Source organism: Streptococcus sp. LYSM12, assembly GCF_004569635.1.
Classification (GTDB): Bacteria; Bacillota; Bacilli; order Lactobacillales; family Streptococcaceae; genus Streptococcus.
The window spans coordinates 1-46,938 of record NZ_SPOZ01000020.1 but is presented as its reverse complement, the minus strand read 5'-3'; the positions used below and the strand labels follow the sequence as shown (position 1 = coordinate 46,938).

54 protein-coding genes and 17 tRNA genes are annotated in these 46,938 nt (G+C 41.4%); all 71 read right to left on the bottom strand.

Annotation, left to right across the window (positions count from 1 at the left end; genetic code table 11):
• Positions 1 to 216: 216 nt before the first annotated feature.
• The 71 genes from E4T79_RS07770 to E4T79_RS07420 all read right to left on the bottom strand — a co-directional run bounded on the left by E4T79_RS07770 (position 217) and on the right by E4T79_RS07420 (position 46,888).
• Positions 217 to 696 (bottom strand): sigma-70 family RNA polymerase sigma factor, encoded by a 480-nt coding sequence (locus E4T79_RS07770; RefSeq protein WP_135029190.1) that lies wholly within the window; start codon positions 694 to 696, stop codon positions 217 to 219.
• Positions 697 to 1,879: 1,183 nt separating this feature from the next.
• Positions 1,880 to 2,266: a 50S ribosomal protein L17 gene (gene rplQ, locus E4T79_RS07765; RefSeq protein WP_000331493.1), complete on the bottom strand. Its 387-nt coding sequence runs from the start codon at positions 2,264 to 2,266 to the stop codon at positions 1,880 to 1,882.
• A 12-nt stretch (positions 2,267 to 2,278) separates the two neighbouring features.
• Positions 2,279 to 3,217, bottom strand: coding sequence for a DNA-directed RNA polymerase subunit alpha (locus E4T79_RS07760; protein WP_135029188.1), 939 nt, complete (start codon positions 3,215 to 3,217; stop codon positions 2,279 to 2,281).
• 43 nt (positions 3,218 to 3,260) lie between these two features.
• Complete coding sequence (rpsK, locus tag E4T79_RS07755; protein WP_004195509.1) at positions 3,261 to 3,644, bottom strand: 30S ribosomal protein S11; 384 nt, start codon at positions 3,642 to 3,644, stop codon at positions 3,261 to 3,263.
• A 17-nt stretch (positions 3,645 to 3,661) separates the two neighbouring features.
• Entirely contained in the window at positions 3,662 to 4,027 is a 366-nt protein-coding gene (gene rpsM / locus E4T79_RS07750) for a 30S ribosomal protein S13 (RefSeq protein ID WP_002936622.1), read from the bottom strand.
• A gap of 17 nt (positions 4,028 to 4,044) precedes the next feature.
• Positions 4,045 to 4,161 (bottom strand): 50S ribosomal protein L36, encoded by a 117-nt coding sequence (rpmJ, locus tag E4T79_RS07745; protein ID WP_001808836.1) that lies wholly within the window; start codon positions 4,159 to 4,161, stop codon positions 4,045 to 4,047.
• Positions 4,162 to 4,185: 24 nt separating this feature from the next.
• Positions 4,186 to 4,404: a translation initiation factor IF-1 gene (gene infA, locus E4T79_RS07740; protein WP_002936627.1), complete on the bottom strand. Its 219-nt coding sequence runs from the start codon at positions 4,402 to 4,404 to the stop codon at positions 4,186 to 4,188.
• A gap of 120 nt (positions 4,405 to 4,524) precedes the next feature.
• On the bottom strand, positions 4,525 to 5,166 hold the full coding sequence (locus tag E4T79_RS07735) for an adenylate kinase (protein WP_135029186.1): 642 nt from the start codon (positions 5,164 to 5,166) through the stop codon (positions 4,525 to 4,527).
• Positions 5,167 to 5,350: 184 nt separating this feature from the next.
• Positions 5,351 to 6,688 (bottom strand): preprotein translocase subunit SecY, encoded by a 1,338-nt coding sequence (gene secY / locus E4T79_RS07730; RefSeq protein WP_135029184.1) that lies wholly within the window; start codon positions 6,686 to 6,688, stop codon positions 5,351 to 5,353.
• 12 nt (positions 6,689 to 6,700) lie between these two features.
• Positions 6,701 to 7,141 carry a 50S ribosomal protein L15 gene (gene rplO / locus E4T79_RS07725; protein WP_135029182.1) on the bottom strand — a complete coding sequence of 147 codons (441 nt, stop codon included), beginning with the start codon at positions 7,139 to 7,141 and terminating at the stop codon, positions 6,701 to 6,703.
• Between the two features lie 157 nt (positions 7,142 to 7,298).
• Positions 7,299 to 7,481: a 50S ribosomal protein L30 gene (gene rpmD / locus E4T79_RS07720; protein WP_075099711.1), complete on the bottom strand. Its 183-nt coding sequence runs from the start codon at positions 7,479 to 7,481 to the stop codon at positions 7,299 to 7,301.
• A 13-nt stretch (positions 7,482 to 7,494) separates the two neighbouring features.
• On the bottom strand, positions 7,495 to 7,989 hold the full coding sequence (rpsE, locus tag E4T79_RS07715) for a 30S ribosomal protein S5 (RefSeq protein WP_135029180.1): 495 nt from the start codon (positions 7,987 to 7,989) through the stop codon (positions 7,495 to 7,497).
• Positions 7,990 to 8,007: 18 nt separating this feature from the next.
• Positions 8,008 to 8,364, bottom strand: coding sequence for a 50S ribosomal protein L18 (gene rplR, locus E4T79_RS07710; protein WP_067087634.1), 357 nt, complete (start codon positions 8,362 to 8,364; stop codon positions 8,008 to 8,010).
• 87 nt (positions 8,365 to 8,451) lie between these two features.
• Positions 8,452 to 8,988 carry a 50S ribosomal protein L6 gene (rplF, locus tag E4T79_RS07705; protein WP_135029178.1) on the bottom strand — a complete coding sequence of 179 codons (537 nt, stop codon included), beginning with the start codon at positions 8,986 to 8,988 and terminating at the stop codon, positions 8,452 to 8,454.
• A gap of 509 nt (positions 8,989 to 9,497) precedes the next feature.
• Entirely contained in the window at positions 9,498 to 9,896 is a 399-nt protein-coding gene (rpsH, locus tag E4T79_RS07695; protein WP_075099715.1) for a 30S ribosomal protein S8, read from the bottom strand.
• 281 nt (positions 9,897 to 10,177) lie between these two features.
• The gene (locus E4T79_RS07690) at positions 10,178 to 10,363 is read right to left on the bottom strand and encodes a type Z 30S ribosomal protein S14 (RefSeq protein ID WP_002936651.1); all 186 of its coding nucleotides are present in this window, start codon (positions 10,361 to 10,363) and stop codon (positions 10,178 to 10,180) included.
• A gap of 14 nt (positions 10,364 to 10,377) precedes the next feature.
• Positions 10,378 to 10,920 carry a 50S ribosomal protein L5 gene (gene rplE, locus E4T79_RS07685; RefSeq protein ID WP_029176426.1) on the bottom strand — a complete coding sequence of 181 codons (543 nt, stop codon included), beginning with the start codon at positions 10,918 to 10,920 and terminating at the stop codon, positions 10,378 to 10,380.
• Between the two features lie 23 nt (positions 10,921 to 10,943).
• A complete protein-coding gene (rplX, locus tag E4T79_RS07680; protein ID WP_075105557.1) occupies positions 10,944 to 11,249 on the bottom strand; it encodes a 50S ribosomal protein L24 in 306 nt (101 codons plus the stop codon).
• A 74-nt stretch (positions 11,250 to 11,323) separates the two neighbouring features.
• Positions 11,324 to 11,692 (bottom strand): 50S ribosomal protein L14, encoded by a 369-nt coding sequence (gene rplN, locus E4T79_RS07675; protein WP_067087623.1) that lies wholly within the window; start codon positions 11,690 to 11,692, stop codon positions 11,324 to 11,326.
• A gap of 24 nt (positions 11,693 to 11,716) precedes the next feature.
• On the bottom strand, positions 11,717 to 11,977 hold the full coding sequence (gene rpsQ, locus E4T79_RS07670) for a 30S ribosomal protein S17 (RefSeq protein WP_000440801.1): 261 nt from the start codon (positions 11,975 to 11,977) through the stop codon (positions 11,717 to 11,719).
• Positions 11,978 to 12,000: 23 nt separating this feature from the next.
• Entirely contained in the window at positions 12,001 to 12,207 is a 207-nt protein-coding gene (rpmC, locus tag E4T79_RS07665) for a 50S ribosomal protein L29 (protein ID WP_135029174.1), read from the bottom strand.
• A 9-nt stretch (positions 12,208 to 12,216) separates the two neighbouring features.
• Positions 12,217 to 12,630, bottom strand: a complete 414-nt coding sequence (gene rplP, locus E4T79_RS07660; protein ID WP_067087620.1) for a 50S ribosomal protein L16 — start codon at positions 12,628 to 12,630, stop codon at positions 12,217 to 12,219.
• Positions 12,631 to 12,633: 3 nt separating this feature from the next.
• Entirely contained in the window at positions 12,634 to 13,287 is a 654-nt protein-coding gene (gene rpsC / locus E4T79_RS07655) for a 30S ribosomal protein S3 (RefSeq protein ID WP_135029172.1), read from the bottom strand.
• A 12-nt stretch (positions 13,288 to 13,299) separates the two neighbouring features.
• Positions 13,300 to 13,644: a 50S ribosomal protein L22 gene (rplV, locus tag E4T79_RS07650; protein ID WP_135029170.1), complete on the bottom strand. Its 345-nt coding sequence runs from the start codon at positions 13,642 to 13,644 to the stop codon at positions 13,300 to 13,302.
• Positions 13,645 to 13,659: 15 nt separating this feature from the next.
• Complete coding sequence (gene rpsS / locus E4T79_RS07645) at positions 13,660 to 13,941, bottom strand: 30S ribosomal protein S19 (protein ID WP_000533766.1); 282 nt, start codon at positions 13,939 to 13,941, stop codon at positions 13,660 to 13,662.
• A gap of 95 nt (positions 13,942 to 14,036) precedes the next feature.
• Entirely contained in the window at positions 14,037 to 14,870 is an 834-nt protein-coding gene (gene rplB, locus E4T79_RS07640; protein WP_135029168.1) for a 50S ribosomal protein L2, read from the bottom strand.
• 17 nt (positions 14,871 to 14,887) lie between these two features.
• Positions 14,888 to 15,187 carry a 50S ribosomal protein L23 gene (locus tag E4T79_RS07635; RefSeq protein WP_135029166.1) on the bottom strand — a complete coding sequence of 100 codons (300 nt, stop codon included), beginning with the start codon at positions 15,185 to 15,187 and terminating at the stop codon, positions 14,888 to 14,890.
• Positions 15,187 to 15,810: a 50S ribosomal protein L4 gene (rplD, locus tag E4T79_RS07630; RefSeq protein ID WP_135029164.1), complete on the bottom strand. Its 624-nt coding sequence runs from the start codon at positions 15,808 to 15,810 to the stop codon at positions 15,187 to 15,189. The genes E4T79_RS07635 and rplD overlap by 1 nt, the downstream gene beginning before the upstream one ends.
• 24 nt (positions 15,811 to 15,834) lie before the next feature.
• Complete coding sequence (rplC, locus tag E4T79_RS07625; RefSeq protein WP_135029162.1) at positions 15,835 to 16,461, bottom strand: 50S ribosomal protein L3; 627 nt, start codon at positions 16,459 to 16,461, stop codon at positions 15,835 to 15,837.
• Positions 16,462 to 16,651: 190 nt separating this feature from the next.
• On the bottom strand, positions 16,652 to 16,960 hold the full coding sequence (rpsJ, locus tag E4T79_RS07620) for a 30S ribosomal protein S10 (RefSeq protein ID WP_067087606.1): 309 nt from the start codon (positions 16,958 to 16,960) through the stop codon (positions 16,652 to 16,654).
• Positions 16,961 to 18,178: 1,218 nt separating this feature from the next.
• Positions 18,179 to 18,790, bottom strand: a complete 612-nt coding sequence (locus tag E4T79_RS07615; protein ID WP_135029160.1) for an HAD-IA family hydrolase — start codon at positions 18,788 to 18,790, stop codon at positions 18,179 to 18,181.
• Positions 18,791 to 18,797: 7 nt separating this feature from the next.
• A complete protein-coding gene (gene ruvB / locus E4T79_RS07610; protein ID WP_135029157.1) occupies positions 18,798 to 19,796 on the bottom strand; it encodes a Holliday junction branch migration DNA helicase RuvB in 999 nt (332 codons plus the stop codon).
• Positions 19,797 to 20,153: 357 nt separating this feature from the next.
• The gene (purB, locus tag E4T79_RS07605) at positions 20,154 to 21,446 is read right to left on the bottom strand and encodes an adenylosuccinate lyase (protein WP_135029155.1); all 1,293 of its coding nucleotides are present in this window, start codon (positions 21,444 to 21,446) and stop codon (positions 20,154 to 20,156) included.
• 367 nt (positions 21,447 to 21,813) lie between these two features.
• A complete protein-coding gene (locus E4T79_RS07600; protein WP_135029153.1) occupies positions 21,814 to 22,134 on the bottom strand; it encodes a hypothetical protein in 321 nt (106 codons plus the stop codon).
• Between the two features lie 236 nt (positions 22,135 to 22,370).
• Entirely contained in the window at positions 22,371 to 22,514 is a 144-nt protein-coding gene (locus tag E4T79_RS11080; RefSeq protein WP_167752653.1) for a hypothetical protein, read from the bottom strand.
• Positions 22,515 to 22,535: 21 nt separating this feature from the next.
• On the bottom strand, positions 22,536 to 23,612 hold the full coding sequence (gene purK / locus E4T79_RS07590) for a 5-(carboxyamino)imidazole ribonucleotide synthase (protein WP_135029151.1): 1,077 nt from the start codon (positions 23,610 to 23,612) through the stop codon (positions 22,536 to 22,538).
• Positions 23,599 to 24,090: a 5-(carboxyamino)imidazole ribonucleotide mutase gene (gene purE, locus E4T79_RS07585; RefSeq protein ID WP_135029149.1), complete on the bottom strand. Its 492-nt coding sequence runs from the start codon at positions 24,088 to 24,090 to the stop codon at positions 23,599 to 23,601. Before purE ends, purK begins: the two co-directional genes overlap by 14 nt.
• Before the next feature lie 9 nt (positions 24,091 to 24,099).
• On the bottom strand, positions 24,100 to 25,359 hold the full coding sequence (gene purD, locus E4T79_RS07580; protein WP_135029147.1) for a phosphoribosylamine--glycine ligase: 1,260 nt from the start codon (positions 25,357 to 25,359) through the stop codon (positions 24,100 to 24,102).
• A 615-nt stretch (positions 25,360 to 25,974) separates the two neighbouring features.
• Positions 25,975 to 27,522: a bifunctional phosphoribosylaminoimidazolecarboxamide formyltransferase/IMP cyclohydrolase gene (gene purH, locus E4T79_RS07575; RefSeq protein ID WP_135029145.1), complete on the bottom strand. Its 1,548-nt coding sequence runs from the start codon at positions 27,520 to 27,522 to the stop codon at positions 25,975 to 25,977.
• A 366-nt stretch (positions 27,523 to 27,888) separates the two neighbouring features.
• Complete coding sequence (locus E4T79_RS07570) at positions 27,889 to 28,329, bottom strand: GNAT family N-acetyltransferase (RefSeq protein WP_167752652.1); 441 nt, start codon at positions 28,327 to 28,329, stop codon at positions 27,889 to 27,891.
• Positions 28,330 to 28,392: 63 nt separating this feature from the next.
• On the bottom strand, positions 28,393 to 28,938 hold the full coding sequence (purN, locus tag E4T79_RS07565; protein ID WP_135029192.1) for a phosphoribosylglycinamide formyltransferase: 546 nt from the start codon (positions 28,936 to 28,938) through the stop codon (positions 28,393 to 28,395).
• A 223-nt stretch (positions 28,939 to 29,161) separates the two neighbouring features.
• Entirely contained in the window at positions 29,162 to 30,181 is a 1,020-nt protein-coding gene (gene purM / locus E4T79_RS07560) for a phosphoribosylformylglycinamidine cyclo-ligase (protein WP_135029141.1), read from the bottom strand.
• A gap of 364 nt (positions 30,182 to 30,545) precedes the next feature.
• A complete protein-coding gene (locus tag E4T79_RS11075) occupies positions 30,546 to 30,698 on the bottom strand; it encodes a hypothetical protein (RefSeq protein WP_167752651.1) in 153 nt (50 codons plus the stop codon).
• 138 nt (positions 30,699 to 30,836) lie between these two features.
• Positions 30,837 to 32,291 (bottom strand): amidophosphoribosyltransferase, encoded by a 1,455-nt coding sequence (gene purF, locus E4T79_RS07555; RefSeq protein WP_135029139.1) that lies wholly within the window; start codon positions 32,289 to 32,291, stop codon positions 30,837 to 30,839.
• A 66-nt stretch (positions 32,292 to 32,357) separates the two neighbouring features.
• The gene (locus tag E4T79_RS07550) at positions 32,358 to 36,083 is read right to left on the bottom strand and encodes a phosphoribosylformylglycinamidine synthase (protein WP_135029137.1); all 3,726 of its coding nucleotides are present in this window, start codon (positions 36,081 to 36,083) and stop codon (positions 32,358 to 32,360) included.
• A gap of 1 nt (position 36,084) precedes the next feature.
• Positions 36,085 to 36,792: a phosphoribosylaminoimidazolesuccinocarboxamide synthase gene (gene purC / locus E4T79_RS07545; protein ID WP_135029135.1), complete on the bottom strand. Its 708-nt coding sequence runs from the start codon at positions 36,790 to 36,792 to the stop codon at positions 36,085 to 36,087.
• A gap of 1,104 nt (positions 36,793 to 37,896) precedes the next feature.
• On the bottom strand, positions 37,897 to 38,136 hold the full coding sequence (locus tag E4T79_RS07540) for a phosphopantetheine-binding protein (protein ID WP_135029133.1): 240 nt from the start codon (positions 38,134 to 38,136) through the stop codon (positions 37,897 to 37,899).
• A complete protein-coding gene (gene plsX / locus E4T79_RS07535; RefSeq protein WP_135029131.1) occupies positions 38,129 to 39,136 on the bottom strand; it encodes a phosphate acyltransferase PlsX in 1,008 nt (335 codons plus the stop codon). The genes E4T79_RS07540 and plsX overlap by 8 nt, the downstream gene beginning before the upstream one ends.
• Positions 39,133 to 39,912 (bottom strand): DNA repair protein RecO, encoded by a 780-nt coding sequence (recO, locus tag E4T79_RS07530; RefSeq protein ID WP_135029129.1) that lies wholly within the window; start codon positions 39,910 to 39,912, stop codon positions 39,133 to 39,135. The genes plsX and recO overlap by 4 nt, the downstream gene beginning before the upstream one ends.
• Entirely contained in the window at positions 39,899 to 41,077 is a 1,179-nt protein-coding gene (locus E4T79_RS07525) for a pyridoxal phosphate-dependent aminotransferase (protein WP_135029127.1), read from the bottom strand. The genes recO and E4T79_RS07525 overlap by 14 nt, the downstream gene beginning before the upstream one ends.
• 238 nt (positions 41,078 to 41,315) lie before the next feature.
• A complete protein-coding gene (locus E4T79_RS07520) occupies positions 41,316 to 42,284 on the bottom strand; it encodes a ribose-phosphate diphosphokinase (protein ID WP_135029125.1) in 969 nt (322 codons plus the stop codon).
• A 124-nt stretch (positions 42,285 to 42,408) separates the two neighbouring features.
• The gene (locus E4T79_RS07515; protein ID WP_135029123.1) at positions 42,409 to 43,593 is read right to left on the bottom strand and encodes a CHAP domain-containing protein; all 1,185 of its coding nucleotides are present in this window, start codon (positions 43,591 to 43,593) and stop codon (positions 42,409 to 42,411) included.
• A gap of 91 nt (positions 43,594 to 43,684) precedes the next feature.
• Positions 43,685 to 44,191 carry a rod shape-determining protein MreD gene (gene mreD / locus E4T79_RS07510; protein WP_135029121.1) on the bottom strand — a complete coding sequence of 169 codons (507 nt, stop codon included), beginning with the start codon at positions 44,189 to 44,191 and terminating at the stop codon, positions 43,685 to 43,687.
• Complete coding sequence (gene mreC, locus E4T79_RS07505; protein WP_135029119.1) at positions 44,188 to 45,018, bottom strand: rod shape-determining protein MreC; 831 nt, start codon at positions 45,016 to 45,018, stop codon at positions 44,188 to 44,190. Before mreC ends, mreD begins: the two co-directional genes overlap by 4 nt.
• A 79-nt stretch (positions 45,019 to 45,097) precedes the next feature.
• A tRNA-Ser gene (locus E4T79_RS07500) sits at positions 45,098 to 45,185 on the bottom strand.
• Between the two features lie 9 nt (positions 45,186 to 45,194).
• Positions 45,195 to 45,268 (bottom strand) — tRNA-Ile (locus E4T79_RS07495).
• A 34-nt stretch (positions 45,269 to 45,302) separates the two neighbouring features.
• A tRNA-Gly gene (locus E4T79_RS07490) sits at positions 45,303 to 45,373 on the bottom strand.
• An 18-nt stretch (positions 45,374 to 45,391) separates the two neighbouring features.
• Positions 45,392 to 45,464, bottom strand: a tRNA-Phe gene (locus E4T79_RS07485).
• Between the two features lie 15 nt (positions 45,465 to 45,479).
• Positions 45,480 to 45,553: transfer RNA gene (locus E4T79_RS07480), tRNA-Met, on the bottom strand.
• A 119-nt stretch (positions 45,554 to 45,672) separates the two neighbouring features.
• Positions 45,673 to 45,762: transfer RNA gene (locus E4T79_RS07475), tRNA-Ser, on the bottom strand.
• Between the two features lie 6 nt (positions 45,763 to 45,768).
• A tRNA-Ile gene (locus E4T79_RS07470) sits at positions 45,769 to 45,842 on the bottom strand.
• Positions 45,843 to 45,854: 12 nt separating this feature from the next.
• A tRNA-Met gene (locus E4T79_RS07465) sits at positions 45,855 to 45,928 on the bottom strand.
• A 10-nt stretch (positions 45,929 to 45,938) separates the two neighbouring features.
• A tRNA-Pro gene (locus E4T79_RS07460) sits at positions 45,939 to 46,012 on the bottom strand.
• Positions 46,013 to 46,200: 188 nt separating this feature from the next.
• Positions 46,201 to 46,274 (bottom strand) — tRNA-Arg (locus E4T79_RS07455).
• 7 nt (positions 46,275 to 46,281) lie between these two features.
• Positions 46,282 to 46,365, bottom strand: a tRNA-Leu gene (locus E4T79_RS07450).
• Between the two features lie 7 nt (positions 46,366 to 46,372).
• Positions 46,373 to 46,444: transfer RNA gene (locus E4T79_RS07445), tRNA-Gly, on the bottom strand.
• Positions 46,445 to 46,454: 10 nt separating this feature from the next.
• Positions 46,455 to 46,527 (bottom strand) — tRNA-Thr (locus tag E4T79_RS07440).
• Positions 46,528 to 46,539: 12 nt separating this feature from the next.
• Positions 46,540 to 46,621 (bottom strand) — tRNA-Leu (locus E4T79_RS07435).
• 2 nt (positions 46,622 to 46,623) lie between these two features.
• Positions 46,624 to 46,696, bottom strand: a tRNA-Lys gene (locus E4T79_RS07430).
• Positions 46,697 to 46,737: 41 nt separating this feature from the next.
• Positions 46,738 to 46,810: transfer RNA gene (locus E4T79_RS07425), tRNA-Asp, on the bottom strand.
• 5 nt (positions 46,811 to 46,815) lie between these two features.
• Positions 46,816 to 46,888: transfer RNA gene (locus E4T79_RS07420), tRNA-Val, on the bottom strand.
• Positions 46,889 to 46,938: the final 50 nt, after the last annotated feature.

Below are 46,938 nucleotides of genomic sequence, written 5' to 3'. Positions count from 1 at the left end.
CAACTACAAACTACCCCTGCACGTTTGGTTCGTCTTCTTTAATTTTCAAAGGTCTTTCCTGTCTGCTCTCTCAAGCGACAACTATATCAGTATATCACCTCATTTTCGCTTTGTCAATAACTTTTTTCTTTTTTTTCTACTTTTTTTCATTTTTTATTAAAATTTGAAATTTGGAGTGTATCTTACAGCACTTTACAAGGGGATAGTTTATGTTTATCACTCTATCTGCTCCTCCTTTGTGAGGTGTTGACGAAGAGAGCGTAGCAACCTCTGGCGACCTTTGAAGCGGGCACCACTCACTAGCGTATCATACATTTTTGAATCATCAGGACTCAGCTGAGAACGGTAGCGTGCTAGTGAATCACGGAGACAAACTAATTCATCTGTAACAAGCCCTCCACTGCTAACCATATGGGAAATTTCTCCAATTTCTTCGTAATGTAGACGGTCAAACCCTCGTTTCTGAGTACTTTGTTTCCGGAGCATATCATTGACGTAATTGCGAAATTTTACCTTAAAATATCGTAACAATCGTGACTCATCTTTTACTATCCCTTCTTCTTGTTGCAGCAAGCGATACAAAATATACATTCCCTCTTGGTCCCAATCTTCTGCTTCCCATAATTTGACATAATATTCCCGCCGTGTCTTTTGAACAATTGGTCGTACCTTAGTATATACCTCTTTAAATTCCATACTTCCCCTCCTTTGTTCTAGGGTTCATTTAGTCACTCTATCGCCTATTGTTGATATTGTTCATTCGTCTTACCTAACTTCAATTATACTTAAGACTCATGTCTACTTCTAATATTAAATAAGAACTAAAAGAATATTATATTTTATAGAAAGTATACCCAATTAAAGAAAAAATAAAAAGGACTTTTTTGTCCTAAATACTGAGTAACTAAACCATTCTTACACTCCTTTGGTTTTAAGCTAGTATCCCAGTTTCACTTTGTTTTTCAAAATAGTACAGAACCTTTTAACAGAAATGAAAACACATGAATCCGTTGGTATTGGGAAGGTTCGATACCACTTATAGTCAAGGAGTCTTTTATCAGAACTGTCTAAATGAGTGATACTGCCGTAGATGACGTGGTAAACACCAGCTTCTATTTATTCTTTGAACGACTGGAAAGGAGTCTCGTACCAGTCATTTACGGACATAAAGGCTATATGGATAAGAAAGTTAAAGCAGAATTAATAGTACATTGTGGAATCAATCAAGTTAATTTCTCAACTCATGAGCAATAGGACCTATAAGCCCTAGTTTGAAACGACCACAATCCGTCGTTTACACAAGCCAATCGAAATAAACAATCTTTTCAAGTCTGGAACGATTTAGAGTAGAAACTTTCGCTCTAGCACTAAAATCTAAAGTAGAAACTACCTTACTCATGTATTGGTTCATTCTCGAAAAGGGTAAACTGAGTTGTGACGAACCCTATCCTATACTTGATAAACAAGTACTATCTTCTATCTGACAAGCTTTCACAATCTGGAATTATGAAAGCTTGCCAGGTACAGATAGCGAACCAGCCTCCTCGAAACCTAAAGTAGAGCCAACGTTCAGCTAGGCGAAACAAAAAGGGAAAAATTGAGCCGGTGAGTATCAGTTTGTAGCCGTTCACTACAGTTAACAGTAAGCCTCAAAAAAGGCTCTGTAATCTTCATAGTGCTTTTATCCACTTCAGAATATTACAGAGTCATAAAAAAACACCTGCTTGCGGAATCGTTTTTCTACAAAGCGATTTCGTAAACAAGTGTTGCATTTTACATCTGATGAGTGTTCCCGCTGGGAAAACCCAGCGGTAGACCAGAGCTAGACTAAGAATGTGCTGACATTCCATCATCATAACACTCAACAAAATTGATGATCTTATACAAGTTCAATGATTGCCATTGGCGCAGCATCACCACGACGTGGTTCAGTTTTTAAGATACGAGTGTATCCACCATTACGTTCTGCATAACGAGGAGCGATTTCAGAGAACAATTTTTGAAGAGCTGTAGTTGATGTGTATTTATCAGTCGCTTCATCATAGTTTTCTGATGCAATTTCGTTGCGAACAAATGCTGCTGCTTGACGACGAGCGTGCAAGTCACCACGTTTACCAAGTGTAATCATTTTTTCAACTGTTTTTCGGATTTCTTTTGCACGAGCTTCAGTTGTAACGATTGATTCATTGATCAAAAGATCTGTTGTCAAGTCACGAAGCATTGCTTTACGTTGTGAGCTAGTGCGTCCTAGTTTACGGTAAGCCATGTATTCCTCCTTTTATTTATCTTTTTTTAATCCCAAACCAAGGTCAGCCAATTTAACTTTGACTTCTTCAAGACTCTTGCGTCCAAGATTGCGTACTTTCATCATTTCTGGTTCCGTTTTTTCTGTTAAATCAAATACAGTATTGATACCTGCACGTTTCAAACAGTTATATGAACGAACAGACAAGTCCAATTCTTCAATCGTACGATCCAACATACGATCATCTGATGCTTCTTCAGCTTCTTTCATCACTTCTGCTGATTTTGCTACTTCTGTCAAATCAGTAAATAGACCTAAGTGCTCCATCAAAATACGTGCAGAAAGTCCTAAAGCATCTTCTGGAATGATTGTTCCGTTAGTCATGATTTCAAGTGTTAATTTGTCAAAACCGTCATTGCTACCAACACGAGCTGGTTCAACTTGATAATTGACTTTCTTTACTGGCGTGTAGATAGAATCTACTGCAAGTGTTCCTACTGGCGCATCATCTTTTTTATTTCCTTCAGCCGGCACATATCCACGACCTACATTCACAGTCATGATTGCTTTAAAGCTGGCACCCTCACTGATTGTAAAGAGATAATGGTCTGGGTTAACAATTTCAATATCACTATCTGTCAAGATATCTCCTGCAGTAATTTCCGCTGGACCTGTAACATCAAGTTCTATCGTCTTTTCGTCTTCGACATAAGATTTTACAGCAATGCCTTTGATGTTCAAAATAATTTGCATGACATCTTCACGGACACCTGGAACTGTGTCGAACTCGTGTAGTACACCGTCAATTCTAATAGACGTTACTGCTGCACCCGGTAGTGAAGCAAGGAGTACACGACGAAGTGAATTCCCAAGAGTTGTTCCATAACCACGTTCTAATGGTTCCACAACAAATCTGCCGTAATCTTTATTTTCATCAATTTTTGTTATAGTTGGTTTTTCAAACTCAATCATTTCTTACTCCCTCTTAAACGAAAAGCAGTGTATCGTTAGTTGATTATACACGGCGACGTTTTGGAGGACGAGCACCATTGTGTGGTACAGGAGTCACATCACGAATTGCTGTTACTTCAAGACCAGCTGCTGCAAGAGCGCGGATAGCCGACTCACGACCTGAACCTGGACCTTTTACTGTAACTTCAACTGTTTTAAGACCGTGTTCTTGTGCAGATTTAGCAGCTGCTTCTGAAGCCATTTGAGCCGCAAATGGTGTGGATTTACGAGAACCTTTAAAACCAAGAGCACCAGCTGATGACCAAGCAATCGCATTACCATGCACATCAGTAATCATAACAATCGTGTTATTAAATGTAGCGTGAATGTGTGCAATACCAGATTCGATATTTTTTTTCACACGACGCTTACGTGTTGGTTTAGCCAATTTTTCTACCTCCTATTTTATTTTTTCTTACCTGCAATCGCAACAGCTTTACCTTTACGAGTGCGAGCGTTGTTTTTAGTGTTTTGTCCACGGACAGGAAGTCCACGACGGTGACGAATTCCACGGTATGAACCGATTTCCATCAAACGTTTAATGTTCAAGTTTACTTCACGACGAAGATCACCCTCAACTTTAATCGCATCTACTTCACGACGGATTGCATCTTCTTGATCAGAAGTCAAATCTTTGACGCGAACATCTTCTGAGATTCCAGCTGCTGCAAGAATTTTTTTAGATGTTGCAAGACCGATACCGTATACGTAAGTCAATGAAATAACTACACGTTTGTCGTTTGGAATATCAACTCCAGCAATACGAGCCATTTTTTCTCCTTTCTATCTTATCCTTGACGTTGTTTGTGTTTTGGATTTGCTGGGCAAATTACCATAACACGACCATTACGACGAATAACTTTACAATATTCGCAAATTGGTTTGACCGATGGTCTTACTTTCATGTTTAATCCCTCCAAGTATTTCGACTATTTAAAGCGGTATGTGATACGTCCACGTGTCAAATCGTATGGACTGAGTTCAACCGTTACGCGATCACCCACTAAAATGCGAATATAGTTTTTGCGGATTTTTCCTGAAACAGTTGCAAGAACTTGGTGTCCATTTTCTAATTCAACAGTAAACATAGCATTTGGCATGGTATCAACTACCTTACCTTCAATTTCAATCACATCTTCTTTTGCCATGCAAAAGTATCCCCCTCTAAATTTCGATTTGATGTCCTCTGAACACAGAGGTAACAATTATAAGTCAGACTAAGCTATTCTATCATTTTCAGCAAGAAAACGCAAGCTAAATTCCCTATTTTATTGCAATTTTGCTAGAACTTTTTCAATATCCGCAAAGACGACTTCGATGTCTTGATCACCTTCAATATCATGTACTAAACCTATGGCACGATAGTGTTCAATAATTGGTTGACCTTGAGCAATATTGACTTCTAAGCGATGTTTAACAGATTCTGGTTTGTCATCTTCGCGTTGGTAGTAATCTTTTTCATCGTACCCTGCTGCAGGTGGGTTAAAAATCTTATGGAACGTTTCTCCTGTTTTGCGATGAATAATTCGTCCGCTGAGACGCTCTACTAATTTAGCTGCTTCAATCTCAATATTGATAACTCCGTCAAGCTCAATCCCAAGATTTTTCAAAGATTGGTCCAAAGCGTGCGCCTGCTCAATGGTACGAGGATAGCCGTCCAATAAGAACCCTTTTTCCTTGATATCACCTTGTGCCAAACGCTCTCTGACAATACCATTCGTCACTTCATCAGGTACCAAATCGCCTTTATCCATATAGGATTTTGCCAACAAACCCATCTCTGTCTGATTTGCTATTGCTGCACGGAACATATCACCTGTTGAAATATGCACAATGTCAAATTTTTCAACAATTTTTGCGGCCTGCGTTCCTTTACCAGCACCTGGCAAACCCATAATTAAAAGATTCATGATAAACTCCTTATTTTGTTTTCACATAAATTTGCCACGATTGACAAACTTATCAAAAAACAAAATAGAGAGGCTGGGCAAAATGTGCTCAGCTTCCTATTTTTATTATCATCCACAAATGTCCATAGAACGTTGATAGCTCAATCATTCTATAAACTTCGTCAACAGTATGCAAAATCAATTTCTACAAAGTCGCAATTTTGGTTTTGCCCTCTATTTCTGTTTCCATGAATCCAACATACTTTCTCTTAAGCAAGTAACCCTCTAATTGCTTGATTCCCTCAATACTTGTCATAATGACAATAATCAAACTTGTACCGAGAAAGGCAATTTTTGAGGTAAGTCCAAAGACATTTTGCGCAAGAATTGGTAACAATGCAACAAATCCTAGGAATAGAGATCCAACTGTCGCAAGGCGCATCAATAATTTTGAAAAGTATTCTTCTGTCCCTTTACCTGGACGCACTCCATGGATATAAGCTCCACTCTTCTGAAGATTCTCTGCAGCTTTTTCTGGATTCACCTGAACGAAGCTATAGAAGAAAGTAAAGAGAATAATCAATACAGCATAAACAATCATCCCTTTGATTGTAGAGTAATCAAAGTATTCTCGAATATTTGATAGCCAAGAAATATTCTTGTTCTGGCTCGCAAAAAATTGGAGCAGAGATGTCGGAATAGCTGTGATTGATCCTGCAAAGATGACTGGAATAACACCTGCTGGATTTAATTTAAGTGGCAAATACGAACTTGTCGGTGCACCTTGAGCGCGCTTGGTGTATTGGATTGGAATTTTATACTCTGCTTGTTGTACAAAGGTTGTAAAATAAACAATTCCTAAAACAGCTACCAACAATACACCGACTAACAGCGCAGATTCTCCCAAACGACTTGATTCGATGTTGACAAAGCGATCAATATAGATATCGTGAAGTGTATCTGGTAACGACGAAATAATTCCAGCAAAGATAATCATGGAAGTTCCATTGCCATATCCTTTATCCGTAATTTGTTCTCCTAACCAGGTCACAATAGCTGAACCGGTTGTCAAAATTACTCCAATGACAAGATAGGTTTTCCAATTTAGAGGCATGGTTGTCAGCTGGGCACCTGACAAGGCATTAAAACTTGCAGTAATTCCGACTGACTGGACAAAAGCCAAAGCCAAGGAAATATAGCGTGTTGCTTGATTCAGCTTACGACGCCCAACTTCCCCTTGCTTACCCCATTCCACAAATTTAGGAACGAGATCCATCTGCATCAACTGAACAATAATCGAAGCAGTGATATATGGACTTACACCTAATGCAAAGATTGAGAAATTACGCATTGCATTCCCTGAAACCAGACTCAACATATTCAAAAATGGAATACTTGATAAGGCTTCAAGACTTTTAACGTTCACTCCTGGAACTGTAATGTGAGTTCCCATACGAAATACAAATAAGATAAAAATCGTGAACAAGATTTTTGTACGAACATTCTTCACCTTAAATGCATCTTTTAATAGTTTAAAAAACATAGGTCACCTCTCTTAGATGACTTCTACTGAACCACCTTTGGCAGTGATAGCTTCTTCAGCTGATTTAGAAAATTTCGCTGCTTTCACAGTTAATTTTTTCGTCAATTCACCATTACCAAGGATTTTGATCCCTGATTTCTCAGCTTTGACGATACCAGATTCAACAAGCACAACCGGTGTTACTTCTGCGCCATCTTCAAAAACATTCAACTGATCAAGGTTAACAATCGCATATTCTTTTGCGTTGATATTTGTGAATCCACGTTTTGGAAGACGACGGAACAATGGAGTTTGTCCACCCTCAAACCCTAAACGCACGCCACCACCGCTACGAGCCTTTTGACCTTTTTGACCACGACCCGAAGTTTTACCGTTACCTGATGAGGTACCACGACCAACGCGGTTGCGAGTTTTACGAGATCCTGTAGCAGGTTGTAATTCATGAAGTTTCATTTATTCTTCTCCTTATGTGTAAAATGCTAGCGCCTTTAGGTTGGGTAAGGCCTCAACCTAAAAACTCGCCTATACAAAATCGACAGTAAGTCGCAAAGATTCCTCTGAGCGACTTCGTCATGTGTTTAATTTGGAACGTGACGTTTCGTCTTGTTTCCTATTTTACTTCTTCAACAGTTACCAAGTGAGAGATTGCATTGACCATCCCAAGAATAGCAGCGTTATCTTCTTTGATAACTGAACTGTTTAATTTGCCAAGTCCAAGGGCAACAACTGTCTTACGTTGTTCTGGTTTGCGACCGATTGGAGACTTAGTCAAAGTAATTTTAATTTGAGCCATGTTATCCCCTTTCTTATGCTAAATCAGAAACTGAAATGCCACGAAGTGCAGCTACTTCTTCAGCACGTTTCAATTGCTTCAAGCCTTCAACTGTTGCACGAACAATGTTGATTGGTGTGTTTGAACCAAGTGACTTAGATGTCACATCAGCGACACCTGCCAACTCAATAACCGCACGAGTAGCACCACCTGCAGCAACTCCAGTTCCTTCTGCAGCTGGTTTCAACATAATGCGGGCTCCACCAAATTCTGAACGAACTTCGTGAGGAATAGTTGTACCAACCATTGGTACTTCAATCAAGTTTTTCTTAGCAGATTCAACTGCCTTACGGATAGCTTCTGGTACTTCTTGTGCTTTACCAGTACCGAAACCTACACGACCATTACGGTCACCAACAACCACAAGAGCTGCAAAGCGAAGACGACGTCCACCTTTAACAACCTTTGTAACACGGTTGATGGCTACTACGCGTTCTTCAAATTCAACTGCGTTATCTTTAAATGCCATTTCTTAGTGTCCTCCCTATTAGAATTTCAATCCGTTTTCACGAGCTGCTTCAGCCAATGCTTTCACACGTCCGTGATAGAGATATCCACCGCGGTCAAAGACCACTTCAGAAATACCTTTCGCTACTGCGCGTTCAGCAACGAGTTTACCTACAACAACGGCTTGTTCTGTCTTAGTACCTTTTGAAACTTCTTTATCAAGAGTAGAAGCGCTTGCGAGCGTTACACCCGCTACGTCATCAATCACTTGAGCGTAGATGCCTGTATTAGAACGGAAAATGTTCAAACGTGGGCGAGCAGCAGTTCCAGAGATTTTACCGCGAACACGACGATGGCGTTTTTGGCGGATTTTATTTTTATCTGGTTTTGAAATCACAATTTTCACCTCTTAATTATTAATCATACCTGTATGAGATATGTTGGAATATAATGTACGATGTGGAAACACCACCCGTAAACATTATTATTTACCTGTTTTACCTTCTTTACGGCGAACAAATTCACCGACATAACGGATACCTTTACCTTTATATGGCTCAGGAGCACGAAGGCTACGGATATAAGCTGCTGTTTGACCAACAACTTCTTTGTTGATACCAGACACGATGATTTGTGTTGGTGCAGGAACTTCAAATGTAATACCCTCTGGTGCAATCACTTCATCAGGATGTGATTTACCAACAGCAAGTGTCAATTTGTTACCTGCAAGTTGCGCACGATAACCGACACCACGCATTTCAAGTTCTTTTTTGAAGCCTTCAGAAACACCAACAACCATGTTGTTGAGGTTGGCACGGCTTGTACCGTGAATAGTCTTCATTTCTTTTGAATCGTTTGGACGGTGAAGAGTTACTTCCGTACCTTCCACACGGATTTCAATAGCAGTTGGGAATTCACGAGTCAATTCCCCTTTAGGTCCTTTTACCGTTACTACACCGTTATTTTGCAAAAGCTCAACGCCAGCAGGTAGTGTAATAACTTTATTACCAATACGTGACATATTTTTATTTCTCCTGTTAAATTGTCAGGCCGAATACGACCAGTTTTCACGGGGGGAACAAGATACAAAGCCGTTAAGCAACTCGAAGAAAAATAGAACACTCGACTGCCGATGCAATCGCATCCAGGGAAAGTTTTTCTGTTTTCAAAGAGTTGTAGGCATGTTCAATTAGTATATCTTGTTCTTGTTTGGTTCCATGATTCCAAATAACCAGTAAATCTGATTTGAACACGCACGAAGAACTGTGCAAAATAGACAAACTACACCAGTTTCCTAATCTCGCTGTGTTCTTTGCGTGCTTTGTATCATGAGTTTTAAGTTTGAACTTAATGCTCTCACATCTTGTAATTTGAGCACGGACTAAAATGCACCGATACTTTCAAACCAAGCAATCCGGTTTGAACTCACACGGAGCCCTGTGTGAAAAAGATGAAATTGTCTAGGCTCATCGATCCGTCATCAATTTCTCTATTTTCACATTGATTTCTAGCGTGCTTAGTATCATAATGTTACCAAACGTATGCGATAACTTCTCCACCAACATTCTTTTGACGTGCTTCTTTATCTGTCAAAAGACCTTCTGACGTAGAGATAATTGCAATCCCAAGTCCGTTAAGAACTTTAGGAATATCTTCACGTTTTGAGTAAACACGAAGACCTGGTTTTGATACACGTTTCAAGTTTGTGATAACTTTTTCCCCATTTGGCCCATATTTCAAAAATACGCGCACAATGCCTTGTTTGTCATCTTCAATGAACTCAACGTTTTTTACAAAACCTTCATTTTTAAGAATTGTAGCAATTCCTTTTTTGATATTCGATGCAGGTACTTCAAGAACTTCATGTTTTGCTTGGTTTGCATTACGAATGCGTGTCAAAAAGTCTGCAATTGGGTCAGTCATAACCATTTTAAAATTCTCCTCTTACTAGTAGTTTGAAGTTTTCACTTGCTAGTTAATAATGATAGCACGGACTAAAATCCTAGTGAAAAAGATAGCCTTTCTGGAATGTTTTCAAAACTCCACGTCAGGCTCCTATTTTCATACGGATTTTCAGCGTCCGTTGCATCATGCTTTTAATTGAGTTCGAGCTACAACTTTAGCAAAGAAGATAGATTTTCCTAGAAGTACGCTTCATCGTCAAATCTCCTATCTTTGCGTTGGTTGCTGAACGCTCTCACATCTTGAAATTACCAAGAAGCTTTAGTAACGCCTGGGATTTGACCTAAGTAAGCCAAGTCGCGGAAGCATACACGGCAAAGTTTGAATTTGCGGTAAACTGAATGTGGACGTCCACATTTTTCACAACGAGTATATGCTTGCGTAGAGAACTTAGCTGGGCGTTTGTTCTTAGCGATCATTGATTTTTTAGCCATTTATTCTCTCCCTCTTATTTTGCAAACGGCATACCTAGGCCAGTAAGCAATGCACGTGATTCTTCGTCAGTGTTAGCTGTTGTAACAATAACGATATCCATACCGCGAGTTTTGTCAACATCGTCGAAGTTGATTTCTGGGAAGATTAATTGCTCTTTCACACCAAGTGTGTAGTTTCCTCGTCCGTCAAATGATTTTGTTGGAACACCATGGAAGTCACGCACACGTGGAAGTGATACAGATACCAATTTATCTAAAAATTCATACATACGTTCGCCACGAAGTGTTACTTTCGCTCCGATTGCAACCCCTTCACGAAGACGGAAGCCGGCGATTGATTTTTTAGCTTTTGTGATAAGTGGTTTTTGACCTGAAATCAATGCTAATTCTTGAGCAGCTTTTTCAAGATTTTTAGCGTTAGAAACAGCGTCACCAACACCCATGTTCAAAACAATCTTATCAACTTTTGGTACAGCCATAACTGATGAATAGTTAAATTGTTCAGTCAAAGCAGGAACTACTTCATTAAGATATTTTTCTTTTAAGCGATTTGCCATGTTACTTCTCCTTTCCTTCGTGATTAATCAAGCACTTCGCCTGATTTTTTGTTGTAACGAACTTTTTTACCGTCAACAAACTTGTATCCAACACGACCTGCTACACCGTTTTTGTCAAGAACTTGTACGTTTGACACATGGATTGCAGCTTCTTTCTCAACGATAGCACCTTGAGGGTTTTCGTTATTTGGTTTTTGATGTTTTTTGACGATGTTAACACCCTCGACAACAACTTTATTTACTTTTGGAAGTGCTGTCAAGACTACAGCTTCAACGCCTTTGTCTTTACCAGCGATTACGCGAACCTTATCGCCTTTTTTTACAAACATTTAGTTTCTCCTATTATTTCTTACGCCCTGATGGGCACCCTGAAAAATTTTCAGGGGACTTCGTTTGTTTTATGTTAAAGTACTTCTGGTGCCAATGAAACGATTTTCATGAAACCGCCATCACGTAGTTCACGTGCAACTGGACCAAAGATACGAGTTCCGCGAGGTGTTTTATCTTCACGGATAATAACTGCAGCATTCTCATCGAATTTGATATACGAACCATCGGCACGACGAGCACCTGTCTTAGTACGAACGATAACGGCTTTCACGACGTCACCTTTTTTAACCGCACCACCAGGAGTAGCTTGTTTTACTGAAGCAACGATGATGTCGCCGATGTTTGCAGATTTACGTTTTGAACCACCAAGAACTTTGATTGTCAAGATTTCACGTGCGCCACTGTTATCAGCAACTTTCAAACGAGTTTCTGTTTGAATCATGTAAGTTTTCTCCTTTCAGGTTGATTAAATGATAACTGCCTCTTCCACAACTTCTACAAGACGGAAACGTTTTGTAGCTGAAAGCGGACGAGTTTCCATGATACGTACGATATCGCCTTCCTTAGCAACATTGTTTTCATCATGAGCTTTATACTTTTTAGAGTAGTTAATACGTTTACCATAGACTGGGTGGTTACGTTTTGTTTCAACTACAACTGTGATGGTTTTGTCCATTTTGTCAGATACAACACGTCCAACAAGAACTTTACGATTATTGCGTTCCATTGAAATTCTCCTTTCCCAATCTATTATTTCACTTCTGATTGCACCGTTTTGATACGTGCAATTTGCTTTTTAACTTCGTTCAAACGAGCAGTTTGCTCAAGTTGACCAGCTGCAGCTTGGAATCGAAGTTCGAAGAGTTCTTTCTTCAATTCATTTTCGCGCTTTGCAAGTTCTTCTTGAGAAAGTCCACGAAGTTCTTTAACAAATTCTTTTATTTCATTAAGTTTCATGTCTTCTCCTTATTCTGCTTCACGTTTTACGAATTTGCATTTAACTGGTAATTTGTGGCTAGCCAAGCGGAATGCTTCGCGTGCGATTTCTTCTGAAACGCCAGCTACTTCAAACATTACTTTGCCACGTTTAACCGGTGCTACCCAACCTTCAGGTGCCCCTTTACCAGATCCCATACGTACCCCGATAGCTTTAGCGGTGTATGATTTGTGTGGGAAGATTTTAATCCAAACCTTACCACCACGTTTCATATAACGCGTCATCGCGATACGAGCTGCTTCGATTTGACGGTTTGTGATCCAGTGGCTAGTTGTCGCTTGAAGACCATATTCACCGAAATCTACTTGTTTTCCACCTTTAGCTTCACCGCGCATTTTTCCACGGAATTCACGACGGTGTTTAACACGTTTAGGTACTAACATTGGTTATTTACCTCCTTTAGTGTTCTTACGAGCTGGGAGAACTTCTCCACGGTAAATCCATACTTTAATACCAAGCTTACCGTATGTTGTAAGTGCTTCTTCCCAAGCATAGTCGATATCCGCACGAAGTGTATGAAGCGGAACAGTTCCTTCTGAGTATCCTTCTGAACGGGCAATATCAGCACCATTCAAACGTCCAGATACTTGAGTTTTAATCCCTTTTGCTCCTGCACGCATTGTGCGTTGGATTGCTTGTTTTTGAGCGCGACGGAATGCCACACGTTGTTCTAATTGACGAGCGATTGTTTCACCAACAAGATGTGCGTCTAAATCAGGTTGCTTGATTTCGATGATGTTGATATGAACTTGTTTGCCAGTCAATTTATTTAATTGTGCCCGAAGTGAATCAACATTGCTACCAGCTTTACCGATAACCATACCTGGTTTCGCTGTGTGAACACTTACGATCACTTTGTTTACAGCGCGTTCAATTTCGATAGTTGAAACGGATGCTTCAGCCAATTCTTTTTTGATAAAGTTGCGGATTGCAAGATCTTCATGAAGGTAATCCGCGTATTCTTTTTCAGCATACCATTTAGCATCCCAATCACGGATGATGCCAACACGCATACCAATTGGATGTACTTTTTGTCCCACGTTTTTACCTCCTTATTTTTCTTCCACAACTACAGTGATGTGAGCTGTACGTTTGTTGATTGGTGAAGCAGAACCTTTTGCACGTGGACGGAAACGTTTGAGTGTTGGTCCTTCGTTTGCGAAAGCTTCACTTACTACCAAGTTTGCTTTTTCCAAACCAAAGTTATTTTCGGCATTAGCAATTGCAGAGTTCAATACTTTTTCAATAATACCTGCTGCTTTGTTTGGAGTAAATTTCAAGATTGCGATTGCATCGGCTACGCTTTTGCCACGGATGTTATCCAAGACAAGACGTGATTTACGAGGTGAAACACGTACTGTGCGAGCAGTTGCTTTAGCTGAAGTAATTTCTGCCATTATGTGTTCCTCCTATTATTTTCTACGTGTTTTCTTGTCGTCAGCAGCGTGACCTTTGTAAGTACGAGTTGGTGCAAATTCACCAAGTTTGTGACCTACCATGTCTTCTTGGATATAAACAGGTACATGTTTGCGTCCATCATAAACTGCGATTGTATAACCAATGAAACTTGGGAAGATCGTTGAACGACGTGACCAAGTTTTAATTACTTTTTTCTTTTCATCGTTTGCTTGAGCTTCAACTTTTTTCATCAAATGCTCATCGACGAAAGGTCCTTTTTTAAGACTACGTCCCATTTTACTATTTTCTCCTTTAAACTATTACCACAGCGGCCTGCCCTGCAAAGCAAGGCTACCGAGCTGGCGGATATGCTTATATTACTTGTAACAGATTACTTCTCGTTACGACGACGAACAATCAGTTTACTAGATTTCGCTTTCTTGTTACGAGTTTTAAGTCCAAGAGCAGGTTTGCCCCATGGAGTAGATGGTGCTTTACGACCAACTGGTGCTTTACCTTCACCACCACCGTGTGGGTGATCGTTAGGGTTCATTACAGAACCGCGAACGGTTGGGCGGATACCTTTCCAACGACTACGTCCTGCTTTACCAAGGTTCACAAGTCCATGTTGCTCATTTCCAACAACACCAATTGTGGCACGACAAGTTCCAAGAATCATACGAACTTCACCTGATTGAAGACGAACAAGAACGTATTTACCTTCTTGACCAAGCACTTGCGCAGAAGCACCTGCTGCACGAACCAATTCACCACCGCGTCCTGGTTTCAATTCGATATTGTGGATAACAGTACCGACTGGAATGTTAGCAAGTGGAAGTGCATTACCGACCTTGATATCTGCTTCTGGACCTGAGACGATGCGTTGACCGACTTCAAGACCTTTAGGAGCGATAATATATGCCTTAATACCGTCTGTATAGTGTACAAGAGCGATGTTAGCGGAACGGTTTGGATCGTATTCAATTGTTTTAACAACTGCTTCGATACCATCTTTGTTACGTTTGAAATCAATCAAACGGTAGTGACGCTTGTGACCGCCACCTTGGTGACGAACTGTGATACGACCGTTGTTGTTGCGACCAGCTTTACTCTTAAGAGAAACAAGCAATGATTTCTCAGGAGTGCTTGTTGTGATTTCTGCGAAATCCAAAGAAGTCATGTTACGACGGCCATTTGTAGTTGGTTTATAAACTTTAATTCCCACGTTAATTCCTCCTTTGATTATTCAGCATCAGCTGTAGCAAACAATTCGATTGCTTTTGAATCAGCAGTCAATGTGATGATTGCTTTTTTCACTTTGCTTGTACGACCTACATAACGTCCTACGCGTTTTGTTTTAGGTTTTACGTTAATGGTATTAACATTTGCCACTTTCACTCCTTCAAAGGCTGCTTCTACAGCTTGTTTGATAAGAAGTTTATGAGCACGAGTGTCAACTTCAAAAACATATTTTCCTGCTTCAAGCTGAGCCATTGAGCTTTCTGTGATGACAGGTTTTTTGATAACATCATACAAATTCATTATGCAAGAACCTCCTCAATTTTAGAGATAGCTGCTTGAGTTACAAGAAGTTTATCTGCATTTACAATGTCAAGAACGCTTGCAGTTGTAGCAGTTGCAACTTTCACATTTGGAAGATTGCGTGCTGAAAGAGCTGCAAATTCATTACCTTCTTCAAGAATAACAAGGACTTTTGAATCAATGCTCAATGCTGCAAGAACTTTTGCGAATTCAGCAGTTTTTGGAGCTGTAAATGAAAGGCTGTCAACAGCTACAAATTTATTTTCAGCAACTTTTTCTGAGTAAACAGATTTAAGTGCCAAGCGACGAACCTTTTGTGGAAGTTTGTAGGCATAAGAACGTGGAGTTGGTCCAAAGACTACGCCACCGCCACGCCATTGTGGTGAGCGAATAGAACCTTGACGAGCGCGTCCAGTTCCTTTTTGACGCCATGGTTTGCGTCCGCCACCTGAAACCGCTGAGCGATTTTTAACTGCGTGAGTTCCTTGACGAAGGCTTGCACGTTGGCTGATGATGACATCAAATACAACCGCTTGATTTGGTTCAATACCAAAGATCGCATCGTTAAGAACTACTTCACCAGCTTGTTTACCAGTTTGGTCAAATAATGTTACGTTTGCCATTATGACTGATTTCCCCTTTCCTTATTATTTACCAGCTTTTACTGCTGATTTGATGGTGATAAGAGATTTCTTAGCACCTGGTACATTCCCTTTGATAAGGATAACGTTCTTTTCTGGAACAACTTGTACAATTTCAAGGTTTTGAATTGTCACACGGTTGCCACCCATACGTCCTGCCAAGTGTTTATTTTTGAAAACACGGTTTGGCGCAACAGGTCCCATTGAACCTGGACGACGGTGGTAACGTGAACCGTGAGCCATCGGACCACGTGATTGACCATGGCGTTTGATAACCCCTTGGAAACCTTTACCTTTAGATGTACCCGTTACATCAACAACATCTCCAGCTACGAAAGTATCAACTGTGATTTCGCTACCTACTTCCAAGCCTTCAATGTTTTTAAATTCACGAATGAAGCGCTTAGGAGCTGTGTTAGCTTTTGCTACATGGCCTTTGGCAGGTTTGTTACTCAATACTTCACGCTTGTCATCAAAACCAACTTGGATTGCATTGTATCCATCTGTTTCAACAGTTTTCACTTGAAGAACAACGTTTGGAGTTGCTTCGATGACAGTTACAGGGATAAATTCACCAGTTTCAGTGAAGATTTGAGTCATTCCCACTTTTTTCCCTAAGATTCCTTTTGTCATGAGAAAAATATTCCTTTTCTTATTTTATAGTTTAAAAAGTTTTTAACGAGCGTTTTTTATGCTCAAACACAAGATACAAGAGGCGTTAAGAACTCGCAGCAAAATATAGGAGATTGATGCAGCGAGCAAAGCTCGCAAGGCAATCTATCTTTTTTGCAAAGAGTTTAGCCTGTGTTCGATTGTGCTATGATTACAGTTTAATCTCTACGTTCACGCCACTTGGTAAATCAAGCTTCATAAGAGCGTCAACCGTTTTTTGCGTTGGATTCACGATGTCAATAAGACGTTTGTGAGTACGCATTTCGAATTGCTCACGAGAATCTTTGTACTTGTGAGTCGCACGAATGATTGTGTAGAGGCTACGTTCAGTTGGAAGTGGAACTGGACCAGCTACGCTTGCACCTGTACGTGTTGCAGTTTCTACGATTTTTGCAGCTGCTGTATCAAGTGTACGGTGTTCGTACGCTTTTAAGCGGATGCGGATTTTTTTATTTGCCATCTTTTTCTCCTTTTCGTCTATTTAAGATAATAGGCTAGCTCCACAAGAAAACCGACAGCGATTGCGTGGCAATGCAACCGAGCGTATCGCAACCTCTTGCATCAAAGCTAAGACCGTATTTTTTACGGCACTAGAATAGTCTATCAGATTCTAGCAGGCAATGCAAGCATTTTTTCGATTTTTTTAAAAATAATAGTCGAATGGAATCTCACCGAAATTCCAAAACAAAAATAGATATTTTTACGAATAAAAAAGTCACCTCCTACCCTATGAATCGACTTTCATAATCCCCTTTATAGTCATTTAGTTTATAGTTTTTATTACTCGTTAACTCGTCTTGCTGTACCATTGAGAAAAGTTACACTTTTCTTATCTGTCACTTGAAATAGTTATCAACTATTTCAACTACCTGCGTCTCGTTGCCTAGTACTAAAAAGAAACGAAACGGCTATACCGTGAAAGATTGGGGATACCGATAAAAAAGCTCCCCCCTCTAAGACGAAGATAGTAGGGATTCTCGTCGAAAATCAAAAGGCTTAACATCAAGTTCGTTCAAACGTGGATGTTAAACCTTTTCTGCTAGGAGCAATCATTCTATTTGGCATTGCTCAGCTCCCTCTTTGGAATTCCATTACTAGAATTTAAGACTGGTGTCCCAAATTTCTGGGGAAATGGACGCCAGCCTGCGTTTTCATTCTAGACGTAGGTTACTATAGTTCAGTGGATTATGTTCATTAATAGATAAATCAAACCATTCATATGCCCACCGTATCAGCTATCCTCTCCCCTCTTTTATAATCCTTGGGGCACCGCTCAAGAGGTAATGCCGAATGCTGTGAAATCAACGGGCTTCGCCATAACCTAGCACAACAGATGTTCATCTATAAAACGTTATGGGCGGGAAAGAACGCGACAGATAGACGGGTTTTCCTCGCTTCTGACACTCTAGGTTCAGGCTAAGACGGTCTGGAAATAGCGCATTTCACTCTCATCTCACAGTTGGTTAGCAGATTTGGAGCTTAAAAAGTGAACAAATTTGAGTAAAAAGCTCCAGTAGAGGTTTTTAGTCTGTTCCCTTGAAAGAAAAGGAACAGCATTTCATTTCCAACGGTCAACTATGTATAGCAGTTGAAGTAATCAACCACTGCGCTGAGATGTTGGAGTGAACTCTAAGAAGTAGAGAAAAACTGCCTCTTTCAAGGTTCTCATAAAACAATCCTAACCGAGAACCTCTCCTATCATAAGAAGAACATCAATCTGAGTATTATTGCCAAAAGTTTCAACATTTAAGTTAAAACTCCTTATCCCTGCCGCTTGAGCCGTTTCAACATCGAGGAAACGATCCCCCATATAATAAGTCGTTTCCGGAGACAGTTCATATTTATCCATGAGATAGAGAATAGCTTCTGGATGAGGCTTTCTTGCAAAACCGGAATCACCTGTCAATATCTCTACAAAATATCGGGAAATCTCTAATTCATTCAAAATAGCAAAGGCATTGTCCCCTTTGTGGGTATAGACAAATTGTTCAATCCCTGCTTCCTGGGCCCAATTAAGAATATCTCTTGCTCCCTCCATCAGGCGAATTTGAGCATTTTTTTCACGCAAGGAATTGGCTCTGACAGCATTCAACTCTTCCAGGGGTATTTGTTCTTGCTCCGATAATTGGCTGAGTAATTCTTTCACTGAATAACGTAAAATAAAGGCTTTGATTTCTTCACGATTAAAGAGCAAACCGAAGTGCTGATACGTTTCTTCTAAGCCCAATAAAATCGCATCGTAGGAATCAAGTAGGGTTCCGTCTAAATCCCAAATAAAGGCCCTTTTCATTGACACTCTACTCCTTTATATACTCATAGCCCAGGTGTTCGTAGGCTTTAGCTGTCGCAACACGTCCAGTTCTGGTCCGTATCAGAAAACCTTGCTGAATTAGATAGGGTTCATACATGTCCTCAACAGTCTCGCGTTCCTCTGCAATGTTGACCGAAAGTGTATTTAAGCCGACAGGACCACCACCGTACATTTCAATCATGGTGCGTAAAATCTTCTGATCAACATAATCAAGACCCTCGCGGTCGACATCCAGCATCGTCAATGCCTTGTCAGTAATGGTATCATCAATCAACCCATCGCCCATAATCTGAGCAACATCCCGTACACGTTTTAACAAGCGATTGGCAATACGAGGGGTTCCGCGAGAACGCTGTGCCAATTCAATAGCCGCTTCATGGGTAATTTCCATCTCAAAAATATCTGCCGTACGCTCGACAATTTCTGTTAGATCAAGCAGGGTATAGTATTCCATGTGACCTGTAATGCCAAAGCGAGCACGCAGGGGATTGGATAACATACCAGCACGCGTTGTCGCACCAATAAGAGTAAAAGGTGGTAAATCCAAATGCACCGCCCGACTAGCTTCTCCTGTCCCAATCATAATGTCAATGTAAAAGTCTTCCATAGCACTATAGAGAATCTCCTCTACTGCCATTGGCAAGCGATGAATTTCATCAATAAACAGGACATCTCCAGGCTCCAAATCATTGAGTAGCGCCACCAAATCTCCAGCCTTTTCGATCACTGGTCCGCTGGTCTGCTTGATATTGACCCCAAGTTCATTGGCGATAACAAAGGCCATGGTGGTTTTCCCCAAACCCGGAGGACCAAACAGCAAGGCATGATCCAAGGCTTCATCTCGCATCTTAGCAGCCTCAATAAAAATTTTCAGCTGTTCCTTCACCTTGTCCTGACCGATATATTCATTTAATTTCTGCGGGCGCAGGGTACGCTCTACGTACTCCTCATCGCCTAGTTGTTCTGTATCGACTATTCTATTCATGGTTTTATTATATCATAAAGGGAGCGGGAAAGAATGCGACAGGCAGAGAAAAGAGTTCGATTTTTTCTCACTTCCTACATTCTAGGTTTGGGCTAAAACGGTCTGGGAATAGACCTGTTTCACTCCCTCCGCCGCATAGCTCCAATAGTCAGAGTAGTGACTGTTGGAGGTTGGAAATGAAGCGAACTCGTTCGCATCAGTCGTAGAGGCTAGATTGGAAGCGTAAAAAATGAACAAATATGAGTGAAAAGCTCCAGTGGAAGTTTTTAGTCTGTTCCCTTGAAAAAGGAAACAGCGTTTCATTTCTGACTTTCAACGACATAATAGCCGTTGAAGCAATCACTGCGTTACTATTTTCTATAATCCCACGCGCTCAAAGATATCGTCTACTCGTTTAGCATAGTAAGACGGGTCAAAGAGTTCGTCAATTTCTGCTTGGCTGAGGCGCTCTGTCACCTTTTCATCTGCCTCAAGTAACGGTTTGAAAGCCGTCTGATTGTCCCAAGCGTAGGCCGTTTTTGGCTGCACCAAATCATAGGCTTCTTCGCGCGTCATGCCTTTTTCAATCAAGGCTAACATCGCACGCTGACTGTAAATCAAGCCAAATGTTGATTCCATATTCCGCTTCATATTTTCTGGGAATACTGTCAAGTTTTTCACGATGTTTCCAAAACGGGTAAGCATATAGTCAATCAAAATGGTCGTATCCGGCGTGATAATCCGCTCTGCCGATGAATGCGAAATGTCCCGTTCATGCCAGAGGGCTACGTTTTCAAACGCAGTTACCATGTGTCCACGGATCACACGCGCAAGCCCGGTCATGTTTTCAGATCCGATTGGGTTGCGTTTATGAGGCATAGCAGAGCTCCCTTTTTGCCCCTTGGCAAAGAACTCTTCGACCTCTCGCTGCTCAGATTTTTGTAGGCCACGGATTTCCGTTGCCATGCGCTCAATAGAAGTCGCAATGGTCGCAAGCGCAGCAAAGTATTCTGCATGAAGGTCACGTGGAAGAACCTGCGTAGAAATTTCCTGTGGACGAATGCCTAGCTTTTTACAGACATAACTTTCCACAAATGGTGGAATATTGGCAAAATTTCCAACCGCACCAGAGATTTTTCCTGCTTCTACGCCCTCAGCAGCACGCTCGAAGCGCTCGATATTGCGCTTCATTTCGCTGTACCAAGTAGCCAATTTCAGCCCGAAGGTCGTCGGCTCCGCATGCACCCCGTGGGTACGCCCCATCATAATCGTATACTTATGTTCACGCGCCTTGTCTGCGACAATATCCGTAAAGCGACGCAAATCCTCACGAATGATATCATTGGCCTGCTTGTAGAGATAACCATAAGCCGTATCCACCACGTCAGTCGAGGTCAAGCCATAGTGCACCCACTTGCGCTCCTCACCGAGGGTTTCAGAAACCGCACGAGTAAAGGCCACGACATCGTGACGCGTTTCTTGCTCAATTTCCAAAATACGGTCAATGTTAAACCCTGCATGTTCACGAATTTTCGCTACATCTTCCTTGGGAATCTCCCCCAACTCAGCCCAGGCCTCATCGGCCAAGATTTCCACCTCAAGCCAAGCCCTATACTTATTTTCCTCTGTCCAAATTGCGCCCATTTCAGGACGTGTGTAACGTTCTAACATAATTAAGATATTAAGGGCGTTAAGCGGACACAACGAAAATAGGAAATTTTGAGATGAGCGACTCGCGCTCGAACAAAATTTATCTTTTTCGCCCAGTCCGTAGCCCGTATTCAGTTCAGTGAATACGGTGCCCTCCTTCCTTTCTTTTTTTATTCTGACTGCATTCAATTTCCAGAACACAGCATTCTTAATTTCATTTGTTTCCTTTTAAAAAACCTCTGATAATTCCTTACAATTCATCTTAGCCACTAAAAATTGAAATGTTGCCTAAAGAACCGACTGAATAAAGTCAACCCCGCTATGCAAGATTTTTTATCATAGCTACTTAACCCAATTCCCACCAAGTTATTTTTAAATTTCCTAAAAATTATTGTTCTACTATCTCAATTTCCTTGATAGTATCAATTCGGACAATTTTAACAATTGAGTTTCCTTTTTTATCTGTATGCCGTAACTTTACCCATTCTTCGTCAACTTCCAAGACGGAATACAAATAATCATAATTCACAATATCATCAAATTGAAACTTACATTGCTCGCCTTCTAGTTCTTTTAGCAATTGCGACATCTCACATCCCCCGTTTTCTTGTCGTCCTAATTTGTAAATCCTTTTTGTTAGCTTAGCAAACTTGTCATTGATACTCCATCCTAAATAAGCAAGCGTTATTAGTAAAATAAAATCTATCATATCCCCTACTTAAAAATCCTTCTTAGGCTTAGCCAACTTGAAAACTTCTCTTTTCCCATTTCAACGGATGAATCGTGAGACAGTATCGTCACATCTATATCCAAGAGAACATCATATACAGCCAGGTAATCATTTGGAGACTGCTGGTTCCGAATAAGCAAAACGCCTCAACTACACCAACTTTTCCCCTTCAATGAAAGTCTGAACAATACTCTGAACCATCCAAACTTCCTCCTTTAGTCTTTCTTGTACTGCTCTTTTATCTCTTCTAGCAATCGAATAATGCGATGTAAGCAACGAAAAAGATAGACAATTGTAGCAATCACTGCACTCCAAACCAATAATGGCAACAGTAACACAATCCATGGAATCTGCATCATACCAATCCTCCTTAGGCTGAACTAACCTAAAAATTCTTTAATCAAATTCACCTCTTCCCCCAACACCGTCACGTGTCCCATTTTCCGATTGTGCTTAGCTTCTGCTTTTCCATAAAGATGAAGATGGGCTTGTGGATGTTGTGCAACAAAGTCCCCTGCTGCTTCCATATCCTGACCCAGAACATTGAGCATAACAGCTGGTGCATGAAGCTGAATGTCCGGCAAGGGCTCGCCTAGGATGCCCAAAATATGGGTATCAAACTGAGAAAAATTGCAGGCCTCTATACTATAATGACCTGAATTATGGGGGCGAGGCGCAAGTTCATTGACGAGAATTTCCTCCCCAGCTACAAACATCTCTATACATAGTGTACCAAAAAGTTGCAAATCTGTGGCAATTTTACAGGCCATTTGAATAGCTTTGTCTGCCAACTGTTCAGAGATACGAGCTGGGACAATGGTTTTAGAAAGAATGTTGTTGCGATGAATATTTTCTTGAATAGGAAAGACGGTCAGTTCCCGACCATTTCCTGAAACCAAGACTGAAATTTCCATATCAAACGGTACAAAATCTTCTAAAACACAGTCCGTCTGGTCTGCCAATACTTTTGCTTGCGCGAGACTTTCCTCATCACGAATGACCACTTGACCATGACCGTCATAGCCACCTGTAGCCGTTTTCAGCACTCGTGTCAACGAAAAATCATAGTCCACCAAATCAAGGCTTGAAGCCACTACCTGATAAGGAGCTAGGGCTACACCTGCTTTTAGCAAAAAATCTTTTTCCGCAATTCGATTTTGGGCAATTCGAAGAAGATTCGTTCCTTGAGGTAAGAGTACTTTATCTGCAACTGCATCAAGACTCTCTGCATTCACATTTTCAAACTCATAGGTCAGAACATCACAACGTTCAGCCAAGATACGTAAGGCTTCCACATCTGTATAATCTGCCACGATGACCTCACTCACTCGGGAAGCTGGGCAATCTGCTGCTGGATCAAGCGTGATGACTTTATGCCCGCGGTAAATAGCTGAAATAGCCATCATCTGTCCCAGCTGTCCACCACCTATAATCCCAATTGTCTTAGATAAGGTCATGACTTGACTCCTCTGCTATTTTTCCTTGCTTTTCAGCAAATTCCATCAATTTTCTATTCAAATCTGGGTTTTTAAGCGCCAAAATCCTCACTGCAGACAAACCTGCATTAGTCGCTCCACTATCCCCAATCGCCATGGTCATAACAGGCACACCGCCAGGCATCTGAACAATGGAGTAAAGCGAATCAAGCCCGCTTAAAGCACGCGATTTAATAGGCACCCCAATGACTGGCAGTGTTGTTTTAGCAGCCACCATTCCTGGCAAGTGCGCTGCGCCACCTGCACCTGCAATAATAACCTTGATTCCCCGTGCGTAAGCTTTTTCTGCATGTTCAAACATCAAATCAGGCGTTCGATGGGCAGAAACGACTTTCTTTTCATAGCCAACACCAAATTCATCCAAAATCTGCGCTGCTTTTTTCATGGTTTCCCAGTCCGAAATGGAACCCATGATGAGTGATACAAGTGTTTGTGTCATATTTTCTCCTTATCGAACCGCTTTATTACCAATATCTGTCCGGTAAAACATACCTGTCGTATCCTGCTTTTCCAACTGCTGATAGATTACTTTCTGTGCTTGTGAAACGGTTTCCTGCGTGGTAACAAGCATATAGACACGACCACCACTTGAGACCAACTCTTGCTTCGCATTTAACGCAGCACCCGCGTAGTAGGTTTCAATTTCTCCACTGGTCTTTGCTGGCAATCGCACTCCTTTTTCATACTCCAATGGATACCCCTCGCTTGCAACCACAACCCCCAACGTCACACCATGTTCTAGCCAGGTAAAGGTCGGAGTCTTTCCTGCCAGCAAATCAGTAATATTTTTTGCAAAATCAGATGTCAGACGCGGAAGAATGATTTGCGTTTCAGGATCTCCAAAACGAGCATTGAACTCAATAACCTTAGGACCTTCAGCTGTCGAAATCAAGCCTGCATACAGTACCCCAAGATAGGGACGACTTTCTGCCGTCATTCCTTTCAAGATAGGCTTTATAATCTCTTCCACAGACTGTTCAATTACACTAGCTGGTAAATGAGGAACTGGAGCATAAGCCCCCATACCACCTGTATTTGGTCCTTTATCATCATTAAAAGCACGCTTGTGATCCTGCGCTGTCGGCATGAGATAAAAGTCCTCACCATTCACAAAGGCAAAAAGGGAAAATTCCTCTCCACTTAAAAATTCTTCGATAACCACGCGCGCCCCACTGTCACCAAATTTATTAGCAAGGAGCATGTCGTAAGCCGCAGCTATTGCTTCTTCCACTGTAGCAGCAACTACAACGCCTTTTCCGAGTGCCAAGCCGTCCGCCTTAACTACAATAGGCGCTCCCTGGGCTTCAATGTAGGCTTTGGCCGCTTCAAAATCAGAAAAGGTTTCATAACGCGCTGTCGGTACGCCATATTTCACCATAATTGATTTGGCAAAGTCCTTAGACCATTCCAACTCTGCCGCATTTTTTCTAGGACCAAAAACAAGTAAACCGGCTGCTTCAAAATCATCAACCAAACCTGCTGCCAAGGCATCATCTGGCCCTACAAAGGTCCAATCAATCTTTTCTTCTTGCGCAAATGCGATTAACCTAGAATGTTCGGAAATACCAATATTGACCAACTCTATACCATCTGCCAACATCCCGCTATTTCCAGGAGCAACAAAGACCCTCTCAACACCTTTTGATTCTAACAACTTCTTTGCAATCGCGTGTTCACGACCACCCAAGCCAACAACTAATAGCCTCATCTCTACACCTCTAAAAACGTATTTTATAAAGATATTGTATCAAAATCATTCGTTTTTATCTATAAAATCTATAAAATAGATATTTTTTCATTCCATTTCCGAACGATAAAGAAAGAAAAATCCTAAACACCTATAGGATTGGAACCTTTGTTAAGAATAAAATGATTCAACCATACACTTGGACATTTTTAATCCCTTCCCTACCTTGTTTATTACGATTATTGCTACACTAAGTCACTGCTATAGTCGTCCCATTTATTTTTAATAAATAGGCAACGCATCGTAGGTAGTACTGAAGTACAACACAAGACGAGTTAACAAAGCAACAAAAGATAAACTATTATGCACCTCATGAAGCCATTGTATTCTCCTTCTACCGACTTACCCTCCCGTCCAAGATTTCCTCTATGTCTTACTTCGCACTCCTACCACAAAAATAGGAGGGAGACAACAATCAATTTTACAGTCTCACCTCCACAAGATTGACGAAACTTATAAAATGTTCATATACCCAACATTTTACAAATCCGATACCTACTACCTCAAACTGTTCATCCTATAAAACTTTGGTATTTCGGTACTTTTGTTCCAACCTCACTTTACTATTTCCAACCATCAATGTCTAAAATGTCTCACACCGGTAAAGACCATCGTTAGACCGTATTTATCCGCCATATCAATAGATTCTTGATCACGAACGGAGCCTCCAGGTTGGATAATGGCCTTAATACCTGCAGCCGCAATTTCTTCAACATTATCTGCAAATGGGAAGAAAGCATCTGAAGCAAGGACAGCTCCGTCAAGCCGGTCTTTGGCTTGCTCAATAGCAATCTTAACGGAAGCTACACGATTGGTTTGCCCGGGACCAACACCGAGGGTCATCTTATCATTCGTAATAATGATACCATTTGACTTCACATACTTAATTGCTTTCCACGCAAATTCAAGTGCTACCTCTTCCTGCTCACTTGGTCGACGCTTAGTAACAACCGTCCAATCATTCGGAGTTTCAACAACGACATCTTGGTTCTGAACCAATAAACCTCCAACAACACCTGTATATTCTGCCTCTACTTCGCTTGCTGCTTGCGCATCAAATGGTAATTCAAGGATCCGCAAGTTTTTCTTTTTATTGGTTAAAATTGCTAGCGCTTCTGCCGAATAGCTTGGTGCAATGATAATTTCCAAGAAAATCGGATGCATTTTTTCTGCAGTAGCTGCATCTACCTCACGGTTAAGAACGACGATGCCTCCAAAGATAGAAACTGGATCTGCTTCATAGGCATAATCCCATGCACGTTCAATATCCTCTGCCTGCCCAATACCACATGGATTCATATGTTTTAATGCAACAACAGTTGGTCGCTCCTTGAAATCGCGAATAATCCGAATCGCAGCATCCGCATCACGAATATTATTGAAAGAGAGCTCCTTTCCATTTAATTGTTTAGCTGATGCAATCGAATAAGCTGTGGGAATTGCTTTTTGATAAAAATCAGCATCCTGCTGTGGATTTTCCCCATAGCGCATGGCCTGATTTAAATCATACGTCAATGTCAGCTTCTCTGGTTTTGTTTCTCCCACTTGACCTGTAAAATATTCTGCAATAAGGGCATCGTAAGCAGCAGTATGACGGAAGACCTTAGCTGCCAAACGTTGACGGGTAGCATAGGCGGTCTCACCACCTGCCTTTAGTTCATCAAGCACTACCGCATAATCTGCAGGATCCACTACAACAGTTACACTCGCATGATTCTTCGCTGCCGAACGAAGCATGGAGGGACCACCAATATCAATATTTTCCACTGCTAAATCATAGGTGACATCTGGACGAAGAATTGTCTCCTTAAAAGGATAAAGATTGACAACAACCAAATCAATCAATCCAATCGCATGGTCATGTGCTGCCTCTAAATGACTATCGACATCACGACGCGCCAACAATCCTCCATGAATCTTAGGATGAAGCGTCTTGACACGTCCATCCATCATTTCTGGAAAACCTGTAATATCATCGATTGCAATGGTCTCAACCCCTGCATTATCAAGGGTAGTCTTAGTCCCACCCGTTGAAATAATCTCCCAACCAAGGGCTTTCAATTCTTGGGCAAACTCTATAATGCCCACTTTATCAGATACGCTGATTAATGCGCGTTTTGTCATGGTTTCTCCTTTTGTTTCTTATTTGTTACTATTTCATTCGTTTGTAGTAATGTTTAACATCTTCTCTTTTTGATAGGTACTCAGATAATTCTGATATAAGCCATTTTCTCTTGCAAACTACAACTACAGGGTTTTGGGGGAGGAAGATTACAAGAGTAATTCATCACAGTTAAAACAACTTAATCTTCGTCATCACCCAAAGCGACTAGTGGCAGGCAAAGCTAAGAGCTGAAAGCAAGATGCATTTTCAGTTTTGTGGAACATCAAGCGCCCGTCTGGTAAATATTTCTCGGTCATCTTGACCAAAAATCGTAAATCCTAGAGAATGCAGTAAGTGCTCCATTTTCTGATTGCCTTTATAGTCTTTTAGTTTACTTTTAGTACTAGGCAACGAGCTGCAGGCTGTACTAGAGTACGGCAAAGCGAGTTAACGAAGTAATAAAAGATAAACGAAATGACTTTAACAAAATCTGCCCGAATTGTACTATATTTTCCTAGAACTTTAGCTTGCTCAATTAAGGCCAAGATAGCAGACTTTCCATATCCATTTCCCTGCTGGCACTCATCAATCATCAATCGCCAAATTGTATAGCAAGACTCTTCGTCATCTATATCAACCAAGGCAAAACCAATGACTTCCTCATTCACATAAATGGCGTAGGGAAAGACATCTCCATTTTCCCGATAGAGCCAGCAATCTGCTAGCGATCGAAGATTAGAAGCTACAAACTGCTTGTCTTTCTCTGCCACGGTCAAATGGATAAGCTGAGTAAAATTTTCTTCATCAACTAATCTTAACGTAATCATTTGGAAATCTTCCTCTCTTTCTCTGAAATCCATCATGATAACCGAAAGTCTATCATATTTGATTTACAAACGAGAGAGTAACTCCCTAATCGCCTCTGGGTAGAGCTGGTATTCTGCTTCGTGAATCCTAGTTTCAAAATCCTCCAAGCTATCCTCCTTGTAGCGCGGTACACGCACCTGCTTGATAATCTGTCCTGTATCAATCCCTCTATCCACCCAATGAACGGTCACACCAGATTGATCAACGCCTGCCTCCCACGCATCTTCAATTCCATGAGCACCAGGAAATTCCGGTAAATAGGCTGGATGAATATTGATGATACGCCCTTCATAAGCTGATAACAAGGTTTCACTGACAATTTTCATGTAGCCTGCTAAGACCACTAGATCAATCTGATGCTGTTCTAACAAGTCAACAATCGCCTGTTCATAGGCTACCTTTGTATCAAATTCCTTTAATTCAAAAGCATAACTTGTTATCCCTACCTTTTGAGCCCGTTCTAAGACATAAGCTGCTCGCTTATCTGAAAAAATAAATTCAACTGGAAACTGATCGGCAATCACTTGAAAATTAGACCCATTTCCTGAGGCAAAAACTGCGATTTTCATATTCGATATAAAGGGATTATCCGGCTTTCCGAAAATTTCCATAGAAGTAAAACAATTCAGTGAATTATTATAGGTTTGAACCGCAACATTTGAAAGTGAAAAAGAAACACCCTTTTCAACTTTCATGTTTACTCCTAGAAAACTATCCCGTGTTCAGCTAGAACACCTAACTAAACATTCCTTTCTTCAATTTTTTGAGCGCCAATCAATAGCAACGCTATCACTACTTGATTACCACACTAGCATCCGTTTTTTCCACGATTCGACCGATTTCATAGACTTCTTCGTCGACTAGTTCTCTGACGCGCTCCACATCTTCTGCTGCTACCGCAAGAACCATTCCAAGACCCATATTGAAAATTTCAAACATTTCCGCATGAGGAATCTTACCATATTTCTCCAAAACCTTAAAAATCGGCAAGACTGGCACTTGTTTTTCATCAATCTCAGCGGCTAGTTCTGAACCAAACATCCGTGGAATATTTTCAATAAATCCACCACCTGTAATATGGGCAATCCCATGTACCAAATTTGCTTTTATCAGTGGAAGCAAGGCTTTAACGTAGATACGTGTTGGTTCAAGCAACACTTCCTTAAGGGGCTTGCCGTCTAGTTCAGGTAGTACCTCATCTCCTGTATAGCCTGCAAAAACACGGCGAACCAAAGAATAGCCATTCGAATGAATCCCGCTAGAAGCAAGGCCTAAAAGAACATCGCCAGATTGAACGTTTGAACCATCAATAGTTTGGGATTTCTCAGCGATACCTACTGCAAAGCCTGCCAAGTCATAGTCATCTTCTCCATACATACCAGGCATTTCAGCTGTCTCACCACCAATCAGAGCAGCACCAGCTTGAACACAGCCCTCAGCCACACCAGCAACAACCTGCTCCAACTTTTCTGGCACATTCTTACCAGTCGCTACATAGTCAAGGAAATAGAGAGGCTCCGCTCCAGCAGCAATGATATCGTTCACGCACATAGCTACACAGTCTTGACCAATCGTATCATGCTTGTCATACTTGATCGCAAGCATCAACTTAGTTCCAACACCATCTGTACCTGAAATCAACACAGGCTCTTTCACACCAGTAGTTGTGAGGTCAAACATTCCACCAAAGCCACCGAGAGCTCCCATCACACCAAGACGTTCAGTACGCGCCACATGTTTTTTTATCCGCTCAACCACCTCGTAGCCAGCTTCCACATCAACGCCAGATTGAGCATAAGCATTTTTAGACATAATATTTTTCCTTCTCTTTTTTTTATTTGTTAAAAAACTATATTGGAGATTGCACCATTTTTCTACTCTAATAAAAATGAAATTCTAACTAGTTTTCACAATTAAGAATTGTGAACGGTTGGGGATAAGGATAGCAAGGCTAGCTTCTCGGTCGAACTGAAGTTCAGCAAAGTAAGCCAACGACGAAAGAAAGTGATGTTTGACAAATATGAGCTTTGGACCTCTGGGATAAAGGAACCACCGACAAATGCTTTCATCTTTAGTCAATCATAAGACGTAGTGCATAAGCATTTTCCTCTCATTTTATTTTCCTGCTTTTTGTTAAGAAAGGAACTCAACCGTGATTTCAACGTCTCGATTGTCCTTACTCCTTTATTTCTAGCTTCAATCTAGCATAGTCCACTGGATTATCTTCGCTATTCAGTTTTAAAGCCAAGCATCCGTCATCACTCATCTGACGATCGGTACACATCAAATGGTTCACACTATAAGCCTTAATGAGATTGGGTACTCTCATCCCAACCTCTCAACTCACTATCTCTATTGCTTTTATAATCTTTTATTACTTCGTTCACTCGCTTTTCCGTACTCTAGTACAGCCTGCAGCTCCTTGCCTAGTACGAAAAGTAAACGAAACAACTATAACGTGACAAAACTATTTAACATAATCGATATGAAAGCTAACTTTCTCTTCTAAACTCTTCAAGTAAGCATCTTCATAGTCATAAAGTGGTGTTGGGTATTTCCCATCAAAATAAGCTACACACAAACCACCATTTGGAGCATCTGTATCCAGTCCAATTGATTCAATCAGCCCCTCCAAGGATAGATAAGTCAAACTATCTGCACCGATAATCTCACAAACTTCATCAACTGTATGATTAGCTGAAATCAATTCTCGACGAGTTTGAATATCGATGCCATAAAAACATGGATATTTCAACTCTGGGCTACCGATAGCTACATGAACCTCCGCTGCTCCTGCTTCTTTCAAAAGCTGAACTATACGACGAGAAGTTGTTCCACGAACGATAGAATCATCCACCATGACCACCCGCTTACCCTTGACGACACTAGAAACAGCTGACAATTTCATTCGAACCCCTTGCTCACGAAGTTCTTGAGTTGGTTGGATAAAGGTGCGTTGTGTATATTGATTTTTCACCAAGCCCATCTCATTAGGCAGACCAGACTCTTCTGCAAAGCCCATAGCAGCCGATAGTGACGAATTAGGGACTCCAACAACAATGTCCGCTGAATGCTTAAACTCCCGTGCTAAACGGCGTCCCATATTCTTACGAGCTGTATGAACATTGACTCCTGCAATATCAGAATCAGGGCGGGCAAAATACACATACTCCATTGAGCAAATTGCCAGCTGGGTGTCCTCCGTATAGGTATCATACTGAATTCCATCATCATCAATGATGATTACTTCACCGGGTTTGACATCTCTAACCCACTCTGCTCCCACTACTTCAAAAGCACATGTTTCTGATGAAACAACCCAAGCTCCATTTTTCATTCGTCCGATGGACAAGGGGCGAAAACCATTCGGGTCTAAAGCAGCAATCAGTTTATCCTCTGTTAAAAGCAGATAGGCAAAGCCACCCTTAACTGTATTTAAAGCCTCTTTAATTTTACCCATAAAGCTAGGATTATGGCTACGACGAATGAGGTGCATCAAAATTTCTGTATCAGATGACGCGTTGAAAATCGCACCTTGTTTTTCTAATTCTTTTCGGAGAGAAATGGCATTTGTCAAATTTCCATTGTGAGCTAATCCGAATTCTCCATCATGAAATTTATAGAGAAAGGGTTGAATATTCCGAATATCCGCTGCTCCTGCTGTCGCATAACGAACGTGTCCAATCGCTGCCTTGCCCGTTAATGTATCCAAATCATCTGGATTTTTAAAGACTTCTGACAACAATCCCTTCTCACGGTAGCCTCGCAGGCTCCCATTAGAATTAGAAACAATCCCAGCTCCCTCCTGGCCACGGTGCTGTAAACTATGCAAACCAAAATAAGTTACTTGAGCTGCTTGAGGATGCCCCCAAATCCCAAAAACTCCACATTCTTCATTGAGAGATTTTTTTTCGTAAGTCATGATTGTCCTTCTTGCTGATTCTTTTAAGTTGGTAGAAAGGAGAGAGCATCTCACCCTAACTACTCTCTATTTATGTTTAAAAAAGTTAACTGCTGAAATAAATAATCGTTGATCCTTATTTCCTGGAATATTTTGAAATAGTCCTGATTCATAACGTTCAGAATGCCCCATTTTCCCAATGATTTGTCCATTCTTACTGGTAATCCCCTCAATGGCATACAAGGACCCGTTTGGATTGTAACGACTATCCATACTTGCTTGTCCTTCAAAATCCACATACTGGCTAAAAATTTGCCCATTGTCACGAAGTTCTGCAAATTCTGTCGGTGTTACGACAAATTTTCCTTCTCCATGCGATACTGGAATAGTGTGAATATCACCGACTTCAACACCAGCAAGCCACGGTGAATTAGTATTGACAATGCGGGTCTCCACCATTTTTGCCACATGTTGGTTGGCATCATTGTAAAAGAGGGTCGGGCTCGCTTCACCTGCTTCTTCAAAGTTTCCATACGGCAAGAGACCTGATTTAACAAGGGCTTGGAAGCCATTACAGATACCAATAACAAGACCTCCACGCGCAATAAAAGCATCTATTGCCGTCTTGATTTTCTCATTGAGCAGAATATTGACAATGAATTTAGCAGATCCATCTGGCTCATCTGCCGCTGAAAATCCACCTGCAAAAAAGAGAATCTGCGCTTGGTTAATAGAGGTAGCCATGTTTTCAACAGACTGAGCAAGACTAGCTTCATCCAAGTTCACAAATGGCTCGAGTCGTACCTTGGCACCTGCTTGCTCAAAAGCCTTGGCTGAATCATACTCGGAGTTAGTCCCTGGAAAGACTGGAATATATACCAACGGTTGCACAATTTCTTCCTTGCTCTTTCGAACAAAGTCTGTCCTGACTGGGGTCACTTCTGCTATATGACTTTCCTGTTTAAAGACAGTCGGGTAAATTCCCTCAAAAGTTCCCTCAAAACTTGCCTGTAAGTCTGCAAGGGCTAACTCCACACCATTGATGATGAGAGTTGCTTCACCTGTTGTCTGTCCAATAGTTAGAAGTCCCTCAATCTCATCTGGACTAGTGAAGACAAATCCTCCCAGTTGACCTTGTAAGCTGGTTTCTAGCTGGGCAAGTACTACACTTGCTCCGATGCGGTTACCAAAAGTCATAAGTGCGAGAGCTTCTACAACACCACCATATTTGACTGCAGCCGCTGCTGTAATGTTGTATTTTCTTTGAATTTCTGTAAAGCGATTGAAATTTTCTTTGATAGTCGTAAAATCAATCTCTTTAGAAATAGCTGTTCCCGGAATGTAATAGAGATATTCACCAGCTGCCTTAAACTCTGGCGACAAGATCCGAGGAACTGTTGAAGTTGTTACTCCAAAAGCCACCAAGGTCGGAGGAACTGTCAATTCTTCAAAGGTTCCAGACATAGAATCCTTGCCACCAATTGATGGAAGACCCAACTGAATCTGAGCCTCAATAGAACCAAGTAGTGCCGCTACAGGTTTTCCAAAACGTGTAGCCTCTTTATCCATCCGTTCAAAATATTCCTGATACGAAAAGCGCGCCTTTTCCCAATTGCTGCCTGTTGCCACCAAACGACTCGTAGCCTCAATCACAGCATAGGCTGCTCCATGGTAAGGAGACCATTCTGCAATCAAAGGATTGTAGCCTTGAGCAATGACAGAAACGGTTTCTGTCACACCATGCTCTACTGGCAATTTCTGAACCGAACTTTCTGGCGGTGTGAGTTGGTAACGCCCACCTAGTGGATGATTGACCGTTGAACGACCAACCGAACTATCAAAAATCGTCTGCAAACCCTTTTGGCTAGCATGATTCAAGTCCGACAATACATCCTGTATATCCTCTTTCAAGGTCTCTAGTGAAGTCGTTCGTTGCTCTGGCAAGAGATGTGGACTATCTATCACCTTTGCGTCTACCACCACACGTACACCATTGGTATCAAGGAAAGAACGCTCAATATCGACAATCTTCTGCCCTTTCCACATCATGACAAGATTTGGTGTTTCAGTCACTCGGGCTACAGAAACTGCTAGAATATTCTCCTTAGCTGCTAAGGCAATAAAGGTCTCCACATCTTCTGGAGAAACGACCACAGCCATGCGCTCTTGGCTTTCTGAAATGGCAATTTCTGTCCCATTCAAACCTTGATACTTTAGGGGTACCTTGTCCAAATCAATTTCAAGACCCACTGCCAATTCACCAATAGCAACACAGACCCCACCTGCCCCAAAATCATTGGATTTTTTTATCAAGCGAGTTACAGTTTTATCGCGAAAGAGTCGTTGAATTTTCCGCTCCTCAATCGCGTTTCCTTTTTGAACTTCCGCTCCAGCTGTTTCAACAGATGCTACTGTCTGAACCTTGGATGAACCTGTCGCTCCACCCACGCCGTCACGACCTGTTTTTCCACCAAGGAGAATAATCACATCTCCTGCAACCGGCTGTTCACGAATCACATTTTCCTTTGGAGCAGCTCCAACAACGGCACCTAATTCCATACGTTTTGCCACAAATCCTGGGTGGAAGTATTCCCGTACATAGGTTGTTGCAAGACCAATTTGATTTCCATAAGAAGAGTAACCATGGGCAGCAGTTTTAGAGATGACTTGTTGTGATAGTTTTCCTGGGCGAGTTTCAGACAAGGGCTGAGTAATATCACCTGCTCCAGAAATCCGCATAGCCTGATAAACATAGGAACGACCTGAAAGCGGATCGCGAATGGCCCCTCCAATACAGGTTGCCGCACCACCAAAAGGTTCAATTTCTGTTGGATGATTATGGGTCTCGTTTTTAAACATCAAGAGCCATGGCTCTTTAACACCGTTTACATCTACTTCAATTTCTACCGAGCAAGCATTGATTTCATCTGAGACCTCCAGATCATCCAAGCGTCCATTAGCCCGCTCATATCGCCCAAAAATCGTTGCCATATCCATGAGTGTCTGTGGCTTATCCGCTCGCCCCAGTTCCCGCCTCATCGCAAGATATTTATCATAAGTCGTCTGTAGCTGTTCTTGAAAGCACGATTCTGAAAAATCTATCTGGCGTAACTCTGTCTCAAATGTTGTATGGCGACAATGGTCTGACCAATAGGTATCCAAAACTTTCAGCTCTGTCTCTGTCGGACAGCGACCGATGGAAGCAAAATAGTCTTGAATAAAGAGTAAATCCGCCACTTCCATGGCAAGGCCCTGGTCTTTTTTATATTGGGCAAAATCCACTGCGGTATAATTCAGGAAAAAATCAAGCACAGGAATAACCGTATCAGAACTTGAAAAGACCGGTTCTTCCAAACCATTTGTGATATCTTTGAAGCGTGAATCCACAGGATTGAGCAAATAAGCCTGTATCTTCGCAAAATCCTCATCGCTCACATCCGCATTCAAGAGGTAGAGCTGCGCTGTTTTTACCGTCACGCTACTGCCAGCTCCTAAGAGAAAAAGTGCTTCCTGACTGCTTGCTGCACGCTGATCAAATTGCCCAGGAAGAGCCTCAATAGCAAAGAAACGGCTGTTTGCAAGTCCATCTACCACCTCGCTGTCGGTTAGAAGTGTATCGGTCACCTTTTCTGAAAAAATCCGCTCCTCAGCTACCGCCAATAAGGCCTCATCCAAACCAAAAACATCATAGACCTGTACCAAACGCAAGCTCATCAAACTTGTAACTGCTAATCGCTCCTGCAATTCACGTAGCAAACTCTCTGCTTTAATCTGAAAACTCACTTTTTTCTCAACAAAAATCCGTTTGTTCATCTTAGTTCAACTCCTGTAATTTTTCCCACACGACTTGATAGACATCCGTCATCTCTCCAAGACCTCGACGAAAGACATCCTTGTCCATATGATGTCCGTCTGCATCCCAGAGCCTACAATTATCCGGTGAAAATTCATCCGCTAAGATAATCTTACCGTCCTTGTCCTTACCAAATTCCAACTTAAAATCAATCAATGTTAGACCAATTTCTGCAAACCAGGCAGTTAACAAACGATTGATATTTCTTGTTTCTTCCTTAATGTAGCTGATTTCTTCTCTTGAAGCAAGATCCAGAAAGGCAATATGTTCATCGTTGATAAAAGGATCATCCAATTCATCTTTTTTATAATAAAATTCCACAATTGGCTGCTCCAACTTGATCCCTTCTGCTACACCAAAACGCTTGGAAAAAGAACCTGCTGTATAATTACGTAGCACCACTTCCAGCGGAATAATCTCAACCTTTTTGTTCAACTGCTCCGTATCAGACAGTTTTTCAATAAAGTGGGTTGCAATGCCTGCCCGATTTAATTTTTCAAAAATCAAAGACGAAATCTGATTATTCAGCCGTCCCTTTCCGATGACTTCTTCCTTTTTTAGACCATTAAAAGCTGTCGCCTGATCCTTATAGCAAGAGACAATCAGCTCATCCTTTTCCGTTGAATAAATATCCTTAGCTTTCCCCGAATATAACAATGATTGCTTCATAATATTGTTCGCCTTTGTTTTTTATTTTTTAATGTTATGCTATATTTTAACACATAACATTCGTTTATTCAAGAAGATACCAGTGATACACCCCGACAAAGAAAAAAACGTAAGCCAAAAGACGAACGTTTATCTGTTTTATACATCACACAAAAGATAGGAATTTCCTGCTAGGACACTCTCCCTATACTGTCACTCCTTTACAAGCTATAGTCTTTTAGTACTAGAGTACGGCAAAGCGAGTGAACGAAGTAATAAAAGATAGACTAAATGACTATACAAAAGCCATAAAGCAAGCAAAGTAAACATAGGAGGTTCACGCAGAGTCTGTAGAGTCTAAGAAACCTATCTTTTTTACACTGCTCATTAAAAAGCTTGAAGACTGCTAGCTCTCCACTCGTGTTCCACGCGTTCGGATTTCTAGGCGCGGGCTAAAATACTACACTAGTGTATCCGAACTTTCGAATTTCTAGGCGCGGGCTAAAATACTACACTGGAGTATCCGAACTTTCGAATTTCTAGGCGCGGGCTAAAATACTACACTCGTGTTCCGAACTTTCGAATTTCAAGGTGCGGGCTAAAATACTACACTGGAGTATCCGAACTTTCGAATTTCAAGGTGCGGGCTAAAATACTACACTCGTGTTCCGAACTTTCGAATTTCTAGGCGCGGGCTAAAATACTACACTGGAGTATCCGAACTTTCGAATTTCTAGGCGCGGGCTAAAATACTACACTCGTGTTCCGAACTTTCGAATTTCTAGGCGCGGGCTAAAATACTCCACTGGAGTATCCGCACTTTCGAATTTCTAGGTGCGGGCTAAAATACTACACTGGAGTATCCGCACTTTCGAATTTCTAGGTGCGGGCTAAAATACTACACTCGTGTTCCGAACTTTCGAATTTCTAGGCGCGGGCTAAAATACTACACTGGAGTATCCGCACTTTCGAATTTCAAGGTGCGGGCTAAAATACTCCACTGGAGTATTTTAGTCCCCTAAATGGATAGATACGTCAAACTACTCATGCTCTAAACATTTACAAGAATAGTCACTCCCCGTTTCACGTGACTAAATATTCTTTCACTTGTCCACAGGACATCAACTATGCCCTTTTCTGTTCAATATAATCTACAATATCTGCCAGCGTTTCAAATTTTTCAATCGCCTCATCTGAAATCGTAATGTGAAATTCATCTTCTAAGAGCAAAACAAGCTCCATGATTTCGACAGAATCCTCTGCCAGTTCTTTCTGGACAATCAAATCCGGACGAATCAGCAAGTCCTCCCCTTTTTCCTCGATGAGAATTTCCTCAATCCGCTGATAAATTTCTTCCTTAGTCACGAGTTTCCTCCTCATGTGAAAAATAATCGACCGATTTATCGACAATATCGGCTTCTAGCATGGTTCTAATCTGACGAACCGTATGGTAGACTGCTGCTGCATCACTTGATCCGTGCGCTTTTATGACAGGAGCTTTTAACCCCAAAAGCACCGCCCCTCCTGCTTTTTTGTAGTCAAGCGCCCCAAGAGCAGATTTCAACGTTGGCTTCAAGAGCAGACCACCAATTTTAGCCAGCAAGCCACCATTTTTGATAGCTGAAGTTAGCTGACTGAGAATGCTTTTTGCTGTTCCTTCAATCGTTTTGAGGACAGCGTTTCCCGTGAAACCATCCGTCACTACCACATCTGCAACACCATTTAATAACTCACGAGCCTCGATATTGCCAATAAAATGAATCGATTTATCGTGTAAAAGCAACTCATAAGCTTCCTTATGAACAGGTGTTCCTTTTGATTCTTCTGTTCCATTGTTCAACAAGGCGACACGTGGACGAGCAATTCCTCGAACATACTGGGCATAGAAAGACCCCAAAATCGCATATTGATGCAAATGATGAGCCGTATTCTCTGCATTAGCTCCCAAATCCATCATATCAAATCCTTTCCCGTCCATAGTCGGTAAGCTTGACAACAAGCCCGGACGGTCAATTTGCTTCAAACGCCCAACGATAAATACACCCGCAGCAAGAAGAGCCCCTGTATTTCCAGCAGATAAAACAGCATCCGCCTCCCCTGTCTTAACAGCCTTGGTCGCAAGCACCATAGAAGAATTTTTCTTACGACGAATGGCCTTAACGGGCTCGTCGTTTGACTCAATCTTCTCCTCCGTATGAATAATGGAGACTCGGTCCATGCTAGTCAAAAGAGGTTTAATTTTTCTCTCATCTCCATACAGCTGGATTTCAATATCAGAAAAAGCAGCTAGTGCCTGATTAATCCCCTCTATAATCGCTTGCGGAGCATGATCTCCCCCCATTGCATCAACAGCAATACGTTTCATTTTAATTCCTCATTTTCTGTTTGTTTCATTAACTGCCCCCAGGAAGACAGGTCATCAATAAATTTCTTTGATTTTAGATGAATACCCACATACTCTTCATAGAGTTGATCGATAAAAAGTCGCAATTTGGACTTCATCTCATCCTTGACCGAAATCCTCTCCAATTCCTCAAAGGAAATCGCCTGAAATTGATCAATCAGGTAGAGAACATTGGGATCCAGATGTAGGCGTCTCTCATCTTCATGATAGTGTTGCGGACATAACACCCCTGAGTATTTATAAGAATAATCAAAAGGCAACCCCACACGATGACAGAAGACACATTCATGTACATTCAACGATACACCAAATCGTCCCAGCAGTTGCACTTCAAAAATATTAGTCAAAATCTCATAATCCAATCCCGACTCCATCAGCTCCAAAGTCTTAATCAAAAAAGTAAACAAGGACGCATCATGAATTTTGTCCTGCACACAAGCATCTGCTAGAGCAAGAACGTAAGTCGCATAACTCAAACAAAAAATATCCTGATTAAGTTGCCGAAAGGGCTGAACCTGATGAAAATCCTCGATATAGCTCAGTCCATCCTCATTGATTTTGACAATAAACTCCGCATAGGTTAATGGCTGAATCGCAGCAGTCAATTTGGATTTAGCAACATGTTTCACGAAAAACATCCTTTTTCCTGCCTGCTCGGTAAAAATTTTGACCAGTTTATCCGCTTCACGGAAGTCTCGATTATAGAGAACAATTCCGCTTGTTTCAATCCGTTCCATAATCCGCCATAAATTCTTTCAATCGCACCATTGCCTGCTCAATCGTCTCCATGCTAGCCGCATAAGAAATCCGAATATATCCCTCTCCGTACTGACCAAAGGCCGCACCAGGGATAAAGGCAACAGCCTTTTTCCGGGCAAGTTCTTGTAAGAAATGAAAGGAATCTTGATTGTAGCCGTCTGGAATCTTAGCAAAGATATAAAACGCACCATCTGGCTTGATGATTTTAAAGCCAAGTGCCGTCATCTTCTCAATCAGATAATCCCTACGTTTAACATATTCTTGACACATAGGAAAGGCATCTTCCTTTCCATTTTTTAAGGCTTCTAAAGCACCATACTGCATGGCTGTCGCTGCGGCAGTTACCAAATACTGGTGACTTTTAATCACCTGACTGATAATCTCAGCACACGACATAATCAAGCCAATCCGCCACCCTGTCATGGCGTGTGATTTAGACAACCCTTGAATTAAAATCGTCTGTTCTGGCAAGAACTCCGCAATCGATACATGAGGCTCTCCTGTATAAGTCAATTCTGCATAAACCTCGTCTGATAAGACAAAAATGGGATATTTCTTCAAGACCTCTGCAAAAGCTTGAATCTGTTCCCGAGAGTAAGTCACCCCTGTAGGATTCGTGGGATAATTCAAAATGACCGCCTTGAGTTTATCTCCCTGCTCAGCAATCGCTTGTTCCAACACCTCAGGTGTCAAGACAAAAGCAGTTGCTGTCGTGTCAATTTCAACAATGTCTGCTCCCACCATATTGACAATCGGTTCATAACCAGGATAAGCAGGCGCTGGCAACAATACTGTGTCTCCCGGCTCCAAAATGGCTACCAAGCTAGCAGACAAGGCTTCAGTCGCACCAATTGTCACCAATATTTCACTCATAGGATTGTAAGATAAGTTGTATTTTTCAGCGACAAATTCAGCTGCTACTTGTCGCAATTCGAATAGACCTGCCATACCCGTATAATAGCTCTGATTAGCATCAATGGCAGCTTTCGCTACTTCCTTAATATGATCTGGTGTTGTAAAATCGGGTTCTCCCAAAGTTAACTTTAAAATACCAGGGATATCTGAAATGGCTTGATCAAACTGACGAATCATTGACACTTCAATCCGATTCAAATTCTGATTAAAACGATGATATAAGTCCATCTCTCACCTCTCTATTCACTCATACGCTACCAGTCTTTTAGTACTAACCAACGAACTACAAGGTTATGCTAAGTACGGCAAACCTAGCTGACAAAGTAGTAAACGGTAAACTGAATAACGATAAAATACATTTCTATTGATGAAATAGATTGCTCTATCACATTATACCACTATTTTCAATTAAGAAAAAGTTTACAACATAAAGAATAGACTGAAGCGACGCTTCAGTCTATTCTTCTTATTTATCCTTGATTGTTTCAAATAAAGGTGACAATGGACGCTTTTCATGAATTCGAATGATTGCTTCAGCCAATAGATCCGCTGTTGAAATCCATTCAATCTTATCAATCAAACGAGCCTCAGGAATTTCAATTGTATCCAATACGACCAATTTCTTAATTGCAGAGTTTTGGATATTTTCCATGGCAGGTCCAGACAAGACAGGATGGGTACATGAAGCATAAACTTCTACTGCACCAGCTTCTGCCAAAGCATCCGCTGCATGGCAAATCGTTCCTGCTGTATCAATCATATCATCAATTAAGATACAAGTCTTGCCCTCAATATTTCCGATAATATTCATCACTTCTGATGTATTCATCTTATCAACACTACGACGTTTATCAATAATGGCAATCGGTGTCTTCAAGAATTGTGCTAACTTACGTGCACGCGTTACACCACCATGGTCAGGAGATACCACCACATATCCATCCCCGACCATGCCACGTCGCTCGAAGTAATCTGCAATCAAAGGCGCTCCCATCAAGTGATCTACCGGAATATCAAAGAAACCTTGAATCTGCGCTGCGTGCAAATCAATTGTTAATAATCGATCGACACCTGCAATCTCTAACATATTGGCAACCAACTTAGATGTAATGGGTTCCCGCGCACGTGCTTTACGATCCTGACGTGCATAGCCATAATAAGGAATAACGACATTTACTGACTCTGCAGATGCCCGTTTCAAAGCATCTACCATAATCAAAATCTCCATTAAATGATCATTTACTGGAGAACTAGTTGATTGAAGAATATACACATGTCTCCCACGGATAGACTCTTCAATATTCACCTGAATTTCACCGTCTGAAAATTGACGAACGGTAGACCTCCCTAAAGAAATTCCCATTTTCTCTGCAACTTTCGTTGCTAACTTTTGATTTGAACTAAGGGCAAACAACTTTATGTCAGAAAATGCCATGACAGCCTCCTATTTATTTTTACCTTACTATTTTAACCCTTTTTAAAACAATTTTCAAACAAAAATCAAATCAAACAACCAAGGAAAAAACCTCAGATTACTCCAAGGTTTGTTACCTATTCTATTACGGATAAATGTATCCTGCTACACCATCAGCTGCTGGATTAAACAATCCACGGAAATCAGCTATATATTGGTTACCTGCATAGTTCGATTCAACAACTCGAATTTGTGAACCATTCACTTCTGTAACAACCGCTACGTGACCGTAAGAACCTGAAGTCCAAACTGCAACCGCTCCAACTTGTGGAGTAGAACCTGTACGGAAACCTGCTGCAGATGCTGAATACAACCATTGATTCGCATTACCCCAATAGTTTCCAACCCAAGTAGCTACTTGTTTTACACCCCAAGTACACTGACCAACTGGATAAGTATTGTTCGCATCATAAGTAACGGGTTGGCGAACTGGTGTCGCTGCAACACTTCCTGTAGAAACTGTTGCGCTTACTTGAGGAGCAGGCGTGCTCGCTACCAGATTCGTTACAACTGGCTGCTGTTGTTGTTGCTGTGCTACTGCCATTTGTTGCGCTTGATAAGCTGCTTGTGCTGCAGCCGCTGCCTGTGCTGCAGCTTGCGCTGCGGCTTTTTCTTCAATCAAGGCTTGCTTTTCATCTTCTGCTGTCGCTTTTTCAGCTGCAAGAGTCAGTTGCGCCACCTTCAAAGCTGCTTTTTGAGTATTTAGCTCTTGTGAAGCATCATCCAATTTTTTCCAGTTTGCCTCAACCACATTGATTGCTTCTTGATTGGACTTTTGCTTTTCTGAAATTGCTTCTTTATCTGCTTTTTGTTGCTCAAGCATCCGATTATTCGCTGCAACAATTTCACGCATAGCATTCACACGAGATACAGCATCAATAATTGATTTTGAATCTAAAATAGTATTGATATAGCTAGTTGCTGAACCATCCGTCTGCGCACTACGAGCTTGCTTTTTCAAGGCTTCGTCACGTGAAACAATATCACCAGCTAATTTCTCAATTTCTGCACTCAAGGCTTGTGACTCTGCTTGCAAACGCTCATTTTCAGCTGTCAAGCTCGATTGTTCTGCAACAATAGAGTCAACCTTTGCTTGGATTTCATCAACCTGTGCCTGCGCACTAGCCTGTTGATTCGCAATTTCTTTAATCTTGTTATCTTGAGCTACAATCTTGCTATCTGTATCATCTGCTTTAACCATTGATACATTTTCAACAGTTGTTAAAACAATGGTACTTACCAGCAAACTTGCTAAGATTTTTTTCTTCATAGGTTTGTTAAACTCCTCTGCTCTTTCTGACTATATCATTCTACCAAAAAAATCGCGTAAATATATTACGCGATTATTACATTTTGATGTCTTATTTGTGATATATAAAGAACTTCTCTAATACTGGCTGCAACATCACTAATAAAAGAGAATTGAAGACCAAAGTTGGTACCAAACTATACACTACGAAGATAAACATAGACAAATTGGTTAATTCAAACAAGCGAGCAAATAAGAATGCTCCAAATTCGACTACAAAGACCACAACTAATAGAATAATATGATTGGTTACCCGCTTAAACTTTAAACTCTGATAGAAATAATCAATCAAATAAATCACTAACGGAAATAAGATTACAAAGACACCTAATACATTCAAATAATAAATATCATATAAGAAACCAATTATTGTAAACATGGCAACATTGTAAAAAGTAGGAACATAAAGAACGGAAAACAGCCCTAGAATCAATAAAAGATAACTTGATATATAAATGATGCCTGGTGTCAAATTAATAAACAAGGTAGATAACTGCCCATCTATCACCAAAGATAGAAGCAAAAGGAAAGGAATTAGATACTTTACATAGTTTTTCATTTCCCATCTCCTACAACCAAAACTGAGTAAATATTTGAAAAATTCGCAGTCGGCTCAATATATAACTCACGATTTAAATCACTGCTACTTGTCTTAACAGATCTCACTTTTCCAATTTGAATATTGGACGGCGTGGTTCCAGCCAGATCACTAGTGACTACATTGCTACCAACTGCAATCGCGTCAACACTATTTAATTGACTAATAATAAAGCTATTGGTATCCGTATCGTATCCAGTTAAAATACCATAAATATTATTATTTCCTGCTGTAATTTTTACAGGAATTTTGGTGACTTTATCTAAATTACATAACAGCTTGACATCCGCTACGTCATCATAGATATGTTCAATAATGCCTACCAAACCACCGTTTGATACCACTAACATCTCCTCAGTCAGACCATCTTTTTTTCCTAAATCAATCGTCAACTGTGTATTCCAAGAAACAGGTGTTCGTACAGATACCAAGCCTATAAGAAAATCTTTCTCTTCATAACGCTCCGCCATTCCAAGACTTTCTCTTAAACTGTCATTTTCTTTTTTGATTGTATCCAACTCTGCAACTTGACCTTCTAATGCTGTTAAAGAGGCTTTCAATTCCTTATTTTCATCATAGGTTTCTATCAATTCAGCAATCACATCACGCTGTTGTGAGAAAAATCGAATGGGTTTAGAAAGAAATTGATTGACATAAGATAGCGAGCTATGAATACCATTTGAAACATAGGGAATGTCCAAACGTTTATTGACCGTCAAGAACAATAAAGAGAATGACAACACCAACAGTACTGAACTTACAACAATCAATTTAGCAACTTTATTCATCTCTTATCTAACCTCATACAATCCAAACAAATTTTTATACAATAAAACGAGAATATCATTTGATAATCTCGTTAAACAACGGAGAATAAGGGATTCGAACCCTTGCGCCAGTTACCCGACCTAACGATTTAGCAAACCGTCCTCTTCAGCCTCTTGAGTAATTCTCCATTTATAAATGGGCACGAGTGGAATCGAACCACCGACCTCACGCTTATCAGGCGTGCGCTCTAACCATCTGAGCTACGCGCCCAAACATCTTGTTTGGTATTTGGATACAATCCAAAAGCGGGTGACGAGAATCGAACTCGCGACAACAGCTTGGAAGGCTGTAGTTTTACCACTAAACTACACCCGCATTTTATTTTTAAATAAATGGCGCGAGACGGAATCGAACCGCCGACACATGGAGCTTCAATCCATTGCTCTACCAACTGAGCTACCGAGCCAAATCCACAATCAAATTGCGGGAGCAGGATTTGAACCTACGACCTTCGGGTTATGAGCCCGACGAGCTACCTAGCTGCTCCATCCCGCGTTAATCATATAAAATCATATTCAGGCTGAGACCCTAATGGAGATAAGCACTTCCTAGAGTCCAAAGACCCTAAGCCCGCTTCCTCTTTTCATAAGGAGTTCCTAACACCTTCATACTTAAGGAGGATGTGGGATTCGAACCCACGCACGCTTTTACACGCCTGACGGTTTTCAAGACCGTTCCCTTCAGCCGGACTTGGGTAATCCTCCATATTATGGACCTTGTAGGACTTGAACCTACGACCGCTCGGTTATGAGCCGAGAGCTCTAACCAGCTGAGCTAAAGGTCCAGCATAATCAAATAGCGGCGAAGGGGATCGAACCCCCGACCTCCCGGGTATGAACCGGACGCTCTAGCCAGCTGAGCTACACCGCCAAAATGTAAATCGGGAAGACAGGATTCGAACCTGCGACACCTTGGTCCCAAACCAAGTACTCTACCAAGCTGAGCTACTTCCCGCAAATAATGAGTGGTCAGACCTCACTTGTAGAGTACTTGTAAGGACGATTTACGCCGTAAATCCCTATCTCCAACCTCAAAGCCGTGCTTTGAGCTCTACCAAGCTGAGCTACTTCCCATACATATGAGTGGTCATATCCGTTCTCACTAAAAATAAATCTCCCCTAATGTTTCCATTAAGCGAGTCATGCACCCTAGAGGAGTCGAACCTCTAACCGCCTGATTCGTAGTCAGGTACTCTATCCAGTTGAGCTAAGGGTGCCCTTTCATGCCGAGGACCGGAATCGAACCGGTACGATGTTTCCATCGCAGGATTTTAAGTCCTGTGCGTCTGCCAGTTCCGCCACCCCGGCCTCTTCAAGCGAACGACGGGATTCGAACCCGCGACCCCCACCTTGGCAAGGTGGTGTTCTACCACTGAACTACGTTCGCATTCCCTCTATGCCGGCTACATGACTTGAACACGCGACCCTCTGATTACAAATCAGATGCTCTACCAACTGAGCTAAGCCGGCCTATTTTTTCTATGCGGGTTAAGGGACTTGAACCCCCATGCCCGAAAGCGCCAGATCCTAAATCTGGTGCGTCTGCCAATTCCGCCAAACCCGCAATGACCCGTGCTGGGCTCGAACCAGCGACCCTTTGATTAAAAGTCAAATGCTCTACCAACTGAGCTAACGAGTCTGTCCTATCTGTCTCTTAAAATAATCCTCGGACTATCTTAACGGTCCCGACGGGATTCGAACCCGCGATCTTCGCCGTGACAGGGCGACGTGATAACCGCTACACTACGGGACCTATTATGGGAGTTAACGGGATCGAACCGCTGACCCTCTGCTTGTAAGGCAGATGCTCTCCCAGCTGAGCTAAACTCCCATGGGAGGAAGCCTAGCTCAGCTGGATTAGTAGAAAGCAAGGCTTTCCAC

Bases quoted from the DNA above. Each gene is read 5' to 3' on its own strand.
- E4T79_RS07770 (WP_135029190.1), bottom strand. From the start codon at position 696: ATGGAATTTAAAGAGGTATATACTAAGGTACGACCAATTGTTCAAAAG.
- rplQ (WP_000331493.1), bottom strand. From the start codon at position 2,266: ATGGCTTACCGTAAACTAGGACGCACTAGCTCACAACGTAAAGCAATG.
- E4T79_RS07760 (WP_135029188.1), bottom strand. From the start codon at position 3,217: ATGATTGAGTTTGAAAAACCAACTATAACAAAAATTGATGAAAATAAA.
- rpsM (WP_002936622.1), bottom strand. From the start codon at position 4,027: ATGGCTCGTATTGCTGGAGTTGATATTCCAAACGACAAACGTGTAGTT.
- rpmJ (WP_001808836.1), bottom strand. From the start codon at position 4,161: ATGAAAGTAAGACCATCGGTCAAACCAATTTGCGAATATTGTAAAGTT.
- infA (WP_002936627.1), bottom strand. From the start codon at position 4,404: ATGGCAAAAGAAGATGTGATTGAAATTGAAGGTAAGGTAGTTGATACC.
- E4T79_RS07735 (WP_135029186.1), bottom strand. From the start codon at position 5,166: ATGAATCTTTTAATTATGGGTTTGCCAGGTGCTGGTAAAGGAACGCAG.
- secY (WP_135029184.1), bottom strand. From the start codon at position 6,688: ATGTTTTTTAAACTATTAAAAGATGCATTTAAGGTGAAGAATGTTCGT.
- rplO (WP_135029182.1), bottom strand. From the start codon at position 7,141: ATGAAACTTCATGAATTACAACCTGCTACAGGATCTCGTAAAACTCGC.
- rpmD (WP_075099711.1), bottom strand. From the start codon at position 7,481: ATGGCTCAAATTAAAATTACTTTGACTAAGTCTCCAATCGGTCGCAAA.
- rpsE (WP_135029180.1), bottom strand. From the start codon at position 7,989: ATGGCATTTAAAGATAACGCAGTTGAATTTGAAGAACGCGTAGTAGCC.
- rplF (WP_135029178.1), bottom strand. From the start codon at position 8,988: ATGTCACGTATTGGTAATAAAGTTATTACACTACCTGCTGGCGTTGAG.
- rpsH (WP_075099715.1), bottom strand. From the start codon at position 9,896: ATGGTTATGACTGACCCAATTGCAGACTTTTTGACACGCATTCGTAAT.
- E4T79_RS07690 (WP_002936651.1), bottom strand. From the start codon at position 10,363: ATGGCTAAAAAATCAATGATCGCTAAGAACAAACGCCCAGCTAAGTTC.
- rplE (WP_029176426.1), bottom strand. From the start codon at position 10,920: ATGGCAAATCGCTTAAAAGAAAAATATCTTAATGAAGTAGTTCCTGCT.
- rplX (WP_075105557.1), bottom strand. From the start codon at position 11,249: ATGTTTGTAAAAAAAGGCGATAAGGTTCGCGTAATCGCTGGTAAAGAC.
- rplN (WP_067087623.1), bottom strand. From the start codon at position 11,692: ATGATTCAAACAGAAACTCGTTTGAAAGTTGCTGATAACAGTGGCGCA.
- rpsQ (WP_000440801.1), bottom strand. From the start codon at position 11,977: ATGGAACGCAATAATCGTAAAGTTCTTGTTGGACGTGTTGTATCTGAC.
- rpmC (WP_135029174.1), bottom strand. From the start codon at position 12,207: ATGAAACTTAATGAAATAAAAGAATTTGTTAAAGAACTTCGTGGACTT.
- rplP (WP_067087620.1), bottom strand. From the start codon at position 12,630: ATGTTAGTACCTAAACGTGTTAAACACCGTCGTGAATTCCGTGGAAAA.
- rplV (WP_135029170.1), bottom strand. From the start codon at position 13,644: ATGGCAGAAATTACTTCAGCTAAAGCAACTGCTCGCACAGTACGTGTT.
- rpsS (WP_000533766.1), bottom strand. From the start codon at position 13,941: ATGGGACGTAGTCTTAAAAAAGGACCTTTCGTCGATGAGCATTTGATG.
- E4T79_RS07635 (WP_135029166.1), bottom strand. From the start codon at position 15,187: ATGAATTTGTATGATGTTATCAAAAAACCTGTCATCACAGAAAGCTCA.
- rplD (WP_135029164.1), bottom strand. From the start codon at position 15,810: ATGGCAAACGTAACATTATTTGACCAAACTGGTAAACAAGCTGGTGAA.
- rplC (WP_135029162.1), bottom strand. From the start codon at position 16,461: ATGACAAAAGGAATCTTAGGGAAAAAAGTGGGAATGACTCAAATCTTC.
- rpsJ (WP_067087606.1), bottom strand. From the start codon at position 16,960: ATGGCAAATAAAAAAATCCGCATCCGCTTAAAAGCGTACGAACACCGT.
- E4T79_RS07615 (WP_135029160.1), bottom strand. From the start codon at position 18,790: ATGAAAAGGGCCTTTATTTGGGATTTAGACGGAACCCTACTTGATTCC.
- ruvB (WP_135029157.1), bottom strand. From the start codon at position 19,796: ATGAATAGAATAGTCGATACAGAACAACTAGGCGATGAGGAGTACGTA.
- purB (WP_135029155.1), bottom strand. From the start codon at position 21,446: ATGTTAGAACGTTACACACGTCCTGAAATGGGCGCAATTTGGACAGAG.
- E4T79_RS07600 (WP_135029153.1), bottom strand. From the start codon at position 22,134: ATGATAGATTTTATTTTACTAATAACGCTTGCTTATTTAGGATGGAGT.
- E4T79_RS11080 (WP_167752653.1), bottom strand. From the start codon at position 22,514: ATGATGCAGATTCCATGGATTGTGTTACTGTTGCCATTATTGGTTTGG.
- purK (WP_135029151.1), bottom strand. From the start codon at position 23,612: ATGACCTTATCTAAGACAATTGGGATTATAGGTGGTGGACAGCTGGGA.
- purE (WP_135029149.1), bottom strand. From the start codon at position 24,090: ATGACACAAACACTTGTATCACTCATCATGGGTTCCATTTCGGACTGG.
- purD (WP_135029147.1), bottom strand. From the start codon at position 25,359: ATGAGGCTATTAGTTGTTGGCTTGGGTGGTCGTGAACACGCGATTGCA.
- purH (WP_135029145.1), bottom strand. From the start codon at position 27,522: ATGACAAAACGCGCATTAATCAGCGTATCTGATAAAGTGGGCATTATA.
- E4T79_RS07570 (WP_167752652.1), bottom strand. From the start codon at position 28,329: ATGATTACGTTAAGATTAGTTGATGAAGAAAATTTTACTCAGCTTATC.
- purN (WP_135029192.1), bottom strand. From the start codon at position 28,938: ATGAAAATCGCAGTTTTTGCCTCAGGAAATGGGTCTAATTTTCAAGTG.
- purM (WP_135029141.1), bottom strand. From the start codon at position 30,181: ATGTCTAAAAATGCTTATGCTCAATCTGGCGTTGATGTGGAAGCTGGC.
- E4T79_RS11075 (WP_167752651.1), bottom strand. From the start codon at position 30,698: ATGAGAGTACCCAATCTCATTAAGGCTTATAGTGTGAACCATTTGATG.
- purF (WP_135029139.1), bottom strand. From the start codon at position 32,291: ATGACTTACGAAAAAAAATCTCTCAATGAAGAATGTGGAGTTTTTGGG.
- E4T79_RS07550 (WP_135029137.1), bottom strand. From the start codon at position 36,083: ATGAACAAACGGATTTTTGTTGAGAAAAAAGTGAGTTTTCAGATTAAA.
- purC (WP_135029135.1), bottom strand. From the start codon at position 36,792: ATGAAGCAATCATTGTTATATTCGGGGAAAGCTAAGGATATTTATTCA.
- plsX (WP_135029131.1), bottom strand. From the start codon at position 39,136: ATGAAACGTATTGCTGTTGATGCAATGGGGGGAGATCATGCTCCGCAA.
- recO (WP_135029129.1), bottom strand. From the start codon at position 39,912: ATGGAACGGATTGAAACAAGCGGAATTGTTCTCTATAATCGAGACTTC.
- E4T79_RS07525 (WP_135029127.1), bottom strand. From the start codon at position 41,077: ATGGACTTATATCATCGTTTTAATCAGAATTTGAATCGGATTGAAGTG.
- E4T79_RS07520 (WP_135029125.1), bottom strand. From the start codon at position 42,284: ATGGCATTTTCTGACATAAAGTTGTTTGCCCTTAGTTCAAATCAAAAG.
- E4T79_RS07515 (WP_135029123.1), bottom strand. From the start codon at position 43,593: ATGAAGAAAAAAATCTTAGCAAGTTTGCTGGTAAGTACCATTGTTTTA.
- mreD (WP_135029121.1), bottom strand. From the start codon at position 44,191: ATGAAAAACTATGTAAAGTATCTAATTCCTTTCCTTTTGCTTCTATCT.
- mreC (WP_135029119.1), bottom strand. From the start codon at position 45,018: ATGAATAAAGTTGCTAAATTGATTGTTGTAAGTTCAGTACTGTTGGTG.